General features: G+C 70.6%; 48 protein-coding genes and 4 pseudogenes (1 of these 52 running past the window's edge). 30 read left to right on the top strand and 22 right to left on the bottom strand.

Annotated features, from left to right (window positions below):
• The 10 genes from D457_RS0118635 to D457_RS0118590 form a co-directional block, all read left to right on the top strand.
• Window positions 1-1,845, top strand: partial view of a serine/threonine-protein kinase gene (locus tag D457_RS0118635; RefSeq protein ID WP_017582189.1) — the 3' portion only. It extends 579 nt beyond the left edge of the window; 1,845 of the gene's 2,424 nt are visible here — the last part of the coding sequence; its start codon lies beyond the left edge, outside the window; the stop codon is at window positions 1,843-1,845.
• A 574-nt stretch (window positions 1,846-2,419) separates the two neighbouring features.
• Entirely contained in the window at window positions 2,420-2,773 is a 354-nt protein-coding gene (locus D457_RS0118630; protein WP_017582188.1) for a hypothetical protein, read from the top strand.
• A 206-nt stretch (window positions 2,774-2,979) separates the two neighbouring features.
• Window positions 2,980-4,083, top strand: coding sequence for an LLM class flavin-dependent oxidoreductase (locus D457_RS0118625; RefSeq protein ID WP_017582187.1), 1,104 nt, complete (start codon window positions 2,980-2,982; stop codon window positions 4,081-4,083).
• Window positions 4,080-4,697, top strand: coding sequence for an FMN reductase (locus D457_RS0118620; protein ID WP_017582186.1), 618 nt, complete (start codon window positions 4,080-4,082; stop codon window positions 4,695-4,697). The genes D457_RS0118625 and D457_RS0118620 overlap by 4 nt, the downstream gene beginning before the upstream one ends.
• Window positions 4,698-5,057: 360 nt before the next feature.
• Window positions 5,058-6,827: a glycoside hydrolase family 6 protein gene (locus D457_RS0118615; protein ID WP_017582185.1), complete on the top strand. Its 1,770-nt coding sequence runs from the start codon at window positions 5,058-5,060 to the stop codon at window positions 6,825-6,827.
• 261 nt (window positions 6,828-7,088) lie between these two features.
• Window positions 7,089-9,767 carry a glycoside hydrolase family 48 protein gene (locus D457_RS0118610; RefSeq protein ID WP_017582184.1) on the top strand — a complete coding sequence of 893 codons (2,679 nt, stop codon included), beginning with the start codon at window positions 7,089-7,091 and terminating at the stop codon, window positions 9,765-9,767.
• A gap of 77 nt (window positions 9,768-9,844) precedes the next feature.
• The gene (locus D457_RS0118605; RefSeq protein WP_039831457.1) at window positions 9,845-11,254 is read left to right on the top strand and encodes an endo-1,4-beta-xylanase; all 1,410 of its coding nucleotides are present in this window, start codon (window positions 9,845-9,847) and stop codon (window positions 11,252-11,254) included.
• Between the two features lie 58 nt (window positions 11,255-11,312).
• The gene (locus D457_RS0118600; RefSeq protein ID WP_017582182.1) at window positions 11,313-12,683 is read left to right on the top strand and encodes a cellulase family glycosylhydrolase; all 1,371 of its coding nucleotides are present in this window, start codon (window positions 11,313-11,315) and stop codon (window positions 12,681-12,683) included.
• A 79-nt stretch (window positions 12,684-12,762) separates the two neighbouring features.
• Window positions 12,763-13,848 carry a lytic polysaccharide monooxygenase gene (locus D457_RS0118595; protein ID WP_017582181.1) on the top strand — a complete coding sequence of 362 codons (1,086 nt, stop codon included), beginning with the start codon at window positions 12,763-12,765 and terminating at the stop codon, window positions 13,846-13,848.
• 100 nt (window positions 13,849-13,948) lie between these two features.
• A complete protein-coding gene (locus tag D457_RS0118590; protein ID WP_017582180.1) occupies window positions 13,949-14,620 on the top strand; it encodes a maleylpyruvate isomerase family mycothiol-dependent enzyme in 672 nt (223 codons plus the stop codon).
• A gap of 58 nt (window positions 14,621-14,678) precedes the next feature.
• Here D457_RS0118590 and D457_RS0118585 read toward each other — a convergent pair whose 3' ends face one another.
• A complete protein-coding gene (locus D457_RS0118585; RefSeq protein WP_017582179.1) occupies window positions 14,679-15,272 on the bottom strand; it encodes a flavin reductase family protein in 594 nt (197 codons plus the stop codon).
• A 49-nt stretch (window positions 15,273-15,321) separates the two neighbouring features.
• On the opposite strand from D457_RS0118585, the gene D457_RS0118580 reads away from it, so the two are divergent.
• On the top strand, window positions 15,322-16,290 hold the full coding sequence (locus D457_RS0118580; RefSeq protein WP_017582178.1) for a threonine ammonia-lyase: 969 nt from the start codon (window positions 15,322-15,324) through the stop codon (window positions 16,288-16,290).
• Window positions 16,291-16,344: 54 nt separating this feature from the next.
• Here D457_RS0118580 and D457_RS0118575 read toward each other — a convergent pair whose 3' ends face one another.
• Both D457_RS0118575 and D457_RS0118570 read right to left on the bottom strand, forming a co-directional pair.
• On the bottom strand, window positions 16,345-17,370 hold the full coding sequence (locus D457_RS0118575) for a hypothetical protein (RefSeq protein ID WP_017582177.1): 1,026 nt from the start codon (window positions 17,368-17,370) through the stop codon (window positions 16,345-16,347).
• Window positions 17,371-17,781: 411 nt separating this feature from the next.
• The gene (locus D457_RS0118570) at window positions 17,782-18,111 is read right to left on the bottom strand and encodes a DUF3140 domain-containing protein (RefSeq protein WP_017582176.1); all 330 of its coding nucleotides are present in this window, start codon (window positions 18,109-18,111) and stop codon (window positions 17,782-17,784) included.
• Window positions 18,112-18,524: 413 nt separating this feature from the next.
• Between D457_RS0118570 and D457_RS0118565 the strand changes: the two genes are divergently transcribed.
• Window positions 18,525-18,929, top strand: coding sequence for a four-helix bundle copper-binding protein (locus tag D457_RS0118565; RefSeq protein ID WP_026116781.1), 405 nt, complete (start codon window positions 18,525-18,527; stop codon window positions 18,927-18,929).
• Window positions 18,930-19,138: 209 nt separating this feature from the next.
• Here D457_RS0118565 and D457_RS36235 read toward each other — a convergent pair whose 3' ends face one another.
• Window positions 19,139-20,059, bottom strand: a complete 921-nt coding sequence (locus D457_RS36235; protein ID WP_160167407.1) for a PASTA domain-containing protein — start codon at window positions 20,057-20,059, stop codon at window positions 19,139-19,141.
• Between the two features lie 432 nt (window positions 20,060-20,491).
• Here D457_RS36235 and D457_RS37140 point away from each other — a divergent pair, with 432 nt between their 5' ends.
• Entirely contained in the window at window positions 20,492-20,647 is a 156-nt protein-coding gene (locus tag D457_RS37140; RefSeq protein WP_239646145.1) for a DoxX family protein, read from the top strand.
• Here the strand turns inward: D457_RS37140 and D457_RS0118555 are convergent.
• The gene (locus D457_RS0118555; protein ID WP_017582173.1) at window positions 20,599-20,790 is read right to left on the bottom strand and encodes a hypothetical protein; all 192 of its coding nucleotides are present in this window, start codon (window positions 20,788-20,790) and stop codon (window positions 20,599-20,601) included. The genes D457_RS37140 and D457_RS0118555 overlap by 49 nt on opposite strands.
• Before the next feature lie 331 nt (window positions 20,791-21,121).
• Here D457_RS0118555 and D457_RS0118550 point away from each other — a divergent pair, with 331 nt between their 5' ends.
• Entirely contained in the window at window positions 21,122-22,375 is a 1,254-nt protein-coding gene (locus D457_RS0118550) for a sensor histidine kinase (RefSeq protein ID WP_017582172.1), read from the top strand.
• 54 nt (window positions 22,376-22,429) lie between these two features.
• Here D457_RS0118550 and purB read toward each other — a convergent pair whose 3' ends face one another.
• On the bottom strand, window positions 22,430-23,860 hold the full coding sequence (purB, locus tag D457_RS0118545; protein WP_026116780.1) for an adenylosuccinate lyase: 1,431 nt from the start codon (window positions 23,858-23,860) through the stop codon (window positions 22,430-22,432).
• Between the two features lie 138 nt (window positions 23,861-23,998).
• Between purB and D457_RS0118540 the strand changes: the two genes are divergently transcribed.
• Together D457_RS0118540 and D457_RS0118535 are read left to right on the top strand one after the other, a co-directional pair.
• A complete protein-coding gene (locus tag D457_RS0118540; RefSeq protein WP_017582170.1) occupies window positions 23,999-25,399 on the top strand; it encodes a sensor histidine kinase in 1,401 nt (466 codons plus the stop codon).
• Window positions 25,366-26,055 carry a response regulator gene (locus D457_RS0118535; protein ID WP_017582169.1) on the top strand — a complete coding sequence of 230 codons (690 nt, stop codon included), beginning with the start codon at window positions 25,366-25,368 and terminating at the stop codon, window positions 26,053-26,055. The genes D457_RS0118540 and D457_RS0118535 overlap by 34 nt, the downstream gene beginning before the upstream one ends.
• A 137-nt stretch (window positions 26,056-26,192) precedes the next feature.
• Here the strand turns inward: D457_RS0118535 and D457_RS0118530 are convergent, their stop codons facing one another.
• On the bottom strand, window positions 26,193-26,906 hold the full coding sequence (locus tag D457_RS0118530) for a nuclear transport factor 2 family protein (RefSeq protein ID WP_026116779.1): 714 nt from the start codon (window positions 26,904-26,906) through the stop codon (window positions 26,193-26,195).
• Window positions 26,907-27,228: 322 nt separating this feature from the next.
• Here D457_RS0118530 and D457_RS0118525 point away from each other — a divergent pair, with 322 nt between their 5' ends.
• Complete coding sequence (locus tag D457_RS0118525; protein ID WP_017582167.1) at window positions 27,229-28,158, top strand: oxygenase MpaB family protein; 930 nt, start codon at window positions 27,229-27,231, stop codon at window positions 28,156-28,158.
• A 135-nt stretch (window positions 28,159-28,293) separates the two neighbouring features.
• Here the strand turns inward: D457_RS0118525 and D457_RS0118520 are convergent, their stop codons facing one another.
• Window positions 28,294-29,391, bottom strand: a complete 1,098-nt coding sequence (locus tag D457_RS0118520; protein WP_017582166.1) for a pyridoxal-phosphate-dependent aminotransferase family protein — start codon at window positions 29,389-29,391, stop codon at window positions 28,294-28,296.
• Window positions 29,392-29,542: 151 nt separating this feature from the next.
• Between D457_RS0118520 and D457_RS0118515 the strand changes: the two genes are divergently transcribed.
• Window positions 29,543-30,130, top strand: coding sequence for a GNAT family N-acetyltransferase (locus D457_RS0118515; RefSeq protein WP_017582165.1), 588 nt, complete (start codon window positions 29,543-29,545; stop codon window positions 30,128-30,130).
• A 223-nt stretch (window positions 30,131-30,353) separates the two neighbouring features.
• Window positions 30,354-31,847, top strand: a complete 1,494-nt coding sequence (locus tag D457_RS0118510; RefSeq protein ID WP_017582164.1) for an aminopeptidase P family protein — start codon at window positions 30,354-30,356, stop codon at window positions 31,845-31,847.
• A gap of 228 nt (window positions 31,848-32,075) precedes the next feature.
• Here D457_RS0118510 and D457_RS37825 read toward each other — a convergent pair.
• Window positions 32,076-32,255 (bottom strand): annotated as a pseudogene (locus D457_RS37825) (GNAT family N-acetyltransferase); the annotation flags it as partial.
• Window positions 32,256-32,734: 479 nt separating this feature from the next.
• On the opposite strand from D457_RS37825, the gene D457_RS0118500 reads away from it, so the two are divergent.
• A complete protein-coding gene (locus D457_RS0118500) occupies window positions 32,735-33,736 on the top strand; it encodes a hypothetical protein (protein WP_017582162.1) in 1,002 nt (333 codons plus the stop codon).
• 11 nt (window positions 33,737-33,747) lie between these two features.
• Window positions 33,748-34,475 (top strand): annotated as a pseudogene (locus tag D457_RS37710) (transposase); the annotation flags it as partial.
• A gap of 4 nt (window positions 34,476-34,479) precedes the next feature.
• On the opposite strand, the gene D457_RS36760 reads toward D457_RS37710, so the two are convergent.
• The 5 genes from D457_RS36760 to D457_RS0118465 form a co-directional block, all read right to left on the bottom strand.
• Window positions 34,480-34,929: a hypothetical protein gene (locus tag D457_RS36760; protein ID WP_017582159.1), complete on the bottom strand. Its 450-nt coding sequence runs from the start codon at window positions 34,927-34,929 to the stop codon at window positions 34,480-34,482.
• A 222-nt stretch (window positions 34,930-35,151) separates the two neighbouring features.
• Window positions 35,152-35,661 (bottom strand): HXXEE domain-containing protein, encoded by a 510-nt coding sequence (locus tag D457_RS0118480; RefSeq protein ID WP_017582158.1) that lies wholly within the window; start codon window positions 35,659-35,661, stop codon window positions 35,152-35,154.
• Window positions 35,662-35,751: 90 nt separating this feature from the next.
• Window positions 35,752-36,672: an LLM class flavin-dependent oxidoreductase gene (locus tag D457_RS0118475; RefSeq protein ID WP_017582157.1), complete on the bottom strand. Its 921-nt coding sequence runs from the start codon at window positions 36,670-36,672 to the stop codon at window positions 35,752-35,754.
• An 87-nt stretch (window positions 36,673-36,759) separates the two neighbouring features.
• Entirely contained in the window at window positions 36,760-37,806 is a 1,047-nt protein-coding gene (locus D457_RS0118470) for a 1-acyl-sn-glycerol-3-phosphate acyltransferase (RefSeq protein WP_017582156.1), read from the bottom strand.
• Entirely contained in the window at window positions 37,806-38,687 is an 882-nt protein-coding gene (locus tag D457_RS0118465; RefSeq protein WP_017582155.1) for a patatin-like phospholipase family protein, read from the bottom strand. Before D457_RS0118465 ends, D457_RS0118470 begins: the two co-directional genes overlap by 1 nt.
• Window positions 38,688-38,856: 169 nt before the next feature.
• Between D457_RS0118465 and D457_RS0118460 the strand changes: the two genes are divergently transcribed.
• Window positions 38,857-39,333 (top strand): hypothetical protein, encoded by a 477-nt coding sequence (locus tag D457_RS0118460; RefSeq protein ID WP_017582154.1) that lies wholly within the window; start codon window positions 38,857-38,859, stop codon window positions 39,331-39,333.
• 109 nt (window positions 39,334-39,442) lie between these two features.
• Here the strand turns inward: D457_RS0118460 and D457_RS0118455 are convergent, their stop codons facing one another.
• Window positions 39,443-40,621 carry a saccharopine dehydrogenase family protein gene (locus tag D457_RS0118455; RefSeq protein ID WP_017582153.1) on the bottom strand — a complete coding sequence of 393 codons (1,179 nt, stop codon included), beginning with the start codon at window positions 40,619-40,621 and terminating at the stop codon, window positions 39,443-39,445.
• 163 nt (window positions 40,622-40,784) lie between these two features.
• On the opposite strand from D457_RS0118455, the gene D457_RS0118450 reads away from it, so the two are divergent.
• Window positions 40,785-41,351: a TIGR03086 family metal-binding protein gene (locus tag D457_RS0118450; protein ID WP_017582152.1), complete on the top strand. Its 567-nt coding sequence runs from the start codon at window positions 40,785-40,787 to the stop codon at window positions 41,349-41,351.
• Between the two features lie 279 nt (window positions 41,352-41,630).
• On the opposite strand, the gene D457_RS0118440 is transcribed toward D457_RS0118450, so the two are convergent.
• On the bottom strand, window positions 41,631-43,046 hold the full coding sequence (locus D457_RS0118440; RefSeq protein ID WP_017582150.1) for an aminotransferase-like domain-containing protein: 1,416 nt from the start codon (window positions 43,044-43,046) through the stop codon (window positions 41,631-41,633).
• Window positions 43,047-43,083: 37 nt separating this feature from the next.
• Here D457_RS0118440 and D457_RS0118435 point away from each other — a divergent pair, with 37 nt between their 5' ends.
• Window positions 43,084-44,031, top strand: a complete 948-nt coding sequence (locus tag D457_RS0118435; RefSeq protein WP_017582149.1) for a DMT family transporter — start codon at window positions 43,084-43,086, stop codon at window positions 44,029-44,031.
• On the opposite strand, the gene D457_RS32880 is transcribed toward D457_RS0118435, so the two are convergent.
• Window positions 44,028-45,635 (bottom strand): BCCT family transporter, encoded by a 1,608-nt coding sequence (locus D457_RS32880; RefSeq protein WP_017582148.1) that lies wholly within the window; start codon window positions 45,633-45,635, stop codon window positions 44,028-44,030. The two genes, D457_RS0118435 and D457_RS32880, sit on opposite strands and share 4 nt — an antisense overlap.
• 554 nt (window positions 45,636-46,189) lie before the next feature.
• Between D457_RS32880 and D457_RS0118425 the strand changes: the two genes are divergently transcribed.
• Together D457_RS0118425 and D457_RS32875 are read left to right on the top strand one after the other, a co-directional pair.
• Window positions 46,190-47,542 carry a carboxylesterase family protein gene (locus D457_RS0118425; protein WP_017582147.1) on the top strand — a complete coding sequence of 451 codons (1,353 nt, stop codon included), beginning with the start codon at window positions 46,190-46,192 and terminating at the stop codon, window positions 47,540-47,542.
• A gap of 197 nt (window positions 47,543-47,739) precedes the next feature.
• Entirely contained in the window at window positions 47,740-48,369 is a 630-nt protein-coding gene (locus D457_RS32875; RefSeq protein WP_017582146.1) for a carbamoyltransferase C-terminal domain-containing protein, read from the top strand.
• Here the strand turns inward: D457_RS32875 and D457_RS32870 are convergent.
• Window positions 48,342-49,357 (bottom strand): annotated as a pseudogene (locus tag D457_RS32870) (SDR family oxidoreductase). The gene D457_RS32875 and the pseudogene D457_RS32870 sit on opposite strands and share 28 nt — an antisense overlap.
• 191 nt (window positions 49,358-49,548) lie before the next feature.
• Here D457_RS32870 and D457_RS0118410 point away from each other — a divergent pair.
• Window positions 49,549-51,456 (top strand): glycoside hydrolase family 15 protein, encoded by a 1,908-nt coding sequence (locus tag D457_RS0118410; protein WP_017582144.1) that lies wholly within the window; start codon window positions 49,549-49,551, stop codon window positions 51,454-51,456.
• A gap of 595 nt (window positions 51,457-52,051) precedes the next feature.
• Here the strand turns inward: D457_RS0118410 and D457_RS0118400 are convergent.
• Together D457_RS0118400 and D457_RS37130 are read right to left on the bottom strand one after the other, a co-directional pair.
• Window positions 52,052-52,474 (bottom strand): hypothetical protein, encoded by a 423-nt coding sequence (locus tag D457_RS0118400; protein WP_017582142.1) that lies wholly within the window; start codon window positions 52,472-52,474, stop codon window positions 52,052-52,054.
• 323 nt (window positions 52,475-52,797) lie between these two features.
• Entirely contained in the window at window positions 52,798-52,899 is a 102-nt protein-coding gene (locus D457_RS37130) for a hypothetical protein (protein WP_239646147.1), read from the bottom strand.
• A gap of 131 nt (window positions 52,900-53,030) precedes the next feature.
• Between D457_RS37130 and D457_RS37820 the strand changes: the two are divergent.
• Window positions 53,031-53,597 (top strand): annotated as a pseudogene (locus D457_RS37820) (hypothetical protein); the annotation flags it as partial.
• A gap of 395 nt (window positions 53,598-53,992) precedes the next feature.
• Window positions 53,993-54,529 (top strand): cytochrome P450, encoded by a 537-nt coding sequence (locus tag D457_RS32865; RefSeq protein ID WP_083926800.1) that lies wholly within the window; start codon window positions 53,993-53,995, stop codon window positions 54,527-54,529.
• On the opposite strand, the gene D457_RS0118385 is transcribed toward D457_RS32865, so the two are convergent.
• Together D457_RS0118385 and D457_RS0118380 are read right to left on the bottom strand one after the other, a co-directional pair.
• Window positions 54,520-54,780, bottom strand: coding sequence for a PLD nuclease N-terminal domain-containing protein (locus D457_RS0118385; RefSeq protein WP_017582139.1), 261 nt, complete (start codon window positions 54,778-54,780; stop codon window positions 54,520-54,522). The two genes, D457_RS32865 and D457_RS0118385, sit on opposite strands and share 10 nt — an antisense overlap.
• Before the next feature lie 136 nt (window positions 54,781-54,916).
• Window positions 54,917-55,585 carry a TetR/AcrR family transcriptional regulator gene (locus D457_RS0118380; protein WP_017582138.1) on the bottom strand — a complete coding sequence of 223 codons (669 nt, stop codon included), beginning with the start codon at window positions 55,583-55,585 and terminating at the stop codon, window positions 54,917-54,919.
• 91 nt (window positions 55,586-55,676) lie between these two features.
• Here D457_RS0118380 and D457_RS0118375 point away from each other — a divergent pair, with 91 nt between their 5' ends.
• A complete protein-coding gene (locus D457_RS0118375) occupies window positions 55,677-56,735 on the top strand; it encodes an alpha/beta fold hydrolase (protein WP_017582137.1) in 1,059 nt (352 codons plus the stop codon).
• The last annotated feature ends 108 nt before the right edge of the window (window positions 56,736-56,843 follow it).

The raw sequence follows: 56,843 nt of genomic DNA, 5'->3' as shown, positions 1-56,843 counted from the left end.
GAGCGCTACTCCGGGGCGGCCGCTGACCCGTCGGCGGACGTGTTCGCCTGGGGCGGGCTGGTGACCCTGGCCGCGACCGGTCGTCAGCCGTTCGGCAAGGGGGAGGCGAAAGAGCTCGCCCGGCGGGTGAAGGAGGGGGAGTACGGGATCGACGGGGTTCCCGAGGACCTGCTCGGCCTGGTGAGGGCCGCGCTGTCGGTGGACCCGAAGCAGCGACCGAGCTCCCAGACCCTTGTTCGGGCGTTGATGCCGGTACCCGCCGAGGAAACGCAGAACCAGTCCGGGCGCCCGCAGACGGCGGCCGATTCCCTGCGCGGGATGCTGCGCGACTACTGGCGCGGCGTGGACGACGCGGGCCACGACCCCGGGCGCTGGGCGGCGGCTCTGGGTGTCGCCTCCGCGGCCGGTCTGGGCGCGAGCGCACTGGGTTCCGGTGTCGTGGGCGTGGGCGCGATGGGAGCGGGCGGCGCCGCTGGATCCGGTGCGGCAACCGGGGCCGGTGCGGGCGCCGTCACGGCTGGAGGAGGTACCGCGGCCGCTGGTTCGGGGGCGGTAACCGCTGGAGGAAGTGCGACCAGCACGGCGACCGGCGGCATGATGAGCGGTATCGCGACATCCAAGTTGGGTCTGGCGGGCGCGGGTTTACTGGCTGTGGCCGGTCTGACCGCCGGCGGTTTCGTCGTCTATGACCAGGTGAGTGACAACCCGTCGGAGACGGTCGCCGCGGCGGCGGGCATTCTGGAGGAGAGCGAGGGTTTCACCGCTCAGGTGACCCGCTCCTTCTCCCAGGCGCACGCCGAACAGGTCGCCGAACGCACCGGGGCTTCGGTGGAGCAGGTGATGGAGGACAGCCTGGTCGAGGAGGAGTACCTCTACTCGGCGGCGGACCAGACTTTCCTCATCCGGGGCGCTGCGATGGGCCCGGGTACCACGGCGGTCGCCAACCATCGGGGAGACCTGTATGTGTACGCATCACGTGAGGAGGCCCCCAGGCTGTGGGAGAACTCGCCCCAGCAGCTGTCAGTCGTTTCCGCGGGGGTGAGCATTAGTTTCGGTGAGGAAGGGGATCACGGGATGTGGAAACGCTCGCCTGAACCCCTGGAGTACTCCTCTGACCTGGACACCGACTCCGTTGCCGCCACCCTGATCACCGCGCCGCTCCGGACCTTGAGCGAGGCTGACGGAATCGAGGCGGTGGAGGGCCAGGAACGGGTGTACACGGGGTCGATCGTGCTCGAGCTCTTGGATGGTGGGGCTCTGGTGTCGGAGGAGGGCACTGGCCAGGTCGGTCTTGACGGCGAAGGAACCCCGGTGTGGGCCGAGTACACAACGGATCTTTGGGAGGTGCGAGTCGACTTCGAGGCAGTGGGCGCCGAAGCGCCGATGGAGGACCCCCAAGTGTGGGCGGCCGAGAACGACGGGTTCGGTTGGACTGTGGTGCACGCCCCGATCTGTGGAACTGTGGGCTTGCCGGACTGGGTTCCGTCCTGGGACGAGGGCAGGATGTGGGATGTCCAGGCCAGTGGTTGGGACGTGGACTGCGACTACGCGATGGACGTGGCGGAGTTGCGGGAGGACTTCGGCAGAGGCCCGGATCGGCAAGAATCACTGCACGCGTTCAGAGGCACCATGAGTAACATCGCGCAGTTCGACGACACCATGGCCTGCGGCCTCTTCTGGAACAACAGGAGGGGAGCAGACCCACTCAACATTGAACACGCGTATGCCTACGGGCCCTGTCAGGAAGCCACGGTGCTGTCCGTGGATGACTCGGAAGAGCTCTACAAGGACTCGGAGGTGGAGTTCGGTCCCGTGACCCTGATCGACTTCCACGAACAGTCCTGACCGCGCGGCCCCGGACGCAGAAAAGTCCGGACACAAAAGAGGGGGCGCGCCTCGCGGCGCGCCCCCTGAAGTCTGGCCGGGTCCACGTCCCCCAACGTGGAACCCGACCGCGCGGCCCGCGCACTGAGTGCGGTGGGGCCGCTGGGAGGCGAATACGGTGATGGTTCCGTGCCGGAAACCCCCATTTACGGCACGAACACGCGTATTCGCTAGGTCTTGGCCGGGTCCCACGTCCCCCAACGTGGGACCCGACCGCGCGGCCTACGCACTAGGTGCGGTCTGGCCGCTGGGAAGGCGGTTGTAGCGATGGTTCCGTGTCAGAAACCCCCATTGCCGACACGAACGCGTACAACCGCGCATGGTCTGAAGGTGATGTTCGAAGCTTCGCACAGACGCTGGTGGGATTGTTGGGGTCGGGGTCGGTCTGGGGTGCTTCACCTGTAAGAACGCTTCGTACAGGTGAGGTGTTCCCGCCCTGGCGGCGGATTTTCATCCGGCCCGGTAAAAAGCGGGTGCGGACTGGGGCACGGAACCCTAAGCTCCCCCTCGAACCCGGGCGGAGAAGGAGGCGGACATGCCCGAACTGATGACCCTGTGGCGGCCCACCGGGCCCGTGGAGCTCGCGCTGGTCAGGGATTCGGGCTGGCGGGAGTGGCCGCCGCGCCTTCCCGGGCAGCCCATCTTCTACCCGGTGTTGAACGAGGACTACGCGACGCGGATCGCCCGTCAGTGGAACCTGCCACGTGACGGGGAGGGACACGTCACCCGCTTTCGCGTGGAGGCCGGATTCGCCTCCCGGTATCCCGTCCAGCAGGTGGGCGGGAGCACGATCCTGGAGCTGTGGGTGCCCGCCGAGGACCTGGCCGAGTTCAACGCCCACATCCACGGGGAGATCGAGCTGGTGAGGTCCTTCCTGACCGAAGGGTAGGTCCCGGCGGGGGAGCCCCCGGGTGGGAAACGGGAGCGACGGAAGCAGGGCGGGGCCGGTGCACGCGCGTGCACCGGCCCCGCCTTTGTGTACGCGATGGTCTGCTGTGGTAGGTGCGGGGGAATACCTGGGCCCAGTCGGGGGTTCGGCATGATAGTTTTATAGAAAGCATTTTCCTAGGAAGCTAATTGGATCGGGGAACGGCCATGCAGTTCGGAATCTTCTCGGTCAGCGACGTGACCACCGACCCCACGACGGGACGTACGCCGACCGAAGGCGAGCGGATCAAGGCGATGGTGCGGATCGCCCTCAAGGCGGAGGAGGTGGGTCTGGACGTCTTCGCCACCGGCGAGCACCACAACCCGCCCTTCGTCGCCTCCTCGCCCACCACCATGCTCGGTTACGTCGCGGCGCAGACCGAGAAGATCATCCTGTCCACCTCCACCACGCTCATCACCACCAACGACCCGGTCAAGATCGCCGAGGACTTCGCGATGCTCCAGCACCTGGCCGACGGCCGGGTGGACCTGATGATGGGACGTGGCAACACCGGACCGGTCTACCCCTGGTTCGGGCAGGACATCCGACAGGGCATCCCGCTGGCGCTGGAGAACTACAACCTCCTGCACCGCCTGTGGCGCGAGGACGTCGTCAACTGGGAGGGCAAGTTCCGCACCCCGCTGCAGGGCTTCACCTCCACCCCGCGCCCGCTCGACGACGTGCCGCCGTTCGTCTGGCACGGTTCCATCCGCAGTCCGGAGATCGCCGAACAGGCCGCCTACTACGGTGACGGCTTCTTCCACAACAACATCTTCTGGCCCGCCACCCACACCAAGAAGCTCATCTCGCTCTACCGCCGCCGCTTCGAGCACTACGGCCATGGCCGGGCCGACCAGGCCGTCGTCGGGCTGGGCGGACAGGTGTTCATGCGCAAGAACTCCCAGGACGCGGTCAAGGAGTTCCGGCCCTACTTCGACAACGCGCCGGTCTACGGCGGCGGCCCCTCCCTGGAGGAGTTCACCCGCGAGACCCCGCTGACCGTCGGCAGCCCGCAGGAGGTCATCGACCGTACCCTGGGCTTCCGGGAGTCCTTCGGCGACTACCAGCGCCAGCTCTTCCTGATGGACCACGCGGGCCTGCCGCTCAAGACCGTCCTGGAGCAGCTGGATCTCCTCGGCGAGGAGGTCGTCCCGGTACTGCGCAAGGAATTCGCCGCGAAGAAGCCCGAGCACGTGCCCGACGCGCCCACCCACGCCTCGCTCCTGGCCGCGAAGGAGCGCGCGACCACGAACACGGAGGTCCAGGAATGACCCGCAAGCTCGTCACCGTCACGGCCGGGCTCAGCAACCCCTCCTCGACCCGCCTGCTCGCCGACCGGCTGACCGGCGCCGCCGAGGAGGCCCTGGCCGACCGCGGTGAGAAGGTCGAGGTCAGGATCGTCGAGCTGCGCGAACTGGCCCACGACATCATGAACGCCATGACCACCCAGGTTCCCACCGGAGACCTGCCCGGGGTCCTGGCCGACATTGCCGAGGCGGACGGGATCATCGCCGTGACCCCGGTCTTCAACGCCTCCTACAGCGGCCTGTTCAAGTCGTTCTTCGACGTCGTCGAACCCGGCGTGCTGGACGGAAAGCCGGTCCTGGCGGCGGCCACCGGCGGCAGCCCGCGCCACTCGCTGGTGCTGGAGCACGCGCTGCGCCCGATGTTCTCCTACACCCGCTCGGTGGTGGTGCCCACGGGCGTCTACGCCGCCTCCGAGGACTGGGGCGCGGGCGAGAGCGGCGGCCGCGAACTGGCCGAGCGCATCACCCGGGCGGCCCGGCAGCTGGCCATGCTCGCCACGGAGAACGCTCCGGCCGCGGCCGACCCCTACGAGGAGCCCACTCCCTTCGCCGATCTGATGTCCGGCCTGGGCAGATGACCTCCCGTTCCCGCCGGTCCCCGGCGGGAACGGGCCCCAGGGTCGGGAAACGGGCACGGTGGCGGGCGGCGGTCGGATGCGAGTTCCGCGGAGTTTTCCTCTCATCACCCGTTGCAGTTGCTTTTCAATGGTGTTAACTTTCCGGAAAGTGCTGTATGGGAGCGCTCCCGAATTGGGGTGGACCCTCAGCGCACCGTCTGGACCGCACCACGACCGGCAGGCGTACGGCCCGGAGCGGGAGGCAGTCCCGTCCCTCCCAGGCGCCGTGCCCCGCGTCGCCCTTCCGGATGTTTTCCGGAAGAAATGCGACGTTCCCCGCAAGCTCACACTCCTGGCACCCCCCTACGCGAGGAAACCACGATGAGCAGACCCCCCTCCTCCTCTCACAGAACCCTGCCCCGCAGGGCGCTTGCCACGGCCTCCGCCCTGCTCCTGGGTGTGGCCACCGCACTCACCGCCTCTGCCCCGGCCGCCGCCGCCACCGGCTGTTCCGTCGACTACCAGCTCAATGACTGGGGCTCGGGCTTCACCGCCGACGTGCAGATCACCAACCTGGGAAGCGCGGTCAACGGCTGGACCCTGGACTGGACCTTCGACGGCAACCAGCAGATCAGCAACACCTGGGGCGGCACGCACAGCCAGTCCGGTCAGAGCGTCTCGGTCACCGACGCCGGACACAACGCCGCCATAGCCCAGGACGCGACCGTCTCCTTCGGCTTCCAGGCCGCGTACTCCGGGAGCAACGCCGTCCCGACCGACTTCACCCTCAACGGGGTCCTCTGCGAGGGCAGCGTGGACCCGGGGCCCGACCCGGATCCGGACCCCGATCCCGACCCGGACCCGGATCCCGATCCCACGCCCGGCGAGCGGGTGGACAACCCCTACGTGGGCGCGGACGTCTACGTGAACCCGATCTGGTCCGCCAACGCCGCGGCCGAGCCCGGCGGCGAGGCCGTGGCCGACCAGCCCACCGGGGTCTGGATGGACCGGACCAGCGCCATCGAGGGCAACGACAGCCCCACCACGGGCGACATGGGGCTGCGCGACCACCTCGACGAGGCGGTCGAGCAGGCTGGGGGAGACCCGCTGGTCTTCCAGCTGGTCATCTACAACCTGCCCGGCCGCGACTGCGCGGCCCTGGCCTCCAACGGCGAACTCGGCCCCGAGGAGATCGACCGCTACGAGTCGGAGTACATCGACCCGATCGCCGACATCCTGCGTGACTACGAGGACACGTCCCTGCGCGTGGTCACCACGATCGAGATCGACTCCCTGCCCAACCTGATCACCAACATCTCGCCCCGTGACACGGCCACACCCGAGTGCGACGTCATGCTGGCCAACGGCAACTACGTCAACGGGGTCGGCTACGCGCTCGCCCAGCTCGGAGCGATCAGCAACGTCTACAACTACGTGGACGCCGGGCACCACGGCTGGATCGGCTGGGAGGACAACTTCGCCCCCTCCGCCGCGCTCTTCTACGAGGCCGCCAACGCCAACGGAGCCACCCCCGACGACGTGCACGGCTTCATCGCCAACACCGCCAACTACTCCGCCCTGCAGGAGGAGCACTTCGCGATCGGCGAGACCATCAACGGCACACCGGTGCGCCAGTCCGAGTGGGTGGACTGGAACAACTACGTCGACGAGCTCTCCTTCGCCCAGGCGCTGCGCGCGGAACTGGTCTCCCAGGGCTTCGACCCGGGGATCGGAATGCTCATCGACACCTCCCGCAACGGCTGGGGCGGGCCCGACCGGCCCACCGGCGCGGGCCCGACCACCGACGTCGACGCCTACGTGGACGGCGGCCGCTTCGACCGCCGCATCCAGTCCGGGAACTGGTGCAACCAGTCCGGTGCCGGTCTGGGCGAGCGCCCCACCACCGCCCCCGAACCCGGGATCGACGCCTACGTGTGGATGAAGCCCCCGGGTGAGTCGGACGGCTCCAGCGAGGAGATCCCCAACGACGAGGGCAAGGGCTTCGACCGGATGTGCGACCCCACCTACGAGGGCAACCCGCGCAACGGAAACAACATGAGCGGCGCTCTGCCCGACGCGCCGGTCGCCGGCCACTGGTTCTCCGAGCAGTTCCAGGAACTGCTGGCCAACGCCTACCCCCCGGTCCAGTGACCACCCTCCGGTAGAGATCCCGACCGCCGGGCGCCTGCCCCTCCCCCCTCCCCTCCGGGGCGGGCGCCCGGCCCGGTGACACCGGGTTCGCGAAATCTCACGCAGAGCCCGGCCTGGGGGCGGCGGCATCGCCCCGGCCCCTCCACAGAACCAGCCCCTCTCGTGCGCCCGCACGGTGGCGCCGCCGCGCCCGCGCCCGCGCCCGCGCCCGCGCCCCGGGCACCGGCCCGCGCCGAGCAGGGTCCCCCGCAGGAGGACAACATGATCACCCCCCGCTTAGACCGAGTCCCGGGCCGACGCCCGCGCCTGGGCTCCCTCTTCATCACCACGGTCCTGGTCGCGGCACTGCTGCCGAGCAGCCCCGCCCAGGCCCAGAGCCCCTGCTCGGTCGACTACCGCCTCACCAACGACTGGGGCTCGGGCTTCACCGCCGAGGTCACGCTCACCAACGAGTCAGCCGGCCTCTCCCAGTGGTCCCTGGGCTGGGACTTCGACTCCGGTCAACAGGTCACCAACGCCTGGAACGCCGAGGTCTCCCAGGACGCCGCGTCCGTCACCGCGACCGGCCCCGCCTGGGCCCCGGGACTGCCCCAGGGTGCGAGCACCACCTTCGGCTTCCAGGCCACCCACAGCGGCGACAACCCCGTCCCGGAGAACTTCACCCTCAACGGAGTGAGCTGTGCGGACGAGGAGGAACCCCCCGCGCAGGAGCACGCCCTGCTCGTCGAACCCGCCACGCTCACCCTGGACCCGGGTGGCGAGGCGGGCTTCGATGTGGCCCTGTCCACCGAACCCGACAGCGCCGTACAGGTCGCCGTCGAACGCACCCAGGGCAGCGAAACCCTGTCGGTGAGCTCCACGCAACCCCTCACCTTCGACGAAACCGACTGGGACACCCCCCAGGAGGTCACCATCGCCTCCTCGGGCGCCTCCTCCGGCGAACCGGCCCAGGCCGAGTTCACCGTCTCGGCCACGGGTTACGAGTCCGTCGTCGTCACCGCCAGGGAACGCGCCGAGGCGGCCAGCGACTACGAGCAGCGCTTCCTCGACCAGTACGACAGGATCAAGGACCCCGACAGCGGCTACTTCCGTGACTTCGACGGGCTCCTGGTGCCGTATCACGCCGTGGAGACCCTGATTGTGGAGGCTCCCGACCACGGTCACGCCACCACATCCGAGGCCTACAGCTACTACCTGTGGCTGGAGGCCACCTACGGCCGCATCACCCAGGACTGGGCCCCGTTCAACTCCGCCTGGGAATCCATGGAGGCGTTCATCATCCCGGGCACCGCCGACCAGCCCACGAACGCCTCCTACGACCCCGCCGAACCGGCCACCTACATCGCCGAGTCCCTGCAGCCCAGCGACTACCCGATGCCGCTGCGGCCCGAGGTCCAGGTCGGGCAGGACCCCCTCGCCGACGAACTCAGCGGTACGTACGGCACCGACGAGGTCTACGGCATGCACTGGCTGCTGGACGTGGACAACACCTACGGCTTCGGTTTCTGCGGCGACGGAACCGACGACGCCCCGGCCTACTTCAACACCTTCCAGCGCGGCTCCAACGAGTCGGTCTGGGAGACCGTCCCGCACCCCTCCTGCGAGACCTTCGCGCACGGCGGTGACAACGGCTACCTCGACCTGTTCACCGACGACGAGAACTACTCCGAGCAGTGGCGCTACACCAACGCGCCCGACGCCGACGCCCGTGCGGTCCAGGTCGCCTACCTCGCGCACGAGTGGGCCGCCGAGCAGGGCAACGAGTCCGACATCGCCGACAGCGTCGCCAAGGCGTCCATGATGGGCGACTACCTGCGCTACGCCATGTTCGACAAGTACTTCAAGGAGGTCGGCGACTGCGTCGGCGCCGAGTCCTGCCCGCCCGGAACGGGCCGGGACTCCGCCCACTACCTGCTGTCCTGGTACTACTCCTGGGGCGGCGCCCTGGAGAGCGCCGAGTACCCCTGGGCCTGGCGCATCGGCGGATCCTCCGCTCACCAGGGCTACCAGAACGTGATGGCCGCCTACGCCCTCTCCGAGACCGAGGCGCTGCGCCCGCAGTCAGCCACCGGAGCCGACGACTGGGGCGTGAGCCTGGACCGCCAGCTGGAGTTCATCCAGTGGCTGCAGTCCTCCGACGGCGGCATCGCCGGGGGTGCGACCAACAGCTGGGAGGGCGTCTACGGCGAGCCGCCCGCGGGTACTCCGACCTTCTACGGCATGTACTACGACGAGAAGCCCGTCTGGCACGACCCGCCCTCCAACCAGTGGTTCGGCTTCCAGGTCTGGGACATCGAGAGGGTCGCCGAGTACCACCGCCTTACCGGTGACGAGCGAGCCGGGGACGTCCTCGACTCCTGGGTGCCCTGGGTGATCGCCAACACCACGATCGGCACCGACGGTGATTTCGCCATCCCCGCCGAAATGGAATGGAGCGGTGCGCCCGACAGCTGGACCGGCACCCCCACCGGCAACCCTGGGCTGAGCGTCGAGGTGGTCTCGCACAACCAGGACGTCGGTATCGCGGCAGGTCTGGCCAAGACCCTGATGCACTACTCCGCCGCCACCGGGGACGAGGCATCCCTGGAGACCGCCGAAGCCCTGCTGGACGCCCTCCTGGAACACGAGGGCGACCTCGGTGTGGCCATCCCGGAGACCAGGGCTGACTACGAGCGCTTCGGTGACCCCTACGACCCGGCCACCGGAGAGGGAACCTACGTCCCCCAGGGCTGGACCGGCACGATGCCCAACGGTGACGTCATCGACTCTGACGCCACCTTCGCCTCCATCCGCTCCTTCTACCAGGACGACCCGAACTGGGGTCAGGTGGAGGACTACCTGGACGGGGGCCCGGTTCCCGAGTTCACCTACCACCGCTTCTGGGCCCAGGTCGACGTCGCCACCGCACTGGCGACCCACGGAGAGCTGTTCGGGTCCTAGGAGACCGCAGCCGCCAACGGGGCCGGGCCCTCTCGCGCCGCCCGGCCCCGTGCCACCAGCGACACAAGGAAGGCACCATGCCCACAACCCCCCGGTCGGTGAAGGCAGTACTGGCCTCTGTCACCGCCGCCGTCCTCCTGGCCGCCGCGGCAGCCACCCCCGCGCACGCGCAGTCACCCCCGCTCCGCGACCTGGCCGACCAGCAGAACCTGAGGATGGGGGCCGCGGTCGCCTCCCACCTCCTGGACGACGCGGACTACCGACGCACGGCCGCCGCGGAGTTCAACTCCGTGACCCACGAGAACGACCTCAAATGGGAGAGCGTCCAGCCCCAGCCGGGCCAGTACTCCTGGTCCGGGGCCGACCGGCTCGTGGAGTTCGCCGAACAGAACGGTCAACAGATCCACGGCCACACACTCGTATGGCACAGCCAGCTGCCCTCCTGGGTGGAGAACGGAAGCTTCACCCCGGCTGAACTGACCCAGGTCATGGAAGACCACATCGACACCACCATGGGCCGCTACCGGGGACAGATCCAGACCTGGGACGTGGTCAACGAGCCGATCGGCGACGACGCCCAGTTCAGGAACTCGGTGTTCCACCGCGTCCTGGGCGAGGACTTCATCGCCCAGTCCCTGCACATGGCCAGAGCGGCGGACCCCGAAGCCACGCTGTTCATCAACGACTACAACATCGACGGGATCAACGCCAAGAGCGACGCCTACTACGAACTGGCCCAGGACCTGCTCGCGCAGGGCGCACCGCTCGACGGCATCGGCCTCCAGGGCCACCTCATCTCCGGGCAGCTGCCCCAGGACATCCAGCAGAACATCCAGCGCTTCGCCGACCTGGGCCTGGAGGTGATGATCACCGAACTCGACATCCGGATGACGATGCCCGTCACTCAGCACAAACTCGAACAGCAGGCCAGGGACTACACCCAGGTCATGGACGCCTGCCTCGCGGTCTCCGGCTGCTCAGGCGTGACGGTGTGGGGCGTCACCGACGCCCATTCCTGGGTCCCGGACCACTTCACGGGTGAGGGCGCGGCCCTGCCCATCGATGACAACTACGAGGCCAAGCCCGCCTACTGGTCGATCCACGAGGCCCTGGGCGGGGACGGCCAGAACGGCCCGGACGACCCGGGACCGGGCGAACCGGGCACGGGGACCTGCGAGGTCGCCTATGACTTCACCTCCCAGTGGGGTCAGGGAGCGGTGGTCGAGGTGACCGTGCACAACGGCTCGGGTTCCGCGATCCAGGACTGGTCCCTGACCTGGGAGCGGCCCTCCGGGGAGCAGATCACCTCCTCCTGGAACACCTCGATCGAACAGAGCGGCGCCACGGTGACGGCCGTGCCCGTGGAGTGGAACCGCACCATCTCCGCCGGGGGACAGGTCTCCTTCGGCTTCCAGACCACCCACACGGGAGCTCCGTCAGTCCCCGGCGGATTCTCCCTGGGCAGTGAGAGCTGCACCGTCCGATGACCTGTCAGGGCCCCGTGCACCAGGGCACGGGGCCGCACCTCTCCTGAACGGAGCCCCTATGAGACAACGCCTGACGATCGCCTCGGCGGCCGTCCTCGCCCTGATCGCCGCCCTGCTCGTCCACGTCCTGCCCGCCCACGCCGACAGCGGATTCCGGGTCAGCGAGGGCCGCCTCGTCGACGCCGCGGGCAATGACTTCGTCATCCGCGGGGTCAGCCATCCCCACTCCTGGTACACGCAGGAGACCGGCGCGTTCGCCGACATCAAGTCACTGGGCGCCAACACGGTGCGCGTCGTCCTCAGCAGCGGTGACCGCTGGTACGAGAACGGGCCCGCGGACGTGGCCAACGTGGTCTCGCTCTGCAAGGCCAACCGGTTGATCTGCATGCTGGAGGTCCACGACACCACCGGCTACGGCGAGGATCCCGAAGCCGGCACACTGGACCAGGCCGTCGACTACTGGCTGCGGATCCAGGACGTGATCGAAGGCGAGGAGGACCACGTCCTCGTCAACATCGGCAACGAGCCCTACGGCAACGACGCGGCGACCAACCAGGGCTGGGCCGACGACACCTCCGACGCCATCCAACGGCTACGCGCGGCCGGGTTCGACCACACCCTGGTCGTGGACGCCCCCAACTGGGGCCAGGACTGGCAGGGGATCATGCGCGAGGGCGCCCAGGACGTCTTCGACTCCGACCCGCACGCCAACACCGTGTTCTCGATCCACATGTACGGGGTCTACGAGCAGGAGTCGGTGATCGTCGACTACCTGGAGCACTTCACCGAGCGCGGGTTGCCCCTCATCGTCGGGGAGTTCGGCTTCGACCACAGTGACGGCACCCCCGACGAGGACGCCATCATGCACCACACCGAACGGCTCGGCCTGGGCTACATCGGCTGGTCCTGGAGCGGTAACAGCGCCGGGGTCGCGTACCTGGACATGGTCGAGAACTTCGACGTCGACTCCCTGACCCCCTGGGGCGAGCGCATCTTCCACGGCCCCGACGGAATCGCCGACACCTCGGTCGAGGCCCCCGTCTACGGCGGGGACGGCGGTCCCAGTGACCCGCCCACCGACCCGCCCACCGACCCGCCCACGGAGGAGCCCACCGACCCGCCCGCTGACGGTGACTGCACCGCTTCCTACGAGGTGGTCGGCGAGTGGCCGGGCGGTTTCCAGGCACAGGTGACCATCACCGCCCTGGCCTCCCTCGACGGTTGGATCGCCACCTGGAACCTCGCCGAGGGCCAGAGCGTGAGCCACGCCTGGAACGCCGGAGTCAGCACCACCGGCTCCACCGCCACCGCAGCCAACGCCGCCCACAACGGCACGCTCGCCGCAGGTGAAACGGCCTCGTTCGGCTTCACCGGCACCCACACCGGAACGGTCACGGCACCCGACGTGCTGTGCACCTCCGGGCCCTGACCGGGGCCTTCCGCCCCCGCCCGCCCCCGGCCGCGCACGGCGCGCGGCCGGGTTCCCCCGACCGGAGGAGGAGTGACCCATGAGGTCACGTCACACCATCGCCACGACGCTGGCGCTCGGCGGCCTGGCCATCGGCTACGCCGTCGTCGCCACCCCCCAGCCAGCCGAGGCCCACGGGGCCTTCACCTACCCCGCTTCCCGTACCTACGCCTGTTTCCAGGACGCCACCGGCGGCAGCTCCGGCGGCGCCCTCCAGCCCGTCAACCCGGCCTGCGCCGACGCCCTCGCCGAGGGCGGAGACTACGCTTTCTGGAACTGGTTCGGCAACCTGATCAGCAACTCCGCCGGCCAGCACCGTGATTTCGTCGCCGACGGCGAGCTCTGCGGACCCACCGATCAGTTCAGCGCCTTCAACGCGGCCCGTACCGACTGGCCCTCCACCCAGTTGCAGCCGAACACGACGGTGGAGTTCCACCACAACGCGTGGGCTCCTCACCCGGGCACCTTCTTCACCTACGTCACGGTCGACGGCTGGAACCCGAACTCACCCCTGAACTGGGATGACCTGGAGTTGATCGACGAGGCCGTGGACCCGCCGCTGCGCAGCGGCGGAGTGGCGGGCGCCGAGTACTACTGGGACGTGGACCTGCCCGACCGTGAGGGACGCCATCTCGTCTACTCGGTCTGGGAGCGCTCCGACAGCCCGGAGGCCTTCTACAACTGCTCCGACGTCGTCTTCGGCGACGACCCGGGCCCCGGCCCCGACCCGGATCCGGACCCCGACCCCACACCGGACCCCACGCCCGATCCCACGGATCCGACCGACCCCGACCCGACACCGGACCCCACGGACCCGCCCGCGGACGAGTACTGCACGGCCGAGTACACGGTCACCAACGAGTGGTCCAACGGCTTCCAGGCGGAGGTCGAGGTCACCGCGGGTGAGGACGGGGCCTCCGGGTGGATGGTGGACTGGGTCTTCGCCAACCGCCAGGAGATCACCAACATCTGGAACGCCTCGGTCGTGAACCACGGAGCGCACTTCGAGGCCTCCAACGTCGCCCACAACGGCACCCTCGCGGCCGGTGAGAGCACATCCTTCGGCTTCACCGCCACCTTCGAGGGAGCCAACATCGAGCCCCAGGTGGAGTGCCAGGAGAACTGACCTCCACTGGACTCGAACGCTCACTGAGCGGCCCGGCCCCGGGCAGAGGCGCACCGGGGCCGGGCCCACTTTTCCTAACGGTGTTAGTTACGATGGCCCGATGGACTCCGCGCGCATCTACGAGAACTGTCAAAGCCGACTGCTGGAGCTGGCCGCCACCCTGGACCGGGAGCAGCTCGGCACCGTGGTGCCCGCCTGCCCGGACTGGACCGTCCAGCAGGTCTACGCCCACCTCGCCGGACTCGCCGCGGACGTCGTCAACGGCGACGTCACACCACCGGCCACCGATGAGGTCACCGACCGGCAGGTCGCAGCCCGGGCCGGCCACAACATCGAACGCGTCACCGCCGAATGGGCCCGTACCGGCCCCGACCTGGTGGAGCTCCTACGAACTCAGCAGCGCCGACGCTATTCCCTTCCCGCCCTGGACGTGTGGCACCACGAGAACGACATCCGCGGTGCCCTGGGTCTGACTGCCCAGGCCGAGGACGCCGACCAGCTCGCGGAGTTCCCGCTGGGCGGTCTGGCGAAGGGTTGGCCCGCCGAAGCCCTCTCGGTGCGGGTGGTCGCCACCGACACCGGCCAGGAGTGGAACCTCGGCCAGGACGGCCGGCTCACCCTGCGCGGCACCGCGTTCGAACTGGCCCGCGCGGTCACTGGTCGTCGCAGCGTCAACCAGATCCTGGCCATGGACTGGACCGGCGGTGACCCCGCTCCGGTGGCCCCGTTCCTGCCCACCTTGCCCGCGCCCGAGGCAGACCTGGCCGTGTGATCGTGAACCAGCCCCGCGGGCGCACATCGTGTACGCCCGCTCACAGGCACAAGGGGGGTCAGGGGGTGTAGGGGATGCGGTCGATCGCGCGCACCTCGCCCAGGGTGGACCACTCGTTGCGGCCCAGACGGGCCATCGGGCGCAGTCGGGTGACCTCCGGCAGGCCGTCCACCACCACGGACTCGTCCACGGCCACGTTCAGCACTCGGCCGAAGACCACCGTGGAGTCGCCTAGCCGCAGGGTCGAGTGCAGGGCGCACTCCACCGCGGCCGGGGACCCGGCTACCCGCGGCGGGCGCACCGCCGTACTGGCCTCCCGCTTGATGCCCAGCGCGTCGAACTCGCTCACGTGCGGCGGGTAGTCGGTCCCGCTCGCGTTGATCTGGTCCTGAAGCGGCTCGGTGGCCAGGTTGACCACGAACTCGCCGGTCGCCTCGGCGTTGCGCAGTGAGTCCTTGCGCCCCACCGAGGTGAACTGCACGATCGGCGGTTCGGTGCACGAGATGGTGAAGAAGGAGTGCGGGGCCAGGTTGTCCACACCGGACTCGGAGGTGGTGGAGACCCACGCGATCGGGCGCGGGACCACCAGCGACGTCATCAGCTTGTAGAAAGCCCGGCCGGGCAGGTCGTCAGGGTTGTGTTCGGTACGCATCGGCACCGATTATTCCGTGTACCGGGGGTGCGCGGGGGATACTTGGCCGATGGAACTGGTCACCGCTGATGATGTCCGGGCCGCCGCCACCCGCCTCCAGGGCCATGTGGTGCGCACTCCGCTGACCGCTGCCCCCGACGGAGCCGACCTCCTCCTCAAACCGGAGAGCCTCCAACCCACCGGTGCCTTCAAACTGCGCGGCGCCACCAACGCCGTCGCCCTGCTCAACCCGGTCCAGCGCGAACACGGGGTGGTCACCCACTCCTCGGGAAACCACGGCCTCGCCCTGGCCCATGCCGCCGCCCGCCAGGGGGTGTCCTGCACCGTCGTGGTGCCCGAGGGCGCGCCCGAGATCAAGGTGGACCGGATTCGGGCCCTGGGCGCCCGGGTGGTGACCGTGCCGCCCGCCGAACGCCTCGCGGCCGCCACCGAGCTCCGCGACCGCGAACTCCTCGCACTGGTCCCGCCCTTTGACGACCCCCGGGTGATCGCCGGTCAGGGCACCGTGGGGCTGGAGATCCTGGAACAGTCACCCGAGGTCACCACCATCGTGGTGCCGGTCGGTGGGGGAGGGCTCGCCTCCGGGGTGGCCACAGCCGCCTGGACGGTGCACCCGCACCGGGTCCGGGTGGTGGGCGTGGAACCGGAGCTGGCCGCCGACGCCGCCGAGAGTCTTCGGGAGGGGCGGCTGGTCACCTGGGACCCCGAGCTCACCTACCGGACCATGGCTGACGGGGTGCGCACCTGCCTGTCCGAACGCACCTTCGCGCACCTGGCGGCCCGCCTGGACGAGATCGTCACCGTCAGCGAGGACGAGATCGCCCGCTCGGTGGCGGCGCTGGCACACGGCGCACGCCTGGTCGCCGAACCCAGCGGTGCCCTGGCCGTGGCGGCGGTCCTCGCGGGGAAGGTCGACACGGTCCCGGGGCAGCCGGAGGCCACGGTCGCGGTGGTCTCCGGCGGGAACGTCGACCCGGACCTGTTCGGCCGCCTGATCTCCACCGGCGCCACCGGCTGAGCCGCCAGGGGACGCAGGGTTTCACGGGGGCCGCGGGTTCCTGGCTCCGGGGTCTCAGGGGCGGGGGCGGCCGGTGATCTGCTCGGCTACGAGCGCGGCGTCCTCCTCCTCGAAGGTTCTCAGGCCGTGGGCCAGCTCGATGACCTCGTCCGAGAGAAGGACCACCGCCCCCTGCCCGGGGAACAGATCCACGGAGCTTCCGACCTCGGGCCCCAACCGGGCCCGCACGGTGTACCGCTCGGGTACGGATTCGTGCTGGAACACCACGCCGGAGAGGGGAGGGTCGTCGAAGTCCTCACAGACGTAGTCCTCGTCGACACAACCGCTCCGGAGAAAGCCGGGGTAGTCCGCCTCCGAGCGCCGGGGATCGTAGTCGTGCGTGCTCCAGCTGCTGACCGTGACGGCGGCACCGGACGGGCCGGCGTAGGTGACGCTTCCTTCGTATGTCACCGATTCGGCCGCCCAGCCCTCCAGGTCCAGGACGACCGCGGCGACCGGATGCTCGGTGAGGGAGGCCACCACCTCCTCGAACTCCTCCCGTTCGGCGGCGGCCGCCTGCCGCTCCGGCGTGCTGATCAGGTGTTCGTCGAGAGAGATCTGGGCGGCCAGGGCGACCGGTACGACCAGCGCCGTCCACCCGAGGCCCCGCCCCCGGGTGAGGTGGAGCAGGGCCAGGACCACGGACCCGCCGATGACCAGGACCATCCCCAGAAGGAACATCAGGCCGATCGCGCCTGCCAGCCCCAGGCCATGGTGCTGGGAGACGCGGACCCACTCGACGTGGGCACCGACGGCCAGCAGGCTCAGGAGGGCCACGGCGCCCAGCTGCCGGGGCAGCCCGGTCCTACGGAGCGCGGCGGACAGGAGGTACCCCGCGACGGCGATGGCCAGCAGGGTCAGGAGCGCTTCGGCCAGGTCCCGGAAGGAACGGCGGCCCCAGTACAGGTCGAGGACGAACGGTTCCAGCAGGAAGAGGAGGACCAAGAGATAGAAAACGCCCGCGGGTAAGAGGGTCAGTCCGAGACGGGGTGCGCCCGAAGGCTCCGTGGGCGGGGAGTGGTCGGTGGTGGGGGAATCCACGTGGTGCCCCTTTCGCCTGGAGGGTCCTCCTCCGGGGGCGGAGGAGGCCGGCGCGGACCGCCCGGGGTACGGCAGGCCGAGCCGAGGTTCGGGGGCTGGTTCGGGCGGCCGTCGTGCACCGGTTCCACGGGTCCTCGTCGGTGTGAGCTTACTGCGGGTACTCGCCGGGAACCTCTGCTCCGCCGGTGATGTCGACGCTCTCGAACTCGACACGGCCACTGGTACGGTGGCTGCCCGCTCGGTCGCGGCCTTCGCTGAGGCTGTCATGGACGTCGGAACACCTCGGGGGCGTCCCCGACGCGTTCAGCCGGATGGGGCTGCCGACCGACCTCCGTTCCCCCGGCACGGAGCTCGGCCGCCCAAGCCGCGTCCGTTTCCCCGGTGCGGATGCGCTTGTCAGGCGTCGACCGGTCAGGAACCGGGGCCCATCGGATCGTGCCCGACGCGCATCAGCTTTCGACGCCAGACGTCGTCCTCGGGGCGCGGGTCCGACAACTCTTCCTGGACGAATCCGGCGACCCGCTCCATGAGTTCGAGGTCGGAGGAGGTCACGTCGGTCCTGCGCTTGTTCAGCAGCCGAACGATCTGCTCTCCCTCGGTGTCGATACCGCCCGATGCCGGAAAGGCGTCCTCCCCGGAAGCGTCGGTGAGAAGCCAGCGGCGGAGTTCCTCCCCGGTCATGTTGACCGCAGCGTGGAACTCCTCCCAGATACGGTCGGTGCCCGGATCACTGACAGCCATTGCGTGTTCCCCTTCCTGCGCGGGTCGGCACACCCGCGCCGCGTCATTGACAGAGCGCGGCCTTCCCACGGCCTTCACTCGCCCTCACCCATAGCGGCTACCCACGGTGCCCCGTCTTCATACGTTCGGGCTGAGACCGGCGGGGTTGCACCGAGCCACCTGGTCCGAGGGGTGACACCAGCCGTTCACGGGTGTGTCTGGCCGAACCGGAAGCCTTCCCGTCCACCTCGCAGCGGAGCGTCCTCGGCCGGGCCCGCTGGTGCTTACCGGCACGCGGTACGTCTGAGAAGCCCGTGCCCGGGGTAGGCGTGTGATTGAATCCCGCGACCGGGTTTCGACGCGAGTCCGGTGGCGTCGGGCACGGGTCCTCCCAGCAGGTCGCAAGGGCGAACAGGAGACAGGAGGTGCCGGTCATGGGTGTGCTCGGACAGATGCTGTACGCCCACCCCGACGACCCGGAGGGGGTGGGCGAGAAGGTGCGCGCGGCCGTGGAGTCCTGTGGACTCTGCGCGCAGGTCTGTACGGTGTGCGCGGACGCCTGCATGCGTGAGCAGGGCGGGGCCCAGCTGGTCGCCTGTGCCCGCTCCGATCTGGACTGCGCCGACGTCTGCGAGGCCGCCCAGAGGGTTCTCGTGCGGCGGACCGCCGAGGAGGACGGTTTCGTCATATCGGTCCTGGAAGCCTGTGCCCGAGCTTGCGACAGATGCGCGGCGGAGTGTGAGGTCCACGCCGAACACCACGAGCACTGCCGGCTCTGCGCCCAGGTGTGCCGTGAGTGCGCCCGGGCCTGCCGGGACCTGGCGCTGGCCATCGTCTGAGCCGGCATGGGCGGCCGAGAGCGCCTCGTGCCCATGGGTCGAAGAGGGTGAGGCAGCCGTCTCCACGGTCCGCGACCGACCGGGCGAAGCAGGCTCAGTTTCTCACGTTCGAACAGCAGGAGCGCGGGAGCCCGGTCGGGGCGCAGGCGCAGGAGCTCGGGCACGCGCGCGGGCTGACAAGCACCCCGGTCTTCCCGTCCGGTTTCGGTTCAGGCGGCGCGCCAACGGAAGCGGTCGTCCTCAGCCGTGGTGGTGCACCGCATCAGCGTGCCGTTGTTCGTGTGGCCGTACTGCCAGTGCTGTGAGCAGAACGCCCCCGGGTGCACGCCCTGCACGGGTGCCGGGGCGGGCTCGGGTTCCGGCTCAGGTTCGGGGGCCGGTTCCGGGTCGGGTGCCGGAGCGGGCTCGGGTTCAGGCTCGGGTTCCGGCTCTGGTGTGGGGCTGGGGTCGCCGATCTCCTCGGGGCAGTCCGTGTCGTCGGAGACGACGAAGAGCTTCACCTTGAGGGTGTCGGAGAACGGCGCCGTCTTCTCGCCCTTGCCGGGGGACTGCCCGCACACGGTGTCCCCGGCGGCGTCCGCCAGGTCCGGGGCGTCCACATCCCCGAAGGCGCTCTCGACCGCCACCCTCAGGCCCGCGGCATCGATCCATGCGCCGGCCTCGTCGACAGTCCCGTCGGTGAACTCCGGCAGCTTGGGCCACTCCTCGGCGGCCTCACCGTCCTCGGGGCAGTCCACACCCTCGGGCACCACGGCCAGTTCGGCCGCTTCCTCCGTTACGTCCTGACCGCACACGACCATTGCCGAGCGGGTCCACTCCACGTCCTCTCCGGTCGCGGCGAGCACCGGGTCCCCGAGCTCGAGGTCGGCTTCGGCCACCAGCTCCTGAGCCTCCGGCAGGCGCAGCCCCACCAGCTCGAGCTCCGGTTCCGCCGAGGGGGACACGGACACGGCCACGGATTCCTCGTCCGGCGGTGGGGAAGGCAGGACCAACCCGAGGATGAGCAGCCCGAAGAAGCCGAAGAAGGCCATGGAAGCACAGCCACCGCATCCCAGCCCGATCGTGGCCAGCGGGGACAGCTTCTTGCCGGGGCCCGGGGGCGGACCCGGTACATGCGGAGGAAGGGACAAGGGTGCTCCGTCTCAGTTCAAGGGGAGGGCGGAGCGGGCGCCGATCACCGTGCCGCGCGGTGCGGCGAATCAGCACCCTAGCGAGGCCGGGGTTCAGGGCGGCTCGAATCACCGAATTCGACGGTCCCGAACACGCGGAGTGAGGAAACGGGGAGGCGGGTCCGGTAGCCGAGGTCACGTTCGCGATTCGGTGAGTGTCATACGGGTGAGCGATCCCCGCATCTTCGACGCTCAGGACAGACATGACTGTCGTCCATGTGGTGGTGACCGTGTTCGCGATCGCCGCGAACGGCCTCATCGCCCTCGCCGGCCTGTTCCGGGCCCGGTTCATCCTGGAGAACTCGGCGGCCGTGGGCGTTCCGGAGTCGTGGCTGCTCGTGCTCGGTCTGTTGAAGGGGGCCAGCCACGGGTCTGCTGCTCGGGTTCCTCGGGATGCCCCCGATCGGCGAGACGGCGGCCCTGGGGCTGCCCCTCTTTTTCGTGGGAGCGGTACTGGCCCACCTGCGTGCCCGCAACCACAGGCTCGGATTCCCGCCGGGCTACCTCGCTCTTGCCGCGGCGTCCCTGGTGCTCGCAGCCGCCTCGTGAGGCCTGGGTGAGGAGGCGGCCGCGCGGTCCTCGCGGCGGCGCATGGCCATGTCGGACAGGATGGCCAGGCCGAAGGCGATGACCATCGTTGCGATGACTGCCAGCGTGGTCAGGGCGGTGCCGAACGAAGTGGGGTCGATCACGGGTGCTCCAAAGGCCGAGGGGTGCGCCTGCATCCACAACCGTAATAGGCGTTAACTTTCAAACCCAGTGTTAGCTTAAGTGAACTGCGTCATATCCAGGGTTCCACTCCTGGCGGAGGAGCACCGTGTCTCCGAAGTCCGGGGTGCGGACCGTCACGGCATGTCTTTGGTCGGTGCCGCCCCCCCACTTTCGTGGGGGGTGGCGGGGAAACGAGCCGCTGCCTGTCCAGTCAGGGCCGGATTGACCTGCGCTTTCGCGTCCGGGGCAGAGTGATGGCGCCGGTGCGCGGTCCCGGGCGGGCGGCTGCCGGGCGTCCTAGACTCAGCGCTCATGCACACCTGGACTCGCCGCCTCGCCCGGCCCCTCGAATACTGGCGGGGCCTGGACCCCCACTTTCGGCGTGAGCGTCGCTGGGTCGCGGCCGACTGGCTGTACGCCCTGGGGACCCTCCCACTCACAGCCCAGTTCCAGATCCAGTCGATGGACGGCTGGGGCCTGGCGGGTGCGCCGGTGGGGGAGCTCTTCGAATCCGGGGCCGCCCGGTACGGCCCGGAACTGCCGGGGACGCTGTACTTCTTGCTGCCCGTGCTGTGCGCGTCCGCGGCGATGCTGGTGCGGCGCTCCCGCCCCCTGTGGCTCCTGGGCGTGGCCTTCGTCCTGCTGTTGGGGTTCGCCAACGTCATCCCGGTGTTCGTGGCGGTCTACTCGCATGCCGTTCACGCCCGCGGACCGCTGTCCCCGGTGCTGTGGTCGCTGGGTTACACGGCGGCGATGGCCTTCGTCTACCGCGACGAGCCCGGCGGCACCGGGTTCATGGCGGTGATGCTCCTGCTGCTGCTCCTGGCCCTCGGCCTGTACGTGGGCACACGCCGCCAGCTCGTCGACGGGCTCAGGGAACGGGCCGAACGGCTCGACCGCGAACGGCACCTGCTCGCGGAGCAGGCCGTGAGCGCCGAACGCAACCGCATCGCCCGCGAGATGCACGACGTCGTCGCCCACCGCGTCAGCCTGATCGTCCTGCACGCCGGCGGCCTGGAGGTGTCGACCAGCGACCCCCGGGCCCTGGAGGTCGCCGGACTCATCCGCGGTACGGGGCGCCAGGCTCTGGGGGAGCTGCGCGACATCCTCGGTGTGCTGCGCCAGCAACCCGCTGGGCCACCGCCCACCCAGCCACAGCCCGCGTTGGCACAGGTACGGGAACTGGTCGATGAATGGTGTGAGGCTGGGATGCGCATCGACCTTCGGGGCGGGATCCCTGACGGGGACGGTATCCCGCTCGCCGCCCAGCGCACAGCCTTCCAGGTGGTCAAGGAAGGGGTGACCAACGCCGCCAAACACGCGGCTGGGGCCGAGGTACGCGTGTCAATCCACCACAACGCCGGTGCCCTGGCCGTGGAGGTCGCCAACGGGGTGCCGCCGGGCCGGCTGGTGCCGCCGCCAGAGAGCGGGTTCGGGCTGTCCGGCCTGAGGGAACGCGTGGCCGCCGTGGGCGGGGAGCTGACCGCCGAACCCGGGGCGGACGGCGGCTGGCGGCTGCGAGCCGAACTCTCCGCGGTGGCGGAGGAAGAGCACGAACCCGTCTGACGGACGGGGCCCGGGACGCCGCTCGGCGCCCCGGGCCCCTGGGGCGATGCGGGCCTACAGAATCGAACCCGGGGTGTAGGCGGCGGCCTCGGGGTGGGCGGAGGTGATCTCCCCGATCCGGGACACCACCGAGTCGACCTGGTCGGCGGCGGCACCGGTGAAGGTGATCCGGTCGGCCAGCAGCGCGTCCAGGGCGGCGCGGTCCAGCGGGAAGCGCTCGTCGGCGGCCAGCCGGTCCAGCAGCTGGTTGCCCACGCCCTCCTGCCGCATGGCCAGGGCCGAGCCCACCGCGTGCTCCTTGATGAGCTCGTGCGCGGTCTCGCGGCCCACACCGGCCCGCACCGCGGCCATCAGCATCTTCGTGGTGGCCAGGAACGGCAGGTAGCGGTCTAGCTCAGCCGAGATCACCGCGGGGAAGGCACCGAACTCGTCCAGCACCGTCAGCATGGTCTCCACCAGGCCGTCGAAGGCGAAGAACGCGTCCGGTAGCGCCACCCGGCGCACGACCGAGCACGACACGTCGCCCTCGTTCCACTGGTCGCCCGCCAGCTCACCGGTCATCGACGCGTAACCGCGCAGGATCACGGTGAGACCGTTGACCCGCTCGCACGAACGCGTGTTCATCTTGTGCGGCATCGCGGACGAACCGACCTGGCCCTCGGCGAAGCCCTCGGTGACCAGCTCGTGCCCGGCCATCAGGCGGATCGTCTTGGCCAGCGAGGACGGCCCGGCGGCCAGCTGCACCAGGGCGGTGAGCACCTCGAAGTCCAGCGAACGCGGGTACACCTGGCCCACACTGGTGAACCGGTGCTCGAAGCCCAGGTGGGCGGCGACCTCGTTCTCCAGGGTGTTCAGGGCCGCGCGGTCACCGCCGAGCAGGTCCAGCATGTCCTGGGCGGTGCCCACCGGGCCCTTGATCCCGCGCAGCGGGTACCGGGCGATCAGCTCCTCCAGGCGGCCGTGGGCCACCAGCACCTCGTCGGCGATCGACGCGAACCGCTTGCCCAGCGTCGTGGCCTGCGCGGCCACGTTGTGGGAACGGCCCGCCATGACCGTCTCGCCGTACTCGGCGGACAGACGGCCGAGCCGGGCCAGCAGCGCCACCACGCGGTCGCGCACCAGCAGCAGGCTGTCGCGGACCTGGAGCTGCTCGACGTTCTCGGTCAGGTCGCGCGAGGTCATGCCCTTGTGCACGTGCTCGTGCCCGGCGAGGGCGTTGAACTCCTCGATCCGAGCCTTGACGTCGTGCCGGGTGACTCGCTCGCGCTCGGCGATGGAGGCCAGGTCGACCTGCTCGAGGACCTTCTCGTAGTCCTCCACCACACCGTCCGGGACGTCCACGCCCAGACGCGCCTGCGCACGCAGTACAGCCAGCCACAGCCGCCGTTCGGCGACCACCTTGTATTCGGGGGACCACAGCCGGGTCAGCTCCGCGGACGCGTAGCGGGCGGCCAGGACATCGGGGATCACAGGTTTCGCGCTCACGTCGTGTCACTCTATCGCCCTGAGCTGGGGCGGGCGCGCACAGGTCCGCCCCCAGTACCCGGGTGGGGCCGTCCCTACCGTGAACCGGCGGGCCCAGCGGATGTCCCTGCCCGGGGACTGCGTCCTAGCGTTGGACCCATGAACACGCGGAATGTCCACAGAAGAGCACCGAGTACTCTGCTCAAGGCTCTCGCCAGCCCCAGATACCTGCTCTCGGCCTGGCCCTGGCGGTCCCTGGCCTACGTACTGACCACCCTGCTGGTCGGGGGCGCCCTGTTTTTCGTGGCGATACCCGTGTACATGCCCTGGACCTTCTTCGTCGCGATGATCGGGACCGGGACCTCGACTGGCGATTTGACCTTCGCGTTTCTCTCCGGCCTGTTCACGGTGCTCTGCTTCGCCCCGCTCGTGGCCATCCCGCTGGGCGCCCTGGAACGCCGCCGCCTATACCTGGTCATACCCGGCGAGAACGGCAGCGGACACCGTATGCCTCCGCCCGGCCTGTGGGGCTGGATCCGCACGCGTTACGCCGAGGCCGCGACCTGGCGCGAGGTCGCCTACGCCGCGGTCATGTTCCCGCTCGTCGGGGTCGCCTTCCTTGTGACGTTCACCTTGGCCAGCGTCACCATCGCCCTGGCGGTCTCGCCCCTCATCCTGCTCAACGAGAACGAGCCCGCCATCGCCATGGCCTGGACCACCCTCACCACCCCGGCCGAAGCACTGCCCTACGCCCTGCTCTCCCCGCTGGTGGTGGCCCTGCTCCTCTACAGCTGCGGGGCCATGTCCTACGGCCACGGCGTCATCGCCCGCGCCCTCCTGGTCGGCCCGCCCAAGGAGGAGCTGCGGGCCGAACTCGACCAGGTCACCGAGTCCCGCGCCCGCCTGGTCAACGCCTTCGAGTACGAGCGCCGCAGGATCGAACGCGACCTGCACGACGGCGCCCAACAGCGGCTCGTGGCGCTCAGCATGGACCTGGGCATGGCCCGCATCGAGCTGGAGGAGGGCTCCCCGGCCGACCGCAGGGTCGTCGCCGCGCAGGCCAAGGCCGACGAGCTCATCGACGAGATCCGCGAGCTGGTGCGCGGCATCCACCCGCGCGTGCTCACCGATCGCGGACTGCACAACGCGCTCCAGGAGCTTGCCGACCACTGCCCGGTCCCGGTCACCGTCGAGACCGCGATCCCGCACCGGCTGCCCCCGCACGTGGAGGGCACCGCCTACTTCGTCGTCGCCGAGGCGCTGACCAACGTCTACAAGCACGCCGAGGCCACCGCCGTGACCGTCCGCGCGCACCTGGCCTCCGGCGACGTCCGGGCGGTTGGGGCCGCCCAGGGGTCCGCTAGGGCCACCCTCACGGTGGAGGTCACCGATGACGGGGTGGGCGGGGCCGACGCCGACAGGGGCAGCGGGCTGACCGGACTCGGTGACCGGGTGGCCGTTATGGGCGGCACAATGGGGCTCACAAGCCCTGAAGGCGGGCCGACCCGAATCCGAGTGGAGCTGCCGTGCGGACCGATTCCAGCGGACCCGACGCCGTGACCCCCGTACCGACCGTGCTCGCCGAGGACGGCGTTCTGCTGCGCGAAGGCCTGGTGGGTGTCCTGGAGCGCTTCGGCTTCCCTGTGGTCGCCGCGGTCGAGGACGGCGAGGCCCTGGTCGAGGCGGTCACCGAGCACCGGCCCGGTCTGGTCGTCACCGACATCCGGATGCCCCCGGACTTCACCGACGAGGGGCTGCGCGCCGCGGTCCGGCTGCGTCAGGAGAACCCCGGGCTGGCCGTGGTGGCGCTCAGCCAGTACGTGGAACTCAGCTACGCCACCGACCTGCTCGACTCCGGTGACGGCAAAGGCGTGGGCTACCTGCTCAAACAGCGGGTGGGCGACGTCCGTGAGTTCGCCTCGGTGCTGCGCAGGGTCGTGGAGGGCGCGACCTTCGTGGACCCCGAAGTCGTCCGGCAGCTGCTGCGCCGCAGCTCCGACCCGCTGGAACGGCTGACCGCCAGGGAACGCCAGGTACTGGAACTGATGGCGGAGGGCCACTCCAACGGCGCCATCGCCCGCAAGCTGGTGGTCAGCGACGCGGCGGTGGGCAAACACGTGGGCAACATCCTGGCCAAGCTTGACCTGCCGCCCGACGACGACATCCATCGCCGTGTCCAGGCGGTCCTGGCCTACCTGCGCACCCAGAGCATCTGACCCGGACCGGTCGGCCCGCGCCTACCGGCCTCCCCGGTCAGTACAGCCAGGTCACGCGGCCTGGGCCGACCGGAGAGCCGGGCCCGGGCGCCTGCCCGTCCTCTGACGTCTCCGGTGGTACTACTTCTCCCGTGGGTCTATCGGTCCATGCTCCACTCGACGATCACCGCGGGTTCGTCGCCCTCCACCCAGGCGTCGTGGCCGGGCGGGATGAACGCCACCTGGCCGGGCCCGACCCGCTGCTCCTCGCCGTCCGCGGTCCGGAATGCCAGCGTGCCCTCCATACCCAGGCAGGTGTGGGTGCGCATGCACAGGTCGGTACCGGCTTCGGCGCCCCTGTGCTCGGACCAGCGCCACCCCGGCTCCAGGGTCATCCGGTTGAGGAACTGCCCGCCCAGGCGCACGGCCTCGGTGTGCCCGTGGTCGAACTCCACGCGGGCGTCGGTGGTCGCGAAGTCGACCACCCGGGGCGTGTCCGGGGCCTCCTCGTCCCAGGCCTGGACGGTCGACTGGTGGGTGATCCGGCCGTCGGTCAGGTCCAGCATGGTCATGCTCATGACCGTGAGGCCGTCCGGGTAGGTGCAGCGCTCCGTGTAGGCGGCGTGGTCGCCCTCCATGACGCACTGGAGGATCTCGTGGTCGGTGTCCATCGAGTACACCTGCCGCATGTAGTACTCGATGGAGTCGCGCCCGTGGATGACGGTGGGCATGCTGGGCGGGGTACGGCGGTCGACGGTCTCGATGTCGGCGTCGTCGGCGAACTGGCTGATGAGGGTGTCGGTGTCACCCTCCTCCAGGGCTCGCCGGAAGGTATCGAGGTCGAAACCGGTTCCGCTGCTCGTGGTGGCCATGGTGCGGACTCCTTCCGCGAAGAATGGGAAACCTGCGAGGGAGAGGACCGCCGCTGGGAACGGGGCGATCTGCTTCCCACCCTCCACCCGCACCAGCTCAGGGTTCGCTCAAGCGCGGGTCACGGATCGGTGTGCCCGCCCCGACCGACCCGCTGACCGGCCCGGCCACCCCGCCGGCCGACCCGGCGGATCGGCCCGGGGGATCGGACGTATCGTGGAAGTGCTCTGCCACAAGGTTTCTCGTCACACGGTTTTCTTGCAACACGGTGCGAAACCCGGGCGAACCCCCGCCCGGCCCCCACGCAACCCCGGAGGAGACAGGATGCAGCCGACGGTCGCGGCCCCCGAGAGCGTCACCTGGAGAGTGCATCTGGACCGTTCGATGTGGGTGGCGGGCGTGCGCGCCCTGATGCTCCAGGCACTGCACCCGATCGCCATGCAGGGGGTCTGGCAGCGCTCCGACTTTCGAACCGACCCCACCGGCCGCCTGCTGCGCACCGCCCACTTCGTGGCGGTGACCACCTACGGCAGTCTGTCCGAGGCCGACACCCTCGGCGAGCACATCCGCCGCGTCCACCGCTCCCTGAGCTTCACCGACCCCGCCACCGGCAGGCTCCACCGGGTCGACCAGCACGACCTGCTCGTGTGGGTGCACTGCGCCGAGGTCACCTCCTACCTGGAGACCTGCCACCGAGCGGGGCTCGAACTCAGCACCGCCGACCTGGACCGCTACCTCGACGAACAGGCGCACACCGCCACCTACGTCGGTCTGGAACCGAGCGACGTTCCCCGCAACGTCGCCGACATGCGCCGCTACCTCGCCAAGGTCCGACCGAGCCTGAGCGTGACCCCCGAGGCCCGCCAGGCGGTGCGCTTCCTGCTCTGGCCCAAGGTCCCCGAACAACTCGCCTGGCTGGCCCCGCTCAAACCGCTCTGGTTCCCGGTGGGTGCGCTGTCTTACGCCACCCTGCCCGCCTGGGCGCGCCGCGCCTACGGCATGCTCCCGGAACTCCCCGGAGCGGACCCGGTGGCCACCGCCGGCCTGCGGGCACTGCGCTCAGGGCTCAACCGGATCCCCGAGCGCTACTACAACCTGATCTTCGACGAGGCCACGGTACGCAGCGCCAACGAGGCGAGGGAACGCCTCCTGGCGGCCGGATACCAGGTGGAGAACGGATTCCGCGCCCTGCGGTCCCGCACCACCTTCCGCTCCCCGGACGCCCCCGCTCAGCGGGTCCCCGTCGAGGCCTGAGCGCCACCCGGAACAGTCGGGGCGGGCGGGAAGCCCCCGCCCGCCCCGACCCGGCGGTCAGCGCCGATCCAGCGGTCCAGCTATTTCATCTCTTTGTTGGGCGTGGAAACCTGGTCTTTCAGAACCGGGGTCCCTTTACCGGTCCAGGACGCGGCGCAGGGCGGCCAGGGCCAGTTCGGCACGGTCCAGGCGGGCGTTGTGGCCCATCAGGCCGATGCGCCACACCGTCGCCGCGTAGGGGCCCACGCCCGCGCCGATCTCCAGGCCGTATTCGCGCAGCAGCCGCTCGCGTACCTTGCCCGAGTCCACGCCCTCCGGCACGCGCACCGACGTCAGCTGCGACAGACGATGGCCCTCGGCGGCGAACAGCTCCAGGCCCATCTCCAGCAGCCCTTCGCGCAGCCGCGCGCCCGCCGCCTCGTGGCGGGCCGCCACGGCCTCCAGGCCCTCCTCCTCGATCCGGGCCAGACCCGCGTCCAGGGAAGCCACCATCGCGGTCGGCGCGGTGTGGTGGTAGGCGCGCCCACCCGGGCCGCCGCGCACGTAGGCGCCCAGCAGGCCGAGGTCGATATACCACACGGGCGGGGACTGCACTCGGCGCTCCCAGGCCCGCTCGGAGAAGGTGAAGGGCGCCAGCCCCGGGGCCACGCCCAGGCACTTCTGTGTGCCGGAGTAGGCGATGTCCACCTTCCACTCGTCCAGGGCCATCGGCATGCCGCCCAGGGAGGTGACGCAGTCGGCCAGCAACAGGGTGTCGTCCGAACGCTCCCGCAAGGCGCGGCCCAGGGCTCCGATGTCGCTGACCACGCCGGTGGAGGTCTCCGCGTGCACCGCCGCCACGATCCTCGGCGCGGGGTGGGCGTCCAGGACGCGCTGGGCGTCCACGGGCTGGCCCCACTCGTGGTCCACCCGGACCACCTCGGCGCCGTAACGCCCGGCCACCTCGCACATCCGCTCGCCGAACAGCCCGTTCACGGCCACGACCACCACGTCACCGCCGCGAACGGTGTTGGCGAAGGCGGTCTCCATCCCGAGGGAGCCGGTGCCGGACAGCGGCAGTGTGAGCGGGTTCTCGGTGCCCCACAGGGAACGCAGTCGCCCGCAGGCGCGTTCCAGCAGGGTGATGAATTCGGGGTCCAGATGACCCAGCAGGGGAGCGGCCAGACCCAGAGTCGCCTCCGGGTACGGATTGCTCGGGCCCGGGCCCAACAGGGTGCGTTCGCTGACTGACATGCTCGAACACTAGCCGGAGCACCGTGACTCCACCGAAACGGGGGTGTCGTCTGCGTGAAGCTCCCACCCCGGTGCGCGACTCGGCGGGGTTCGTGGCGGGCCGTAGTATTCCCGCGGACAAACGGACGGGACGCGTGTGAGAGGGACACCGATGACCGAGACCAACACCAGGGCGGAAGCCGGACCGGGCACCGGCGGCGCGGACGGCGCCGGCGTGCCCACCGGCGCCGTGCGCATGCTGCGGGTGACCCACGACGACCCCCGGGTGGCGGGCCTGCTCGCCGGGCTCCTGGAGGAGTACACCGAGCGTTACGGGGCCGAGGGGGCCGCCAACGAGCTCAGCCGCTACCCGGTCACCGAGTTCGTCGCCCCGCACGGATGCCTGGTCCTGGCCGAACTCGACGGCGAGGTCGTCGCTGGCGGAGCTCTGCGCCCCTACCGCAAGGACCGGGTCGGCCAGGCCGACACCGTCGAGTTCAAACGCATCTGGACCTCCGCCCGGCACCGGCGGCGCGGGCTGGGACGGCAGATCATGACCGCCCTTGAAGAGGCCGCGCGCGACCTCGGATACACCCGCGTCATGCTGTTCACCGGCCCCTCCCAGCCCGAGGCGGTCGCCCTGTACGAGCGGATCGGCTACCGGTGGGTGGACCCGACCACCGTCGAGGACCTCCCCTACCCCAAGGCGATCCCCTTCGCCCACGACCTGCGGAACTCAACCCCACAGCCCTCGGCCTGACCGGAGCTGTCCGGCCGGAGTTGCCTGGTCAGGAGCTCCCACCCGGGCACAACCCGGGCGGCCGGACGTTATGGGGAGCGCTATGTCCGGGGAGCGGACAGGGGTACGAACACCCCCGTACGATGAAGGACACGGCCAGGCCGAAGGCCCCGGCCCGGTTGCCGGCCGTCACCAGTGGCCAGGCCACCCCGCACCCTTTCGACCAACTCTGGAGAGTCACAACGTGAGCGAGCAGCAGCGTCCCGAGGCCGAGGCGAACGCCCCCGTGTTCAGTCCACGAAAGAACGGCCAGGCGCAGTCGGTCTCCGACGAGCTCGCCGCGTGGATGACCACCGGCTGGGCCGACACCGAGCTGCGCGACCTGGAGCCGATCGAGCAGGCCGAGCACACCGCCCGCCGCCGCGCCGCGCTCAGCGCCGCCTTCCCCGGCGACCGCCTGGTCATCCCGTCCGGTCAGCTCCTGACCCGCTCCAACGACACCGAGTACCCCTTCCGGGCCGCCACCAACTACGCCTACCTGACCGGCGACACCACCGACGGCAACTGCCTGGTGCTCACCCCCCGGGCCGACGGCGGCCACGACGTGGTCCTCTATCTCAAGCCGCGCTCCAACCGCGACAACGGCGAATTCTGGCTCGGCGGCTACGGCGAGCTGTGGACCGGCCGCCGCAACAGCCTCGGCGAGGCCTCCGACCTGCTCGGCGTGCCCACCGCCGACGTGCGCACCCTGCCCGGGGCCCTGCGCGCCGACGCCTCGGGCACCACCCGTATCGTGCGCGGCCACGACACCGAGCTCGACGCCCTGGTGGACGAGCTGCGTGCCGACGCCGACGACCAGGCCCGCGCCAAGTCCGCTCAGCTGGACGAGGACCTCGGCGTCGCCCTGGCCGACCACCGCCTGGTCAAGGACGAGTGGGAGATCGCCCAGCTCCAGCTGGCCGTGGACGCCACCGTGCGCGGCTTCGGCGACGTGGCCAAGGCTCTGCCGCAGGCCAAGGACACCTCCGAGCGTTTCGTGGAGGGCACGTTCTTCCTGCGCGCCCGCGTGGAGGGCAACGACGTCGGCTACGGCACCATCGCCGCCTCCGGCGCCAACGCCACCACCCTGCACTGGACCCGCAACGACGGCCCGGTCCGCGAGGGCGACCTGCTCCTGCTGGACGCCGGAGTGGAGACCACCACCCTCTACACCGCCGACGTCACCCGTACCATGCCGGTCTCGGGTACCTTCACCGACATCCAGCGCAAGGTCTACGACCTGGTGTACAAGGCGCAGGAGGCCGGAATCGCGGCCGTGGCCCCGGGCCTGCCCTTCAGGGCCTTCCACGAGGCCTCCCAGCGCGTGCTCGCCGAGGGCCTGGTCGAGTGGGGCCTGCTTGAGGGCCCGGTCGACCGCGTCCTGGAGCTGGGCCTGCAGCGCCGCTACACCCTGCACGGCACCGGTCACATGCTCGGCCTGGACGTGCACGACTGCGCGGTCTCCCGCCAGGAGGCGCACCTGTACGGCGAGCTCAAGCCGGGCATGGTGCTCACCGTCGAGCCGGGCCTGTACTTCCAGCCCGACGACCTCACCGTCCCCGAGGAGCTGCGCGGCATCGGCGTGCGCATCGAGGACGACGTCCTGGTCACCGAGGAGGGCCGCACGGTCATGTCGGCCGGTCTGCCGCGTTCGGCCGCCGACGTCGAGGCCTGGCTGGCCGAGCGCCTTCCGCGCTGACCGGCCGACCGGTCGCATTGAGTGTCGCCGGGCTGCTTTCCCCTCGTGGGGAGGCGGCCCGCCGGCACCCATCCGTCGCCAGCGCGGCCCCGGTGCCGTCCGGTGTGCGGAGCCGGGGCCCGCCCCTCAAGCGAAGCGCACGAACGAACGCAACGGCGGGGCGTGGTCGTGGACCTCCACGAACCCCAGGCTCTCGTAGAAGGTGCGTTGCCGGTCCTCGTCATCGGTGACCAGCACCCGCTGGCGTACCCCGGCGTACCCCGCGAACAGCTCGTCCAGCAGCTGGCGGCCCACCCCGCGGCGCTGCTCGTCCGGGTGCACCAGTACATCCTGGAGGTAGACGATCGTGGTGCCGTCGGAGATCGACCGGGCCAGACCCACGAGCTCCCCCTCCCGGCGGGCGCTCACCAGCCGGTGTGACCCGGCCAGTGCCCGCAGGAGCACCTCCGGGGACTCGGTATAGGCGCTCCACCCCACCGACCGGTACAGGGCGAGCACCTCCTCGCGCTCCAGCTCGTCCGCCGTACACACCGTCACCCGGAACTCCGACACGCGCACACCCCTGTCGCCGTTGACCTCTGTCCGGGGAGTCTGCCACGCCGAACCCGTTCTTGGTGAGCCCCCGCGGACCCCGATTTTCCTCTCGGCTCCCTCCCTGTTCTCTCCCCGGAGCGAACCGGACAGCTGTCGAAAGAAGCGCTTTCCCCGGGCATGCCGACCGGTTTCGGATAATGTCGCAGGTCACGGAAACGGTAGGAAGCGTTGCACACCGCGCCGGTTCGGCCGACGGCCCGCCCGATCCGGGGGCGGCCCGTCCCGCCACCCGCTACGGTTTTCGTGGCGACAGTACGTACGGAAGATTCGGCAGAACCGGGGGAGGTCCACTCGTGCGCGCGGAACGGCTGTGGCGCAGGGGATTGAGGTTTCCGCGCCTGTTCCTGGCGGACCGGACGGTCCTCGTGCACGGCGACGTCGACCCCAATCCGGACCCCAGGAAGTCACGTTACGAGGCCCGGGCCTTCGACACCCGATCGCTGCGCCCGCTCGGCACGGCCTTCGAGGTGCAGGGTCCGGTCAACCTGGCGCGGTCGCCCGAAGGGGAGGGGTGGCCGGGCACGGTCCTGGTCCAGGCCTCGCGTCGCTCGGTGAGCGTGCGCGACCCGCGTACCGGCAGTCCCCTGCTAGAGACCGACCTGGCCGAACCGGGGGAGCTGTGGCCCGATGACGTCGCGCTGCGCGTCCTGGACAAAGAGGCGGTCGTCTTCCTCTTCGGTGAGGACGGAGACGGCGGCACCCGATGGTGGGCGGTGGACCCGCACACCGGGGCGACCGTGCCCGATCTCGCCGACTCCCGCCCGGGCCACGAAGCCCGTGGCGAGCGCATGTCCTTCGCCGGTGACTTCCTGGTCGCCCCTGGCCAGGACCCGGGTTTCGACCCGGTTATCCTCGCCGACTACGAGCACCCCCGCGAACGCGTGTACCGGCTGGAGGACAGCGAGTACCTCGGTGAGGTGGAGAGCCACGCCGACTCCGAGACCGTGGCCGCCCGGGTCGGCGGCCGCCCGCTGCTGGCGGTGGCCGGGCGCATCCACTCCCTGCCCGACCTGGAACTGGTCGCCGAGCTCGGCGGCCCGCGCACCCTGGTCTCCCTGGTGGAGTGGGACGGCGAGGCCGTCGCCGTCTATCAGGAGGAGGATGCCCGCCCCGGCGGTCTGGGTTCCTGGTACCTGGACCGGCTGCGTGTGCGCTACCTGGACCGGCCCGGGCAGCCCGTCGCCGAGATCCCTGGTACCTGGCCGGGCGAGCTGGAGGACCTGGTCGCCGCCCCGGACCGGGTGGTCGTCCTGGCCACCACGGAGGGCGTGTACGCGCTGCACGTGACCGTCTAGTGCTCTGACCGGGAAGGACGGTCCCGGTCATGGCCCGTCTGGTCCAGACGGACGAGGACACCGTCCGCGACGTGATCCACAATTCCAACGAGATCGGGCTCGTATGCCTGGACCCTCGCTGGGCGGGAGGCCGTCCCCCAAGGAGCGGCCGGACCACACGTTCGCCTTCGACGAGTTCGGCCCGCTGGGCATCCGCCCCACCGCCGACTTCTGCCGGGCAGAACAAGGCAGGCCAGACCGGCTGCCAGCGACCTATCGCCGCACCCACGGAATCACCTACTTCCACGGCTGCTACTCCGTCGGCGATGCCCGAGTGTGGGGGATCAACCGGCGCCGCAAGGGTATCGACCACGCCTGGGCGGCCCTGCGAACCATCCGGGCCGCCCGCCCGGAGGGCACCCCGATCTAGGTGATCCTCGACAACCTCTCCGCCCTCACGAACTGGCGGATGAAAAGGTGGCCGGCCGTGAACAAGGTCGAGCTGTGATTCACCCCGACCTACGCGTCCTGGACCAACCCCGTCGAAGCCCGCTTCGGACCCTTGCGGCAGTTCACCCCGGCGAACTCGAACCATCCCAACCACACGGTCCAGCCCCGGGCTCTGCACGCCTACCTGCGCTGGCGCGACCAGAACGTCCGGCGCCCCGACGTCCTCACAGTCCAATGACGTGAACGAGCCCACATCCGCAGTGAGAGGGGCGTTCGCTGGGGAGGGCGTCGCACCACGGTGGCGGCCTGAGCGACTACACCTGTTCCTGATACACCCTGATCTCGGTCGGCTTGAGTCTGCGGATCGTTGCCCAGTCTGCTCGCTCGGTCAGTTCGTGAGCCCACTCTTCGAGATCGTCTCCGGCATCGTGGAAGAACCACGAGTCAAAGCTTCCTAGGGCCTCCAGAGCGGGTGCAACGCCGTATCTGAGCTCGCAGTGGACCTGCACGTAATGGTCGTGATCACCGTCGCTGTCGGAGATCTCGAACTGCCGGGTGAGGTCCAGCGTGAACGCCGGAGGGCCGTCGGAGGCGTGGGTCCCGTACTGGAACAGAAGACCGTCAGCGTCGGGTGTGTCCGGAACGTCGAACAGCCGTCGGCCGAATCGGAGGAAGGCAAGCCAGAGGTCTTCCGTGACCAGATCGTCAAGCGCTCGCTGTCCTGACCCCAGTTCGCCCTCAAGCAGTCCCACGGCCTCGTCCATCGGCAGTCTCCGCATCATGCCCGACCTCCCCGTCCAGCGCAGTCGGGCTCAGCGTACTGACCCCGGTGAACCTTCCCTGTCAGAGCACTAGGGCCGGGGCGCCGGGGCGGGAACGAATCCGGTCCGGCACCGGAAGCCCCGGACCGTGAGGTCGTGGGCGCTACCTCCGAAGGTGTGTACGTGGTGGCCGTCGACCCGTAATCGGTATCCGTGACACTGCGCTCAGGACACCAGCCAGCCCGCCAACAGCAGGGTGCCCACCGTCGCGAACACCGCGACCAGGGCGGTGGCCAGCACCGTCGACCAGGTGGCCCGGACCCTGGGCAGCCGTGTGACCAGGAAGGTGCCGAGCACCAGGATCAGAGGGCTGGTGAACACCCCCGGCATCGCGGAGAACGTGAGCGCGCTCACCGCCAGATGGCTGGCGGCGTTGATCAGCAGGACCACCGCGAAACAGACCAGCACCTCCGCGCTCCAGGTGGGCCGGAGAGTGCTCGCCAGCACGGCCACCAGCAGTGCCGCCAGGGTCAGCAGCCCCACGGCCAACCCGAATCCGGGCTGTCCGGAGTGCACCGCCGCGATCCACGGCGGGGCGTGCTCGGCCGCCCAACCGGGCAGGTCGCGCAGGTACTCCTCGGCGTTGTGCACCGCGAACACCGCCACGGTCAGGTACCACCACGGCGCCAGGCCTCCGGGCATCCCGGGCGGGATCCGGTGCTGTTCTGCGTCCATCGTCCGCCTTCCGTGCCGGGGCTCCGACCCTGGCGGCGTGGTCTGTTCCGGTCGTCTGGCCGAGGGCAGTGCGCGCTCTTGCGAAGGCTCCTATCCGGGCAGCAGGGCGCGGGCCCGGCCGATGAAGTCCAGTTGTTCCTCCCAGCCCAGGTTGTCCGCGCCCGCGATGACACGGTCGGCCCCCGCCTCCGCGTACGCGGAGTAGAGCTCGGCGAGCTCCTCGGGTGTGCGCGCCAGCATCGGGCCTCGGGCGGCCTCCTCCTCGGGTATGCCGTGCTCCTCGACGAGCTGCCGGACCAGGGTGTCGTAGGCCTCCCGAGCCGAAGAGCCCTCACCGAGGATGAGATGGCCGCCCAGGGTGATCTGAGGCCGGGGCAGCCCCTGCTCCCGTGCACGTGCGCGCAGGCGCTCGGCGGCCGCGAGCAGATCGGCGGGGGAGAGCTGGGAGGGCAGCCACCCGGCACCCACCCGCAGGATCCGATCGAACGCCTTCTCGGTGCCGCCCACCAGGACCGGTGGCATGGGTGCTGCCGGGGCCAGCCGCAGCGTCGTGTCGGCTTCTTCGAAACGCACTTCCTCCCCGGTGACCAGCGGGGGCAGTAGTTCCAGGGTCGCGTCGGTAGCCCGGCCGCGCCCCTTCGTGGGGACGCCCAGCGCCCGCCACAACGGGGAGTCGGGAAAGCCGCCGATGCCCACGCCCAGGAGGAGGCGGTTCGCGGACAGGTGCTGGAGGGTGGCGATCTGCGTGGCCAGCCAGGGAGCGGGCCTGGGCGGGACGGACAGGACCCCGAAACCGAGCCGGACCCGCCGGGTGACGGAGGCGGCCGCGGCCAGGGTCAGGGCCGGTTCCAGGGCCGGGGTACCGTCACCCAGTACCAGGTCGGCGACCCACAGGGACTCCAGACCGTGTTCCTCCACCGCGACGGCGGCCGCGGCGATGCCGGGGGTGCGGGGGTCGGTCAGTTCTTCCGTGGCGCTGGGCAGTACCGCGCCGATGTCGATCGTGCTCATGCCCTCCACCCTGAACGCTCAACGTTGGTTGAGGTCAAGGGGAGGGTTCAGCTCGGCTGAGCTCTGCCGAGTCCAGCCCGGCCGGGCTCACTCCGGGCGGTTCTCGTCGATCCACGCGTCGATGGTCTCGAACCAGCCGTAGAGCCATCGCTCGCGCTCCGCACGCCCCTGGGGCACCTGCTCCGCCGGGACGTGCCAGCCGTGCATCACGATCTCCTTGTCCATGGGCAGTTCCCGCCACACGTCCGCCACCGTCACCATCCGGTCCAGACCCGTGTGCCCCACGAACACCACGTCCGCGTCCGGGGCCGCGTCCAGAGCGGCGAACAACCCGCCCGGCTGCGGCGCCAGCACGTTGCGCATCCTGCTCGCCCGTCGGGCCAACCCATGCGAACCGCCCTCGCGCAGCCGGTCGATCCGCTTGCGCCTGCGGTCCGGGGTGAAGTTCCCGCCCTCGGGGAAGATCACGAACGCGTCGTTCCCACCCAACCCCGCCGCCAGCTGGCCGACCTGATCCCGCACCCCCTCCGGGTGCGGGCCACCGCCCTTGGCGAACGGCGAGGGCGCGATGAACCGGCTGGGCAGCCGGTTCAGCAGCACGTCGATCGCCGGATCCCACTGCAGGGTGTCCTTCAGGACGATCCGGGTCTCCCGGTGCGCGCGGTTGATCAGCGTGTGGATCAGGATGAACGAATCCCCTGGTCCCGCGTGCCTGCAGGCCACCACCAGCGGCCGCCCCGGCGCCATCGGATCACCGAAGAAATCGGTGTCCGTTCCGTCCCCGACCCCGCGGATACGCAACCGCAGCACCCAGCGCGCCTGTCGGAACAGCACCCGGAGGAAGAAACCGGTGAGCGCGTAGTGCGCCCGCTGGAACGCCGGGGTACGGATCCGCCAACCGAATCCGGACGCCACCCACAGCACGAACAACGACACCAACGCCGCGGCGTCCCACAGCAGATAGAAGATGAACATCCACAGCACCCGGGGCACCCGCATCCGCCTGGGCACCATCGACACCAGCGCCAACGCCACCAGTAACCACAGCGGCAGCGTGCTCAGCACCAGGAAGCCCAGCAGCACGACGGTCGGGGCGAGCACCAGGCGCCGGAACCAGCGCGGGGGCACCCGCATCAGGCGTCGACCCCGGCCAGGTAACTCCGGGAGGCCTCGTAGGCCCGCTCGATCCGCCGGTGCACGGTGTCCAGCCGCCGGAACGCCAGCGGGCTCTCGTCACCCTCCAGCGAACCCCCGCTGGGCAGCACGTGCAGCCGGACGTCCTCCGGCAGCGTCGACAGGTCCCGGGCGAAGCGGTGGCGGCGGGCGATCTCGAAGGCCACCCGCGCCGTCTCCACCGTGTTGGTCGGCACAGTCAGCGGCTCCTCCACCCGCCCCACCTGCAACACGTACACGGTGCGCGCACCGGCCCGCACCGCGCCCTCGATCGGGATGGAGTTGACGATCCCTCCGTCCATGAAGTGCTCCCCGTCGATCCGGGTGGGCGGCAGCAGCCCGGGCACCGACGCCGAGGCCATGACCGCCTCGATCAGCGGCCCGGCGGAGAACCAGTGTTCGGCGGCGCGCTCGATACTGGCCGCCACCACCCGCAGCGGCACCGCCAGGTCCTCGAAGACCGGCTCGGGGCCCAGCGCGGCCGCCAACAGGCGGCGCAGCGGCTCGGGGGAGATCAGGTGGGTGCGGGTCGTCACCAGGCGGCGCAGCTGGCGGCTCACGGGGTCCCCGAACACCGCGTTGGCGTCCTCGGAGGTCCAGGTGCGGGTCAGCTGCTCCACCGCCGTCATCGTGGGGTCGGCGGCCAGCACCGCCCCGTTGATCGCGCCGATGGAGGTCCCCACCACCAGCTCCGGGGTGATCCCCGCCTCCAGCAGGGCCCGGATCATGCCCACCTCGACCGCACCGCGTACCCCGCCCCCGCCGAGAACGAAGGCCACCGGGCCGGGGTCACCGTGCCCGCCGAAGGAAGCGTCGGCGGAGATGTCAGAAAAGTCTGTCACCGGCCCAGTCTAGGAATCCGCACCCGGAAAACCAGGGAATCCGGGGCCGGGAACGCTGTGAGGAAGAGCCGGGATCGGCCACCCCGAACGGGAACTCCCGCGAGTGCAGTCCGACCAGCACGGGTCCCGGTGTGATACTCGGCGTGACGAGCCGACCTCGGGGGAGACCATGACCGCACCGACCGACCTGACCGCCGCGACCGTCACCCGGGCCGTCCTGCTCGGGCTCGCCGCCGGGTCCCGGAGCACGCTCGGGGCGGCAGGGCCCCTGTGGGCCGGGGCGCGGTCCCGGGGATACAGACCCGCACAGTACGCCATCGCCCTGGCCGTCACCGGCGAGTTGGCGACCGACAAACTCCCGTGCGCGCCGAGCCGTCTGGCCGGGCCGGGAAAAGCGGTCCGGGTGCTGGCTGGTGGCCTGGGCGGTGCGCTCCTGGCCCGCGGACTGGGCCAGCCGGTGCTGGCCACGGCGGGGATCGCCGCTGCCGCCGCGCCGGTGGGGGCCGCGGCCGGGGTCCGCTGGAGGTCCCTGTGGGGTACCGGACGCGGGGCCTGGGTGGGCGCGGTCCTGGAGGACGCGGCCGCGATCGGCCTGGCCCGGGCCGCCTGCGCGGGGTGGCCCGGAACCCGGCCGGGCCGGGGCTGAGCCCACACCGCCCATGCCCTGGAGCGCGAAACCCGGGTCAGCCCCCGGGACCCGTGCTCTCCGGGGCTCGCGCGCCTAGGATCAGTCCTCGGGGCCGCCCTCCCCGGGATCAGTCCCCGAAGGTGCGAAGGACCTCGAAGTCCACACCGGCGCGGGGCAGGCGGCGGATCAGCGCCTCGCCCATGGCCACGGCCGTGGTCACCTGGCCCGAGGCCGGCGGTAGGTCGTCCTGCCACAGGCACAGCGCCGACTCTGCGAGCATTCCCGAGGTCGCCGCGTACCCCGGCTCGCCGCCGGAGACCAGGGTGTGCACCCTTCGGCCGCCGCCCGAACCCGCGAAGTGCACGGTGAACCACCCGTTGGCGAGCTGCTCCTCGGTGGGGCCCTCCCCCTGCGGGCGCAACGACAGCAGGCGGTCGCGCAGCGACGGTACCTGGGCCGCCGCCATCACCCCGGCCATGCCGCCGACCGCGCCCACCGCGCTGGTCAACCGGCGGAAGGCCGCATAGTGGCCGTAGGAGAAATCCGGCCCGTACCGCTCCAGGGCGGCCGCGGACCTGACCACCACCTGCGGGTCCAGGGTGGGCAGTGGGGCCGTCCACCCACGGGCCAGCCGGGTGCGCGGGCGGCCGCGCGAGTCGACCCGCACCCGGCGCCCCTCCGGGCGGCCCTCCAGCTCACGCCGCTCCCGGGCCGCCGCGAGCATGCCAGCGGGGTCGGCGAAGGCACCGACAGCCGAGTGCAGGGTGCCGCCGGAGACGTTCCCCTGGACCCGGACGAAACCCTCCACGTGCAGCGGGACCCCCTCGGGCAGCTGCCCGACGGTGAACAGTGCGCCCAGGTCGTGCGGGATCGAGTCGAAACCACAGGCGTGCACGAGTCGGGCCCCGGTACGCACCGCGGTGGCGTGGTGCTTGACGTACATGCGGTCCACGAAGGCGGGCTCACCGGTCAGGTCCACGTAATCGGTGCCCTCCGCCGCGCAGGCGGCCACCAGCGGTTCGCCGTACTCGCTGTAGGGGCCCACCGTCGTGATGACGACCCGGGCCGAAGCAGCCAGCTCACGAATCGAGGAGGGGTCGTTGACGTCGGCGACCAGCAGTTCGGGCAGCGGCCGGTCCGGGTCGATCTCGGCCAGCTCGGCGCGCACCGACTCGAGCTTGTCCCGATTCCGTCCGGCCAGCGCCCACCGAAGCTCGCGCGGGGCGTTCGTGGCCAGGTACTCGGCGGTCAGCGCTCCGGTGTATCCGGTCGCGCCGAACAGGACGATGTCGTGCCCGCGTTCCAAGGTAGTCCAGCCTCTCAGAGTTGCTCGATGCGCCGAGCACAGTCTCGCACGCGCCCCGAAACCGGTTTGGCCCCCGGGGTCCGCCGGGTACGCAGGCCCGCACCAACGTCCACGTCTGGGAAACACAGTCGTGGAAACACAGCCGGGAAACACGGGGGAACACATGACTGACCTGGTCGACCTGCACGGCACCGCGATGGCCGAGTTCGACCGCCGGGTGGCCGAGGTGACCCTGACCGACTGGGCACTGCCTACGCCCTGCGCGGACTGGGACGTGCACGACCTGGTCAACCACCTGACCGCCGAACAGCTGTGGGTGCCGCACCTGCTCGCGGGTGCACGCGTGGAGGAGGTGGGGGACCGGTTCGACGGCGACAACCTCGGCGAGGAACCGGCAGCCACCTGGACGGTCGCCTCCCGCGAGTCCCGCACCGCCTGGCTGGCTCCCTCGGCTCTGGACCAGACGGTCCACCTGTCCTTCGGGGACGTCCCGGGCCGTGAGTACCTGTGGCAGATGACCTTTGACCTGGGAATTCACTCCTGGGACCTGGCCAGGGCGATCGGATCGGACGAGAAACTCGACGCGACCCTGGCCGAGGAGCTGCTCACCTGGGCCAAGGAGAACGAGGACGTGTTCGCTGGCAGCGGTCTCTTCGCAGCCCCGGTCCCGGTGGGGGAGGGCGCAGATCCCCAGACCAGACTGCTGGCTCTCACCGGAAGGAAGGCCTAGGACCGCAGCCCCGGACACACTGACCGAGGAGTCCGGGGCTGCGGCCCCCTCTCCCGGGATGATCTTGCCCCTGGTAGCAAGATCATCCCGGGAGAGGGGGAGGGCTCAGTGCGCCGGTGGCCCGTGTTCTCGAAAAAGCGACTCCACGTGGTTCTTCGCGCGTTTCCTCGCCGATCCGTAATCGCACAGCGTGTCGTCGAGGTCGAGGATCACGAAGAAGTCCACCTGGTTCCTCCCAGGCGCACGGACGCGCGGTTCGGAGTTCGTGTCGCTTTCCGGTCAGCCTTCGGCAAGATACTCCAGGACTCGGCCGAGCAGCCGAATCCCCTCCGGGAAGGCGCCGGGGTTGGGGCCCGCGTAGTTGAGGCGCAGATAGGGGGCGGTGGGCTCGGCCGGGAACCACTCGCCGCCGGGGGCCAGGAGGACCCCGGCCTCCTCACACTCGCGGACGACCCGGGGTAGGTCGGTGGTGTCCGGCAGCCGCACCCACAGGTTGAGCCCGCCCCGGGGGACCGATTCCAGGTAGGCGGTGGGGGCGTGCTCCCGCAGCGCTCCGACGAGCAGGTCGCGGCGGGCCGCCAGCTGGTGGCGCAGCCCCCGCAGGTGGGTGCGCCAGGCCGGTTGGGTGACCACGTCCAGCGCCGCGGCCTGCAACACGGCGCTCACGTACATGGACTCGGACTGGACGTCGGCCAGGATGCGCTCCCGGGCCGGGCCGCGGGCGACGATCCCGGCGACGCGCACCGCGGGGGAGACGCTCTTGGTCAGTGAGCGCAGGTACACCACGTGCCCGCCGTCGTCCCGCGCCGCCAGCGGGGTCGGGTCCGCGTCGATCCCGAAGTCGTGCGCCCAGTCGTCCTCCACCAGGAACGCCCCGTACCGGCGCACGGTCGCCAGGACCTGGTCGGCCAGGTCAAGGGACCAGCGCGCCCCCGTGGGATTGGCGAAGTTCGGCTGCGCGTACAGCACCCGGGCCCCGGTCCGTTCGAAGGCGCGGGCCAGCTCGCGCGGGTCCGGGCCCTCGACCCCGCTGGGCAGCGGCACGACCTCCACCCCCGCCTGCTCGGCGGCGCGGATCGCCCCCCAGTACGTGGGCGACTCGATCAGCAGTGGCCGCCCCGCACCGACCAGCGAGCGGAAAGCGCTACTCAGCCCGCTCTGACTGCCGGGGAGGATCACCACGTCGCTGGGCGCGGGCGGCGCGATGCCCGCCGGGGCGTGGGAGCCGAGTTCGGCGGCGAACCAGGACTGGAGTTCGGGCATTCCCGCGGCCGGGGGCCTACTGACGGCAGCCTCGCCGCGGGCCGCGCGGTTCAACGCGGCGCGAACCAGGCGTTCGGGGAGCAGTTCCCGGTCCGGGTAGCCCGAGTGCAGCGCGATCATGTCGTTGGGCGGGCTGCGCAACGCCGTGTGCAAACCGAACGTCCGCTGCTGGGGTGCGCCGAGCGCGGCGGTCTGCCACCCGTAGTCGTTGGGCCGGGCGACCCGGACCGCGCGCACGAAGGTACCCACCCCGGGGCGGCTCTCCACCATCCCCTGCCCGGCCAGTGTCCGCAGCGCCTTTTGCACGGTGACCGGGCTGGCCCCGTACTGCGACACCAGAGCTCTGGTCGAAGGCAGCTTCGCTCCGGCCGGGGCGGCCGCGATCCACTCCCGGAGCCCTTCGGTGATTTTCGCACTGCTATCGTTGGCCATGAAGATTGATAGTAGCGCTATTGTCTATACGGCTCCAGTGCTATCTCAGCGCACCGGTCTGTGGTGGGGGCTGCTCGGGGTCGCGGCGTTCTCCCTCACCGTCCCGATGACCCGCGTCGCCGTCGCCAGCGGCACCCTGTCACCCCTGTTCGTCGGCTCGGCCCGGGCGGTCATCGCCGCCCTGCTCGCCGCCGCCGCGCTGGCGCTCACCCGCCAGCGCCTGCCCCGGGGCGATCAGTGGTTCCGCCTGGCCCTGGTCGGCGGGGGAGTGGTGATCGGTTTTCCGCTCCTCACCTCGTACGCGCTCACCACCGCCTCGGCCAGCCACAGCGCGGTCGTCATCGCACTCCTGCCCGCCGCCACCGCCGTGCTGGCGGTCCTGCGCGGTCGCGAACGGCCCCCGGCGGTGTTCTGGGCCATGGCGGCGGTGGGGTCGGCCGCCGCACTGGGCTTCGCCGCTCTGCAGGGCGGCGGGTTCGGCTCCGGGTTGGCCTGGTCCGACCTGCTGCTGTTCGGCGCCGTCGTCGCGGCCGCAGTCGGCTACGCGGAGGGCGGCCTGCTCGCGCGCGAACTCGGCGCCTGGCAGACCGTCTCCTGGGCGCTGGTGCTCTGCGCACCGCTGATGATCTTGCTCGCCGTCGCCTCCGCCGTCCAGCAGCCGCCGAGCGCAACCCCGGTCGAGTGGGGCGCGCTCGCCTACCTGGCCGCGGTGAGCATGTACCTCGGCTTCTTCGCCTGGTACCGGGGCCTGGCCATCGGCCCGATGGCCCAGGTCAGCCAGGTCCAGCTCAGCCAACCCGTGATGACCATCGGCTGGGCCGCGCTCCTGCTCGGCGAAGCGCTCACCTGGCCCACGGTCCTGGGCGGGTTCGCCGTGATCCTGTGCGCCACGATCGCCGTCCGCGCCAGACTCGGCCGGACGGCGATCGTGCCGACGAAGCGGGAGGTCAGCCCGCACATCCGCTCAGGGGGTGGCCGTGCTTAGCCGACTCTGACCCCGGTCCCGGTCCCGGCCGTGGTTTCGGCGTCGGTCGCGGAACCCGGCCCGGGCACGGTGACGATGCCCTGTTCCACCGCCATCTCCCTGACCAGGCGCGGGGCGCTCCACAGCGCGGGCAGCAGGATCAGCCCCACCGGTACCGCGGTCACCACGATGAAGGACTGCAGCGCCTGCACCCCGTTGTCGCCCACGGTCAGGAGCACGATGGCGGCGGCGCCCATGCCCACGCACCAGAACGCCCGCACCCACGCGAACGGCTCGCCCGACCGCATGCTCGCCGAGGAGATCGAGTAGGACATGGCGTCGAGCGTGGCTGCGAAGAAGATCAGCGTTACGACGACCATGACCAGCGCCAGCACGGTGCTCAGCGGTAGTGCCTGGACGATGGCCAGGGCCGCCGCGGGCAGGCCGTCCTCGGCGTAGGGCCCGGAGACCACCCCGGGGTCGTTCTGTTCGAGCCACAGACCGCTACCGCCCAACGCGGTGAACCACACGGAGGTGACCACGGCGGGCAGCACGGTCGCCCCCACGAAGATCTGCCGGACGGTGCGGCCCTTGGAGATACGCGCGATGAAGATCGCCATGATCGGCCCGTATCCGATGAACCAGCCGAAGAAGAAGACCGTCCAGTAGCCGAGCCACTGCTCGTCGCCGCGGAACAGCGTCATCGGTACGAACTCACGCACGTGCACGGCGCTGGCCTGGAGGAACAGGTCCACGACATAGGGCAGCGAGGACAGGCCCACAACGCACACGATGAGGATCAGCGCGGCCCACACGTTGATCCGGCTGAGCAGCTGGATGCCGCGGTCGAGGCCGCTGAGTACCGAGATAGTCGCCACGACGGTCAGACCCACGATGATGGCGACCTGGGTGCCGAAACCGGACCCCACGCCGAACATCTCGCCGCCGATGTAGGACATTTGCAGGCCGAGGAAACCGATCGGGCCGACCGTCCCGGCCACCACCGCGACCACGCAGCTGATGTCGGCGACGGTGCCGATCCAGTGGGTGCGGACCCGCTCGCCCATGATCGGCCACAGCAGGGTGCGGGGCCGCAGGGGCATGCCCTTCTCCACCCCGCGCATCATCACCAGCGTAGCCAGGGAACCGCCGATCGCCCACGCCGGGAAGCCCCAGTGGACGAAGCTCTGCGCGAGGGCGAGCGCGGCACCCTCCATGCCGCCTTCCACCTGCGCGTACTGCGGCGGCGGGTCGACGTAGTGGGCCAGGGGCTCGGCGGCGGCCCAGAAGACACCGCCCGCGGCGAGCAGGGTGGTCAGCACCATGGCGACCCACCGGAACCAGCTGAACCCGGGGGTATCGGTGCCGCCCATCCGGACCCGCCCGTACCGGGAGAAGGCCAGGACCGCGGCGACGGCCAGGGTGCCCAGGAGCAGGACCTGCCAGTAGGCGCCGAACCAGCGAGCGGACCACGCGAACGCGGTGTCGACGGCGGCGCCGACCCTGGTGGGGGCCACCAGCGCCGCCAGGACGAACGTGATCAGGAGGGCACCGGAGACCCCCAGAACCCAGAGGTCGGGTCTGCGGCCGGTTTCGGGCACGCCTGTACGCGGGGCGGAAGACATGAAGAAGAGGATTCTCCTCGATCGGGGACCGCCGACCGGGAAGGCAACCTCCGGTCGGCGTGCTGCACGGCGCGCCGGGAGGCGGTCCGGAGTCAGAGACGGGGACGGCCGTCACCACGGCGCCACAGCGCCACCAAAGCGCTGCCCCAACCTCGGGTGGCACGTCGAAAACGCCCCGAAGCCCGGGGCGACCCGGACGAGTCTATGCGCGTTTGCCCAGCGAGGAAGGGGTGAGGAGGGTGGGGCCCGCCACCCCGGTGTGTGTTCGCGAACGCTTGCCCTGCGGGTGTCAGGGGTGGTCGTTGCGCGGGTGGGCGCGAGGAGGCCGGGGTTGCGAGGCCGGGGGCTACGAGAGCTCCGCCAAGGTCTCTGCCAGCGGGCCGTCAGCGCGACCGGACCGAAGCCGCGGGTGACCTCGGGCCTGGCCGGGGTCCGTGCCGGCCCGGCCGTTCGCGGGTGCGCCTCTCACCTCGCCGTACACTGCCATCGGCGTATCTTGACGGCACGCCGGTAGCCCGCCGCTCATCCGGACCGGCCGAACACCAGGGGGACCCATGACCGAATCGACCTCCGTCACCCGGGACGAGCTCCGCCGCGTCGACACCCCCGTCGGCCCTGTCGTCGGCAGGGTCCTGGGAAACGTCGTCCGCGCACTCGGCATCCCCTACGCGCGCGCCGAACGCTTCGCCCCGCCCCGCCCCGAGCCCGCGTTCACCGAACCCTTCCAGGCCACTCAGCCCGCGCCCGCCTCACCCCAGCTCTCCTCCAAGGTGGTGTCCGCAGCCGTTGAGGGCGTCTCGGTCGGCCGCCACGACGAACACTGCCAGCGGCTCTCGGTCACCCTTCCAGCCGACCTCGCCCCCGACGAGCGCCTGCCCGTCATGGTGTGGATCCACGGTGGCTCCTACGTCACCGGTTCCGGGGACATGGAGATCTTCGACCCCACCCGGCTGGTCATCGAGCAGCGCGTCATCGTCGTCGCCGTCACCTACCGCCTCGGCATGCTCGGTTACCTGCGCATCGGCGACACCGCCCCCGCCAATCTCGGCCTGCTCGACCAGCTCCAGGCGCTGCGCTGGGTGAACTCCAACATCGCCGCCTTCGGTGGCGACCCGGATCAGGTCACCCTCTTCGGCCAGTCCGCGGGCGGCGACGCCGTCGCCCACCTGATGATCAGCCGGGGCTCCGAGGGCCTCTTTCGGCGTGCGATCATCCAGAGCGCCCCGCTGGGCATCCTGACCGGTCGCTCTCGCATGTCCCAGGCCATGGCGGTGGCTGTCGGGGTGCCCGCTCCGGACACCCCGGCCGCCGAGATCGTCGCGCTGGAGGGGAAAGCGGCCACGGCGGCCAAGAAGTTCGGCCTGGCCAGCGCCATGCCCTTCGGCGTCCAGTACGGGCACGCCCCCCTGCCTCCGGAGTCCCTGCGCGTTCGCGCCTGGCGCGAGGCGGCGCCCGGGATCGACGTGCTCGTCGGCGCGACCAGCCAGGAGACGGGGCTGTTCGCCGATTTCCTGCCGCCCATCCAGCGCCTGAGCGCACTGCCGCTGGTGGGCCGGGCCCTGCGCCGCTTCCTGGTGTGGGCCACCACGTACCGCATCTACACCGGCCCTGCCAAGCGCTTCGCCCGCGACCACCGCCGGGGCGGCGGCAGGGCCACCCGCTACACCGTCACCTGGCAGCCGGAGGGCAGCCCGTTCGGCGCCGCGCACATCGTGGACCTGCCCCTGCTGCTCGGCACCAGGAACGCTTGGGAGAACACCAAGCTCGTGGGCCGCACCAGCTGGACGGACCTCGACCGCCGAGGGAAGGCGGTTCGCAGGCTCTGGGCCGACTTCGCCCGCACCGGAGCGGTCTCCAGCCAGAACGCCGGTGCCGCCTCCGACAGCCTGACCGTGCACCGCTCCTGAGGGCTACCGGGGCGGACCCGCCCGGAGGCGGCTGCTTCCGGGCGGACCGGCGTCCTACGGTGGCGGCCGTACCGGGGCCGCCCGGCCTCACGAAAGCTCGGGCTTGCCGAACATCACCGATTGACGTCCTCCCCGGGGTGAACCCCCGGGGATTCCCATAGCCTCGCGCGGCCGACCTGGGCGAGGCGGTCGAACCGATGCCCGGCCCGGACCTGGGCCGCAGCTGGGACGAGGACGAGCTGGCCGCCGTCCTGCACACGGCGCACATCGGGTACGAGCGTCCGGACGACCTCACGGCGGAGGTCTCCCGCGCGCTGAGCGAGGGCGCGCTCGTCGGATGGTTCCAGGGACGCTCCGAGTACGGTCCCGCGGCCCTGGGCCGCCGTTCGCTCCTGGCCGGCCCCTCACGGAGGGAGAACCTCGACCGGATCGGCCGGGCCCGGGGAGAGCGGGGGTTCTGCCCGGTGACGTCGTTGGTGGCCGCCGAACACGCGCCGGACATCTTCTTCGGCGGCCCCCTGCCCTGCCCGTATCCGCTCTTTGACCATCACGTGGCTCCGCGGTGGCGCACCCGGATACCGGCCGTGGTCCGTCCGGACGGAAGGACGAGAGCGCAGACCGTCCGGGCCGGAGACGACCCCCTCACCTGGCGCCTGATCCGCGACTTCGGCTCCCGCACCGGCCTTCCCGTCCTGGCACACACCGAGCTGCGCCGCGCCGGGAGCCCGAGAGTGGACTCGCCCCGTGACGCGCTCGAATGCTTCGGCTCCGCACCGGTGGACGTCCTGGTCCTGGGCCCCTACCTCGTCAGACGGTGCAGGGCGTAGCCGACGGCTCCGACCGCACCCGCAGCGGCACCGACCAGGAGAACAGTCCCCCGTCTGCGGTTCACCTCGTCCAGGACGCTGACCTGACGCGACTCCTCGTCGAACTCACCGTGCGATCCGTAGTCGCGGACGTCGTCCACGGGCGCGAACAGGTTGTCCCTCGCGGGCGCGGGTTCGTCTCGCACCTGGCTCCGCCGACCCGTTCGGCCCAGCTGCAGGTCCAGTACCCGCGGTGCCAGGCGCTGGGCCAGCACGGTGCCCGCGGTCGAGGCCCCCACCCAGTAGCGGCGCCGCCCGGGGTGTTCGGCGGCCCACACGATCGCGCGGGCCGCGACCTCTGGCTGGTACACCGGTGGCACCGGCCTGGTCCGTCCGCCCATCCGTGAGCGGACCCAGGAGAACTGCGGTGTGTTGACCGCGGGGAGGTGTACTTCCGTCAACCTGATTCCCGAACCGGCGTCGACCAGCTCGGCGCGGAGGGAGTCGGTGAAGCCGCGGATCGCGTGCTTGGCGCCGCAGTAGGCGGCCTGGAAGGGGATGCCCCGGTAGCCCAGCGCCGATCCCACTTGCACGACCACGCCCCGGCCCCGGGGGCCATGCGCTCCAGTGCGGCCCGCGTCCCGTGCACGTAGCCGTGGTAGCTGACATCCGTGACCCGCTGGAACTCCTCGGGCTCCACCTCGGAGAAGGGGGCGATGACGGAGGCGAAGGCCGCGTTCACCCACACGTCCACCGGGCCCAGCTCGGCCTCTGCCAGGTCCGCTGCCGCACGCACCCGGTCGGCCTCGCTGACGTCCACGGGCAGGGACAGAGCGGGGACCCCGGCCTCTTCTGCCTCCCGACGGGCGGCGGCCAGGCCCTCCTCGCCGCGTGCCAGCAGGGCCACCGCGTATCCGCGGCGGGCGAACTCCCGCACGGTCGCCCTCCCCACGCCCGCGCTGGCCCCGCTGACCACGGCCACCTTGCGTTCGCTGTTCCGATCCGCCATTGCCTTCCTCCGTTCCTCGAACTCGTGCAGCCCTTCCTCGGTAGTCCGTCTCCTCATCGGCGCTACCCCGTGAACGGTTTCTTATGTACGGGACCGGGTGCCTGAGGGACCGTTGGCGATCCGCGGTTTCGGCACAGGCATGGTGGGGCAGTCGAGGAGGACGGCCCACACTAGTGCGACCGGAGGGATCCATGGGGCAGAGCGAAACACTGATCGGGGACCACGCCTTCCTCTCCGACTGCCAGACCGCGGCGCTCACCACACCGGAGGGCACGATCTCCTGGCTGTGCGTACCGAGGTTCGACGGCCCGGCCTTCCTCGCCGGAATCCTGGACTCCGAGCGGGGCGGTGAGTGGACCATGCAGGTCCGGGGCGCCCGCCCGAGGGCACGCTCCTACGCGGAAGACAGTCTCGTCCTGGAGACCCTGTGGCAGGGCCGGGGCGTTGAGGTGCTCGTCCGAGACCTGCTCGCGATCGGGCGACCCGAGCACGGCGAGGGCCTTTGGCGCGAGGGTGTGCTCCTCAGGCTCGTCGAGTGCCGCTCGGGCAGCGCCTCCGTGCGCTCCCGGTTGCGCGCCCGCCCCGACTTCGGCCGAGAACAACGCTCGTGGGAGCACGTGGACGGAGGCCTCAAGGAGGCGTCGGGGCCGCTGCTGTCGGGGGCGCCCTCCCCGCGGCTGGCGGAGACGGGAGACCCCGAGTTCCACGTCGAGCTTTCCGAAGGGGAGTCCGCGGTCTTCGCCCTGGACTACCTCCGCGGAGAGCGCCGGATCGGCCTTGAAGAGGGGGAAGCGCTACTCGGGCAGACCCTCGAAGCCTGGCAGGCCTGGTCGTCCAGAACCGACTACCGGGGCGTGGGAGCCGACCACGTGCGGCGCAGCGCCACCGTCCTGCGCGGACTGCTCCACGAGGAGAGCGGCGCCCTGATCGCTGCACCCACCGCCTCCCTGCCGGAATGGCCGCAGGGGCCCAGGAACTGGGACTACAGGTACGTGTGGCACCGCGACGCGGCTCTGGTGGTGCTCGCCTTCCTGCGCCTGGGCCACGCGGAGGAGGCGGGGAGCTACCTGCGCTTCCTGCTGCGCATGTGCGGTCGGCCGATCACCTGGGTCCCGCCCGTGCAGGCGGTGGACGAGAAACCGCCGCCGGAGGAGGAAACCCTCGACCACCTGGCCGGGCACGGAGGCGCGAGGCCGGTGCGGATCGGCAACGCCGCCTACGCACAGCATCAGCTCGACGTGTACGGGCACATCCTGGACGCGGCGCTCTGCTACGAGCAGGCCACCGGTGACCTCGGACCGGAGGAACTCTCCCAGCTGGATTCCGTGGTGGAGTCGGCGCGGGGGCTGTGGCACCGGCCCGACGAGGGGCTGTGGGAGGTCAGGTCGGATCCTCGCCACTGGACCAACTCCAAGCTCTACGCCTGGGTGTGCCTGGACCGGGCGGTCCAGCTCGCCGAGACGACCGGACGTGAGCAGGAGGTTCCGCTGCGGGCCTGGCGCGAGGAGGCCCGGCTCATCCGCGACCACATCCTCCGTCACGGCTACGATCCCGCCAGCGGGTCCTTCGTCCAGTCGTTCGGCGCCACCAACGTGGACGGGTCACTGCTGCAAGTACCGCTGCTGGGTTTCCTTCCGGGCGACGACCCCCGGGTGCTGCGCACCCTGGAGCGGGTCGACACCGAACTCGGCCAGGACGGCTGGCTCGTGCACAGGTACGACCCCAAGGAGACCGACGACGGGATCGGCACGCCCGAGGGGGCCTTCCTGCTGTGCTCCTTCGACCTGGTGTCAGCGCTGGTGCTCGCCGGTCGGAGCGAGGAGGCGGCCCGACGTTTCGAGCGCCTGTGCGGGAGCTCCGGGGAGCTGGGCCTGCTGGCCGAGGAGATGGCACCGGACGGCACCCAGCTGGGCAACTTCCCCCAGGCCTTCACCCATCTGGCCCTGATCGAGGCCGCGGTCAACCTGGACGGCGCCGGGGACCGGGAGGCGTTGCACGCCTGGGCCCGTGACCGGGGAGCCCGGCAGGCCGGAGCAGGTGTGCGCCATAGCGGTGGGCAGAACACGGAGAGGACAGGAAGAGGCCGAGACGATGGCTGACGACACCAGCGGGGCGGCGAGCGTGCACAGGGCCGCCCGGCGTGAGGTGCAGGCCTACCGCGCGGGCAGTGACCAACCGCTCGTCGGGTAAGCGGTGACGGCCGCGCCCTACGCGGGCCTGGTCGCGGCGGGTACGCTCCTGGCGCGTTTACGCGTCTCCAGCAGGCCCAGGACTGAACGGCCGTTTGGAGAAGAGTCGCGTCCGCGGCCGGGTGCCGCCGGGCGAAGGCGTTGGCGCCGAAACAGCGCCTGGGCGCACTGCCCCTGGTGGGCCGGGTCCTGCGCCGCTTCCTGGTGTGGGCCACCACGTACCGCATCTACACGGCCCTGCCCAGCGTTTCGCCCGTGACCACCGCCGGGGCGGCGGTAGGGTCATCCGCTACACCGTCATCCGGCAGCCGGAGCGCAGCCCGTTCTGGCAGCCGCCAGGAGCGTTACCGTCCACCGTTCATGACGAGTTGTCCTCCGTGCACCCCGGGGATGCGTCGCAGGGGTTCCCGGCGCCATCGGCGGTGGGAAAAGGAATCCGAGGATCTGAGAAGGGGGCCAGTGGCTCGGGAGGGCGCCCGGGAGAGCCCTCAGCGCCCCTACGCGGTCAGCCCTTCTCGTGGTCCTGGTTCCCCTTGGGCTCGACGATGGTGGCTTCGGGCGGGGCACCCACGATGAGGCCGAAGAACACGTGGTCGACCAGCAGGGCCGCCCGCTCTTGGGGGCGGGCCCTGCGGGCGTGGGCCAGGCCGAGCGCCGGGGCCAGACCCAGTTCGAACAGCCCCCACGCGAGCACGCCGTAGACCGGGCCGGTGCGCCTGGAGGCCCGCAGACGCCCGGGCAGCAGCCCGAAGGCCGCACCCGCGGCCGCCCCGTAGCCCCAGTGCGCAAACTCGATGAAGGCGGTCCGCCGGTGTTCCGGAACCCTGCGGAGCACGGCGGGAACGCCCTCACGAAGGATGGCCTCCGGGGGCGTGCGTTCGATCATCCCCAGCCCCACCGCCGCCTGGCGTGCCCCGCTCATGGCCATCGCCGCCACCGCGCCTCTGGCCGCTGCCCTGAGTAGGGGCCGACGCGGTGGGGACTTCGTTTCGTTCGTCATTGTCTGGCTCCGTCGCTCATGGTTTTCCGTGTACATCCCCTAACCAAGTCGCCTGGCTCGTACACATTGAACCGGTCGCTGGCTCTCCCCGGCCGCGCACCGCGAACCGGGCCCAAACCCGTGCACGCCCATGGTTCGGGGCCTGCCGTGCCCCACACCGGGTAGCCAGGCGGCCATGAGATCGAAGACGGGCCCTCCCCATCGGAGCGACCCGGTCACTTCTCCTCGGCCAGTTCCTCCCGGAGCCTCTCCTACGAGGCGGTGAGCAGCCGGGAGACGTGCATCCAGGAGCAACCCACCTCCTGGGCGATCCGCTCCTGCTTCCACTTGTCGAAGAAACGGCGTTCGAGGATCAGCCTCCCCGTGGCGGGAGGACCCGAAGGACAGAACTCCCGGACTCGCTGGGCATGACCAGGACAGCACCGTCAGATGCGTCAGTTTTTGAGGAAGCCGGCCGTGTGCGGCTTCCTCCGGTCCCTTGAGTATGCTTCTGCCCGGTTATCCTGCGTTTCCGGGTCCGGTGCCTCTGAATCATGGTTGTTCTTCGGCGTGTTGGTGGTGGGGCGGGTCCGGAGAGATCCCGGCCCAGGCGTGCGAACCCGTTCGCGTCCGCTCCGCTGGCAGGGGCTGCTTGTCAATTCGGTGTTGGAGTGATCGGTGGGAGGGAGCAGAGTTCTTGGATTCCGCTTCCCGTGCGCGATCGGTCATCGGGGTCCTGGCGGTCACGGCTGTTGCGTCGGCTGTGATCGTTGCGGTGTGGCTCCTGATCGGGCCGGGGGGTTTCGCCTTCGCCTGGGTCACCCATTTCGTGCTGATGGCCTGGGTCTCCGTCGTCCTCGACGCCCGGCCCGGTCCGCTGGAGCACCCCTGGTTCCGTGTCAGGTCCTGGGAACCGGGATGCTACCGGGCCTTGGGCGTGGGCCTCTTCGGCTGGGTGCTGGAAAGCACTGGTTGGAACAGGGTGGTCAGACGTGACCGGGCTTTCGACGGCACCCGGGCGGGCCTGGTGGGGCTTGACCAGCTCACACGGAGCTCCGAGACCGGACACCTGATGTGCTTGGGCGTGGCCGTGATCGTTGCCGTCGCCGCTCTGTGGGCGGGGCCTGGGGCGGAGCCCTGTGGCTGGTGGGTCTGGGCGTCGTGCTGCACGTGTATCCGGCCATGCTCCAGAGGTCACTGCGCAGGCGGATCCAGGCCCTGACCAGCTGTTGAACCCATTCCAACCAGGGCACCCCGGAATCTGTGTCGCAGGGGTGACGGTTGGATCCGCTCATCACGAGGGACGGGAAGCAGACGAGATTCCGTGAGAAGGCGCACCGGCTCGCCCGAAGCGTTGAGGCCTCGCCTCAGGGGGCAGGGCCGGTCATGGCTCGGGTCGAACCTCAACATCGTGCCGCCCCGCGGGGTGTTAGGTGTACCGACCACAGAGGTTGAGTACAGCTAGCCCTGCTGGCCTCCTCCGGCCCGGCCGCGGAGGCCGCCCGTACGGAGGCCCTGACCGAGGACGGGACCGACCTGCCCCTGCTGCGCGCGACCCCGCGTGAGTCGGTCCGACTGCGCCCGACCACCCTGGTGGTGCTCCGGGAGAGCACACGGGAGACCGTCTGGCGCGAGCGGACCGTCGAACCCGGTACGGCGTTCCTGGTGATGAGCTCCTACTTCCACCGCGACCCCGCACAGCTGCCCTACGCCGACACCTTCGAACCCGGTGTCTGGACGGACGGCCGTGCCGAGGGCGAACCCGCAATCGTGCCCTTCAGCCACGGGCCCGCGGTGTGTCCGGGGCGTGACCTGGTTCCCCTGACGGTCTCCTTCCTGCTACGGACGCTGCTCAGGGGCGGTCCCCTGAACCGGGTGGACGGTGCTCCGCCGCTGCGGCCCCACGGGCTCCCCGTGTCCCTCAACCACTTCGACCTGCGTTTCTCCTACGAGAACGGGTTGTTTGCCCTGGGGCCGCTGGAGCGGTGCGGGTCTCAGCGGTAGCCGTACTGCGGGGCAGGGACCCGGTCGCGGCCGATGAGGAACCACAGGAGGGCTCCGATCAGTGGGGCGAGGAAGACGAGGACGATCCAGACGAGCTTCATCGGTACGTCCAGCCCGGAGAACAGGATGCTGAACACCGCGGCGACGATGAGCACGAACGCGGCCAGGGACACCAGGAGCGCCCCGATCACGAAGACGGCCGCGACCCAGGTCTCCACGGGCATCGATTCGATGAACGACGGCAGCGACATGACAGTTCCCCTTGTGGATTCTCGGGGGCGGACCCGCGGCCTTGGTGGTGCGGAACCGGACCCCTGACTATGCATTCCACGCTAGGGCCGCCGCTCCTGCCTGGGCATCCACCTGCGGGAGGCACCGGGGTGACGCCTAAGGCGGCCCCTGCCCGTCCCCGGACGGTGCTTTGGTGGACCCGACCACCGACTTTCGTCGATGGTCGCCGCGTGCCGTGCCTGTTGTCGCTTCCTTCTCAGGGGTGGTGAATCGGTCCAGCTCGGTCCGCAGGGCCTGTTCGGCCTCGGCCGCGGACAGGCCGCCGATCAGGACGCGCATGGACAGGCCGTCGGCGGTGGCCATCAGCGACCGGGCGGTGGCCCGGGGGTCCTCCAGCCCGGGGTTGACCCTGCCGAGTAGGAGGGAGGTTGCGCTCTCCTCGCCCTCCTTGGCCTCGGCCAGCATGCGGGCTAGCGCCGGGTGGTTGAAGGCCGCGGCCACGTACTGGTGGAACACCGACACACCGGCGCGGGAGGACTCCGCCAGGGGGATGGGGTGCCCGACCAGTTGCCACAGCGCCTCGCGGTCGTCGATGTCCTCGGTGGCCTCGGAGTGGACTCGGGCTGCCTCCGAAAGCATCTCTTCCAGGCTGGCCCGCAGGAGTTCGTCCTTGCTCGGGAACCAGTACTGGACCCGGCCCACGGAGGAGTCGGCGGCCGCAGCCACGTTGCGCATGGACACCGCGCCCATGCCGCTGTGCGCGATGACCTGCCACACCGCGTGGATGATCGCACTGCGGCGCTCGTCGTGTTCGGCGTTGCTCATGCCGTCATCCTAGCCAAGGAGAAATACGAACGTATTTGAGGGTGTGTACACTCGGGACCCTGAACAATACGATCGTATTTTCGGAGGGGCCATGAAGGACGAGTCGAAACGCCGGACCCGTCGTCGGGTGCTGTTGGCCCTGGCGGGGGTGCTGGTGGCCTGGCTGCTGGTCGACAAGGTCCTCGCGGTCATCGCGCCCGAACCCACCGTGGGGCACTGGCGCAGCCAGGAGGGGTTCGAGGCCTACCGGGCCGCCTACGACGACGTGATGGCCACCCTGCCCGAGCCGACCCGCACCCACGACGTCGCCATCGAGTACGGCACCGTCCGCGTGTACGAGTGGGCGGCCACTGAAGCCGAGGAACGGGCCGGGGAGACGGAGGAGGAGCGGACGGACGCGGAGGAGGAAACAGCGACGGGGGAGAGGTTGCCGGTCGTGCTGCTGCCCGGGATCCGTTCGGGGGCACCCATGTGGGGTGAGAACCTTCCCCACTGGATCGGTGACCGCACCCTCTACGCCATGGACGCGATCGGTGACGCCGGGATGTCGATCCAGTCGGTCCCCTTCACCTCCTTCGACGACCAGGCCGACTGGGTGGAACAGGTGCTGTCAGGGCTGGAACTGGAACGCGCCCACGTCGTGGGCCACTCCTTCGGTGCGGCTGTCGCGGCCACCCACACGCTCCATCACCCCGGCCGGGTCGCCTCCCTGACCCTCCTCGAACCGGTGATGGTCCTGCGCGGGCTGCCCGCCTCCGTCTACCTTTGGTCGTCACTGCTGCTCCTGCCCGCGCCGCAGTCCTGGAAGGACCGCGCCCTGGCCGAGATCGGCGGCGTCACGGTCGAGGAGGTCCGCGAGCGCACGCCGATGTCGGTGATGATCGACGAGGGCTCCCAGCACTACGCGGCCCTCACCCCGACCCCGCGGGCCCTCTCCGACGAGGAATGGGGGTCGATCTCGGTGCCGGTGCGGGTCGACATCGCCGATGACCAGTCTCTGGCCGGCGGAGAGGAGGCCGCACAGCGCGCCCGTGACCTGGACAAGGGGCCCGTCACCGTCTGGCCCGGGACCAGTCACTCCCTGCCCATGCAGGCGGCAGAGGAGCTCGGCCCGGAACTGGAGGCTTACTGGACCGAGCACGACCGGTGAGGTTGTGCCCCCGCACTTTCGTCGGGCACGGACACCGAAGACACCGACGTTGGTAGGTCGGCGACGTGGTCCCCGCGGTTGATGACCCGACCCGTTCCGTTCCGTAGT

Source organism: Nocardiopsis valliformis DSM 45023 (assembly GCF_000340985.1).
GTDB lineage: Bacteria > Actinomycetota > Actinomycetes > Streptosporangiales > Streptosporangiaceae > Nocardiopsis > Nocardiopsis exhalans.
The sequence above is the reverse complement of the archived record's forward strand: the minus strand, read 5'-3'. Positions and strand labels throughout refer to the sequence as shown.

What these genes read in the sequence shown, in the direction of transcription:
- D457_RS0118630 (WP_017582188.1), top strand. Translation starts at nt 2,420, where the DNA reads ATGCCCGAACTGATGACCCTGTGGCGGCCCACCGGGCCCGTGGAGCTC.
- D457_RS0118625 (WP_017582187.1), top strand. Translation starts at nt 2,980, where the DNA reads ATGCAGTTCGGAATCTTCTCGGTCAGCGACGTGACCACCGACCCCACG.
- D457_RS0118620 (WP_017582186.1), top strand. Translation starts at nt 4,080, where the DNA reads ATGACCCGCAAGCTCGTCACCGTCACGGCCGGGCTCAGCAACCCCTCC.
- D457_RS0118615 (WP_017582185.1), top strand. Translation starts at nt 5,058, where the DNA reads ATGAGCAGACCCCCCTCCTCCTCTCACAGAACCCTGCCCCGCAGGGCG.
- D457_RS0118610 (WP_017582184.1), top strand. Translation starts at nt 7,089, where the DNA reads ATGATCACCCCCCGCTTAGACCGAGTCCCGGGCCGACGCCCGCGCCTG.
- D457_RS0118605 (WP_039831457.1), top strand. Translation starts at nt 9,845, where the DNA reads ATGCCCACAACCCCCCGGTCGGTGAAGGCAGTACTGGCCTCTGTCACC.
- D457_RS0118600 (WP_017582182.1), top strand. Translation starts at nt 11,313, where the DNA reads ATGAGACAACGCCTGACGATCGCCTCGGCGGCCGTCCTCGCCCTGATC.
- D457_RS0118595 (WP_017582181.1), top strand. Translation starts at nt 12,763, where the DNA reads ATGAGGTCACGTCACACCATCGCCACGACGCTGGCGCTCGGCGGCCTG.
- D457_RS0118590 (WP_017582180.1), top strand. Translation starts at nt 13,949, where the DNA reads ATGGACTCCGCGCGCATCTACGAGAACTGTCAAAGCCGACTGCTGGAG.
- D457_RS0118585 (WP_017582179.1), bottom strand. Translation starts at nt 15,272, where the DNA reads ATGCGTACCGAACACAACCCTGACGACCTGCCCGGCCGGGCTTTCTAC.
- D457_RS0118580 (WP_017582178.1), top strand. Translation starts at nt 15,322, where the DNA reads ATGGAACTGGTCACCGCTGATGATGTCCGGGCCGCCGCCACCCGCCTC.
- D457_RS0118570 (WP_017582176.1), bottom strand. Translation starts at nt 18,111, where the DNA reads ATGGCTGTCAGTGATCCGGGCACCGACCGTATCTGGGAGGAGTTCCAC.
- D457_RS0118565 (WP_026116781.1), top strand. Translation starts at nt 18,525, where the DNA reads ATGGGTGTGCTCGGACAGATGCTGTACGCCCACCCCGACGACCCGGAG.
- D457_RS37140 (WP_239646145.1), top strand. Translation starts at nt 20,492, where the DNA reads ATGCCCCCGATCGGCGAGACGGCGGCCCTGGGGCTGCCCCTCTTTTTC.
- D457_RS0118550 (WP_017582172.1), top strand. Translation starts at nt 21,122, where the DNA reads ATGCACACCTGGACTCGCCGCCTCGCCCGGCCCCTCGAATACTGGCGG.
- D457_RS0118540 (WP_017582170.1), top strand. Translation starts at nt 23,999, where the DNA reads ATGAACACGCGGAATGTCCACAGAAGAGCACCGAGTACTCTGCTCAAG.
- D457_RS0118530 (WP_026116779.1), bottom strand. Translation starts at nt 26,906, where the DNA reads ATGGCCACCACGAGCAGCGGAACCGGTTTCGACCTCGATACCTTCCGG.
- D457_RS0118525 (WP_017582167.1), top strand. Translation starts at nt 27,229, where the DNA reads ATGCAGCCGACGGTCGCGGCCCCCGAGAGCGTCACCTGGAGAGTGCAT.
- D457_RS0118520 (WP_017582166.1), bottom strand. Translation starts at nt 29,391, where the DNA reads ATGTCAGTCAGCGAACGCACCCTGTTGGGCCCGGGCCCGAGCAATCCG.
- D457_RS0118515 (WP_017582165.1), top strand. Translation starts at nt 29,543, where the DNA reads ATGACCGAGACCAACACCAGGGCGGAAGCCGGACCGGGCACCGGCGGC.
- D457_RS36760 (WP_017582159.1), bottom strand. Translation starts at nt 34,929, where the DNA reads ATGGACGAGGCCGTGGGACTGCTTGAGGGCGAACTGGGGTCAGGACAG.
- D457_RS0118480 (WP_017582158.1), bottom strand. Translation starts at nt 35,661, where the DNA reads ATGGACGCAGAACAGCACCGGATCCCGCCCGGGATGCCCGGAGGCCTG.
- D457_RS0118475 (WP_017582157.1), bottom strand. Translation starts at nt 36,672, where the DNA reads ATGAGCACGATCGACATCGGCGCGGTACTGCCCAGCGCCACGGAAGAA.
- D457_RS0118470 (WP_017582156.1), bottom strand. Translation starts at nt 37,806, where the DNA reads ATGCGGGTGCCCCCGCGCTGGTTCCGGCGCCTGGTGCTCGCCCCGACC.
- D457_RS0118460 (WP_017582154.1), top strand. Translation starts at nt 38,857, where the DNA reads ATGACCGCACCGACCGACCTGACCGCCGCGACCGTCACCCGGGCCGTC.
- D457_RS0118450 (WP_017582152.1), top strand. Translation starts at nt 40,785, where the DNA reads ATGACTGACCTGGTCGACCTGCACGGCACCGCGATGGCCGAGTTCGAC.
- D457_RS0118440 (WP_017582150.1), bottom strand. Translation starts at nt 43,046, where the DNA reads ATGGCCAACGATAGCAGTGCGAAAATCACCGAAGGGCTCCGGGAGTGG.
- D457_RS32880 (WP_017582148.1), bottom strand. Translation starts at nt 45,635, where the DNA reads ATGTCTTCCGCCCCGCGTACAGGCGTGCCCGAAACCGGCCGCAGACCC.
- D457_RS0118425 (WP_017582147.1), top strand. Translation starts at nt 46,190, where the DNA reads ATGACCGAATCGACCTCCGTCACCCGGGACGAGCTCCGCCGCGTCGAC.
- D457_RS32875 (WP_017582146.1), top strand. Translation starts at nt 47,740, where the DNA reads ATGCCCGGCCCGGACCTGGGCCGCAGCTGGGACGAGGACGAGCTGGCC.
- D457_RS0118410 (WP_017582144.1), top strand. Translation starts at nt 49,549, where the DNA reads ATGGGGCAGAGCGAAACACTGATCGGGGACCACGCCTTCCTCTCCGAC.
- D457_RS0118400 (WP_017582142.1), bottom strand. Translation starts at nt 52,474, where the DNA reads ATGGCCATGAGCGGGGCACGCCAGGCGGCGGTGGGGCTGGGGATGATC.
- D457_RS0118385 (WP_017582139.1), bottom strand. Translation starts at nt 54,780, where the DNA reads ATGTCGCTGCCGTCGTTCATCGAATCGATGCCCGTGGAGACCTGGGTC.
- D457_RS0118380 (WP_017582138.1), bottom strand. Translation starts at nt 55,585, where the DNA reads ATGAGCAACGCCGAACACGACGAGCGCCGCAGTGCGATCATCCACGCG.
- D457_RS0118375 (WP_017582137.1), top strand. Translation starts at nt 55,677, where the DNA reads ATGAAGGACGAGTCGAAACGCCGGACCCGTCGTCGGGTGCTGTTGGCC.